This is a genomic window from Blautia sp. MSK.20.85, assembly GCF_013317245.1.
Classification (GTDB): domain Bacteria; phylum Bacillota; class Clostridia; order Lachnospirales; family Lachnospiraceae; genus Blautia_A.
This window is the reverse complement of the sequence record NZ_JAAIUN010000004.1, coordinates 1-57,671: the sequence shown is the minus strand read 5'-3', so window position 1 is coordinate 57,671 and position 57,671 is coordinate 1. Positions and strand designations below refer to the sequence as shown.

The window sequence follows — 57,671 nt, the reverse complement described above, 5'->3', positions numbered from 1 at the left end:
TCCCGGAAATCTGAAGTCTTTCCTTCACGAATCCCAGAAAATCCTTTCCCTGTTCACTGAGTTCTTCACCTCTCCGGCAGATGCACCCGTAAACAAGTCTCTGTCCTTCTCCCGGAAATGTATATTTCACGGAGGAATATCCCGGATCACGGCCGGAAAGATCCGCACCACTGATATTACACAGCTCTCCGGACCCAAGAAGACGTTCCACGATATAATCACTGTTTGTTACGACTACGGTCTCTGCCTCCACTGCGGAATGACCGTTTTCCTCTACAAGGTTCCGGTAATTATCCGGGGAAAATTCATCGGGAAATCTCTGGATCAGCCTGAGCTGGGACATTTTAAAATCTCCCTCATCTGCTTTCCCTTTCCCGGTATAAATATTTACCTCGGTTTCCGTCAGCAGCTCAAATTCCAGGTAATTCCGGGAAAGAAAATACTGAAACGCTGCCAGCTGATTCTGCATCACATAGGCGAATCCCATATCATCCTGTCTGGCTTTCACACGTTTTATGATCTCATGGGTATCTGCTGCGTAAACCTGATAATGAAGATCATCGCACTTATGTGCTTCATAATACGTTACGAAGGTATCCGCAAACCAGGAGCTGGGATGAAAGCATACACACAGGCTGCTTTTTGCAAGTGGCTGTGCCTGCATTTCCAGTTCATCTATATTTTCCAGGATCCTCTGCACATGGATATATGCACGCTCTCCTTCCAGTGTCAGCTCGATCCCTTTTGCATGGCGGACAAACAGCTGGGTACGCATGTCGTCTTCCATGGAACGGATCACCTTGCTTACATTGGACTGGGTAGTAAAAAGCAGCTCTGCGGCCTGGCTGAAAGAACCTGTTTTTGCGCAGGCCGCAAAATACTGGATCTGTTTGATATTCAGCATAACCTTACCCCTGTTTCTTTGCAAAGATCAAAAACATCGGGGTCGGATTGTAAAACTCATCTTTTTCGATATAAATACGCTTACTGATTCCAAGGTCAAAGGAAAATTCTTCCACGCCCATGCGTCCCAGTGTTTCCAGATCCCAGGCCGGGCGCAGGAAAGAACTGATCGGAAGCTGACGCTTGATATCCTCGCACTCCTGCATCAGTTCATCCTGGATCTGATGATGGGCATGATTTTCCGGAAGATCTGCAGTATCCGCAAAATTTGCTGCTCCATAGTTAGCGTCCAGGTTGATCATCACTCCGCCAGGTTTCAGCACACGGAACCATTCCTGGTAAGCGTGTTCCGCATCCGGCAGTGTCCAGGTAAGGTTTCGGGATACGATCACATCAAATTCCTCATCCGGAAAATCCGGATTTTCCGCATCCATGACCGCAAACTGGCAGTCTGCTTTTTCTTCCTCTGCCAGCTTTTTTGCATGGGTGATCATATCCGGTGTCAGGTCGATACCGGTTACCTGATGGCCTTCTTTTGCAAGAAGAATGGTAAAAAATCCGGTTCCGCAACCTACATCCAGGATCCTGAGATTCTTTTTCTCCGGCAGATACTTCTTAAGCTCGGTCATCCATCTGCCTGCAAGTGCGCTGTGAAGTTCCGCTCTTCTCTGTTCCAGGAAGCTGTCGCTGCGCTTGGTCCAGTACTGGGCGATCCTTGTTTTCCGCTCGTCTTTTTCTCTTACGATATTTCCGTAAGTGATCACAGGGCCACCTTCCACAACCTGAAGACTGGATACCTGATAGAGGATCACACCATCCATGTCCGCACGGCAGATTTCCTGAACATTTCCCTCATAATCACGGATCTCGCCAAGATACTCGTCCCTGTGAATGATATCTCCTGGCTTTTTCACCGGGTACCAGAGGCCGTTGACGCTGGCGCACTGATATCGGACATCATCCATTTTCAGCGGATAGTAGGTGCTGTGAGAACGGATTCCGTTGTAAGCTCCAATGCTGCAGAGAATGTTTCGCACATCGCGGCGCATGGAGTCTACTTCTTCACGCTCCCAGGTTCCCATGCAGCCACGTTCCAGAAGGACTGCCGGAATGTCACAGGTACTTGCCGCGTAATTGTAGGCACCGCCTGTGCTTACATTTGACTGTACCATATATGGGACATCTACCTGTTCTGCCATTTTCCGGGATGCTTCCACGATCTCCGGCTTTGCAACGCCTGCAAAATATACATACGGAGTCAGTTCCTCGTAATCGTCACCGCCGTGAAGGTCGATATAATAATCTGCTTTTTTGATCAGGGATTCTGTGATGGCTGCTGCCAGGCGCTCCATTCTTGTGCCATCTTTTTTGCCAGGGAAAACACGGTTCAGATTTTTTCCGTCTTCCCAGCTGATGCTGCCTGCTCGCTTCTCAAAGTCTTGCCTGTTCAGCACTTTTACCAGAACCAGCTGTCCGTTAACTTTTTCCGGATTCAGTTTTTTTGACAGCTCGATCAGGGTCTGGATCCCCACATATTCTCCTGCATGAAGTCCAGCTGTGACAAGGACGGTTTTTCCCGGATTTTTTCCACGGATAATGGTTGCCGGAAGAGTAAATTCTCCGTCTCCAATCTCCAGGAATCCTTCGGTTTTTTCTCCTTCCACAACCGGAAGATTCAGGAAATGATCCGGTTTTACGCCGGTTACCATAAACATTGGGGTGGACTGATAATTCAGTCTCTCCTCCTCACTCCAGACTGTTTTCCAGATTTCCGTATCAGTGTGGATTCCAAGAAGTCCTGCTTCCCGGAGAGTTTTTACATCCCACTCAGGCCGGCGGATCTTTGACAGCGGTACCTGAAGGGCGATCCGCTCCATACGCTCAATATCCGTACAGAGATAATGATCGTCCAGACTGTTGTTCTCCACATTTTTCCGGTCGTTTTCGTAGGCTTTCCGCTGCTCTTCCTCATAGAGATAGCCGTACCAGTTGGCGTCAAAATTCAGAAGTTTTCCGCCCACTTTCAGCACACGGACCCACTCTCTGTAGGCAACATCCGGATGCTCCAGATTCCAGGTAAGATTTCGGGAAATAACCACATCAAAGGTATTGTCTTCAAATTCCAGTTTCTGTGCATCCATCCGCTGGAAATGAATGTTCCGGCAAAGTTCTCCCGCATTTTCCTTTGCCTTTTCCAGCATTCCTTCGGTGTAATCCACAGCATCCACGTGATATCCGGCTTCTGCCAGGATCACTGGAAAAAATCCGGGGCCTGTTCCGATATCCAGGATACGGATCTCTTCCTTTGGCTTGTCTGGAAACTGGCTGGTCAGCACCTTAAGCCATGCGTTTTTCTGCGTTCCTGCAAGCTCTTTATGATTCACTTCGGAGTACCCTTCTGTACGGGTGCTCCAGTAAGATTCGATTTCGTCGAGAAGTTTTTCCACGTTGATTCCTCCGCGCTTTTTTATTTATGTGGGGGCCTGATCTGATAAGGTTTTCCTAACTTTTTCCATACCCCCATAGGTTATGTTTAATGTACCAAATTGTCAGGGTTTTAACAAGCCCCTGGGGGGGATTGCCGCTCGTCTGTACGACAGGAATATTTACAGATTCCGCCGGTAAAATTCCCGCATCCGTACACTGCGCCGGCACTTCTGCCTGCCTTGTAATTCTTTAAATGCTGTGGTATCATCCTACCTGTAGTAATTCAGTAATGATCCCTGAAAGTTAAGCGGATACTGGCGATCTGCATTCGCTGCATCGGGGCAACAATAAAAATCTCAACACATCGAAATCGAAAGGATGGTTTATATACAAATGACAACACAGGAACTGGCTTATGAAGTCATCAGCCGTTTAAAAGAAGAATATCCGGACGCAGACTGTACCCTGGATTATGATGATGCCTGGAAACTTCTTGTAAGTGTCCGCCTGGCAGCTCAGTGCACCGATGCCAGAGTGAATGTGGTGGTTCAGGATCTCTACGCAAAATATCCGGACGTGGCAGCCCTGGCAGCTGCAAAACCGGAAGATATCGAGGCCATTGTACGTCCCTGCGGTCTTGGAAAAAGCAAGGCTCGGGATATCAGCGCCTGCATGCGGATCCTCCACGAACAGTACCAGGACAAAGTTCCGGAAGACTTCAACGCACTTCTGAAACTTCCCGGCGTGGGGCGCAAAAGTGCCAACCTGATCATGGGCGACGTATTTGGAAAGCCTGCCATTGTGACCGATACCCATTGTATCCGTCTTTCCAACCGCATCGGTCTTGTCCATGACATGAAAGACCCGAAAAAGGTGGAAATGGCTCTCTGGAAGATCATTCCTCCGGAAGAAGGCAACGATCTCTGCCACCGCCTTGTAAACCACGGAAGAGAAGTCTGTACAGCACGGACAAAGCCTTACTGTGACCGCTGCTGTCTTAATGATATATGTGAAAAAAATGGGATCTGATATGCGATATGTAAAGTACAATAAAACGGACATTCACACCCCGGAAAGGACAACATTATGAATTTTAAAAAACTGGAAAATAATCTTCTGGATATGATCCAGGAACAGCAGGTAAAGATCGGATACATGAGCGGAGTTACCCGTTTTTATTATCCGCTGCAGTCTCTGAACCGTCTCCTCGGCACAGAGCTTACAGAAGAAGAAATGCAGCATGCGCTGGAAGAATTTTCCGATCATGCCTGTGACCGCCTTGGGAAAGTAAAGGCTTCTTCCAAAAACGAACGTTTCTGCATCACTCTGCCGCCACAGGCATCCGACTATGTTCACGAGAACCGGAAACCAAGTGAATTTCTGGTACGTTTCATTAACACCGTTGCCCGCCACGGCTGTACTCTGGATGAAGTGATGAATGTTTTCCATAGTTATTCCAAACATGTGCATATGGAAAAAACAACCGGCACAGGCTTCGACTACCTTGTATATTTTGAAGACGGTATTCCAGACGATTACCGGTACTGCCTGTCCCTGGAAGGTGAGCATATGATCTATCATAAGTTCACGCCGGAAGATTATGAGGACTTTGGATTCTGATATCCGAACGCCATTATAAAAAACCGCCGGTCTGCAGACAGATTTTCAAAAAAATCTTCTGTAAACCGACGGTTCTTTTTATTCTCTACACCCGGAACTTCTTCTGCATCTCCCGGACCATATCTTTCCGCTTAAACAGAAACAGCCAGACAAGCATCAGGAAGCTGACGCAGACACAGATCAGAGACGGATACAGAACATTCACCACACCGGTGGCCAGAAGGATCAATGGGATCACCACGCCGAAAGCTCCTGCTTCCAGAAGGTAGATCATATATTCCGCAACTTCCAGCCTCTGTGCCGCTGTGATCGCCCACATGGAACAGATCACAGCAAGGGCCGCAAGAGGAAGAAGATAATCCACAGACCAGCCCCGCCAGCCGGTAAACATATCCCAGAGCACACCTGCTACCGTTACGATCACCAGCTGCCACATTTCATTCTTCAATAAATTCCGCCGCTTCACATACGCCACCGAAACCATCAGCCAGGTGCAGAACGCTCCTGCAGTCACAAACCAGGCCCATCCCATATGGCCGTCCACCAGATAATCGATCAGATTACATACCACAGCCAGCACGATGCACAGAAACGTAAAACTCTCAAAAAGCTTTGCCGGAGCTTTCCGTTCCTCTTTCTGTCCCGGAAAATCATTCTCCCGGATCTCACAGGACACCTGCTCTTTTTTCAGCTTCTCCACAAAATTCCGCTCAATATTTCCATTGGGGATCTTGGACGAAAAACTTAAAACCATCTCATCCCCAAAAGAACAGGAGCACAGCTGCAGGCTGTCCGTACTTGCAAAAAGCCCGAATCTCTGAATATATTTCCGGTATTCCTCCGGCATCCGTATAATTCCCACATTGGAATAGATCGCGGTAATGGACCTTCCTCCAAGAGTTGTCCCTGCAAGAAGGAACGGCGTTTTGATCTCCAGCGGCACCAGACGCAGGATTGGATTCTTTTCCAGGCTTACCAGATCATTCAGCTTCGCCTCGATCACATCTTTGCTCAGTTCTTTTGCAAACTGCTCCTTTACGGATCCAAGAATATCCTCAAAAGTCGTTTCCGCAGAAAAATAACAGCTGATCTCGATCCACCCGAAAAAATTCGCCATGGACCGGGACGGAAAATAGTTCCTTAAATTTACCGGGATCATAAGGCCAATGGGTTTTTTCGCCTGATTCTGGGGCACCTCCTCATGGATCGCCCAGATAAGAGCCGCCGTAAGAAAAACCGTGATCGACACACCGGCTGCTTTTGCCCGGGCGTGGATCTCTTTCACCGGAATGCATACTTCCGTGATACTCATATCTTCCTGTCTGAGTTTCTCACCTTTCAGCTGAAAAGCCGGCTTCTTGGACTCTCTCTTTCTTGGAGCATCTGAGGAATAATACTGGGAAAAACTATCCTCTTCCATATCTCTTCCGGTGATATTTTCGTCTGGAAAAAGCTCCGGAAGTTCTTTCTCCGGATGTGCCTCCTGAAGATAATCTTTTACAAGTTCCATCAGGAAATGCATGGCTCCCGTTCCATCCGTCAGCGCGTGAAATACCTCAAAATTGATCCGGTTCTTATAGTAACTCACCCGAAAAAGAAGCGTTTTTTTGTCCGGAATGTAAAGTCCGCTGCAGGGTGCACCTGTTTCTTTCTTTACTATTGCCGGAATATCACGCCTCTCCAGATAAAACCAGAACAGTCCCTTTCTTAAAACCGCCCGGAAAAGAGGATATTTTTCCAGGGTACGGTCCAGTGCTTTCTGCAACGTTTCTTCATTTATCTCTTCTTTCAGTTCACAGTAAAAACGAAATACCCTGGTGTCATTTTTTCCTGTCACCGCCGGGAACGCCAGTGCCGCATTATCCAGTTTTCTCCACTGTGCATATTCGTTCTTCATGATGTTTTCCTTCTTCCTGCGAGATATTTACTGTCCATTATCCGGGACTTTTCTGAGATTTCTGTTTCCTGTCCGCAGACATTTTGCCCTTTCACAACTGCTCCTGCTCTTCTGTTTCCAGAAAACGGTTCACATACGTAAAGCTCTCCTGCACATGCAGAAATTTGATTCCCAGTGCAAAGTACCCGTGAAACGCACCCGCGATCCTGTGTACTTCCACTCGATTCCCTGCGGCTTTTAAGCGTTCACCAAATGCCTCTCCTTCATCCCGAAGAGGATCAAACTCAGCGGTAAGGATCAGTGTATCCGGCATATTTCGGAGATCTTTCTCCAAGATCGGCGCAAAATACGGATTCTTTCTGTCTTCCGGGCAGCTCTCATAAAGCTTCAGATAATCTTCCATCTTCTCTGCTGTGAGAAGATAACCGGTCCCGTTTGTTTTTACGGATTCAAAAGGCGATTCTTCTGTATAACAGTTGTTCAGTGCCGGATAGATCAGGATCTGTTTTTTCGGATAAAATTCTCCCCTGTCTCTGGCCATCATGCACACAGCCGCAGCCAGATTTCCGCCGGCACTGTCTCCCATAATGGTAATACGATCCGGATCGGTATTCAGAAGAAATCGGTTGGTATAAAAAGCCTTCGCTGCCGCATAGCAGTCCATCAACCCCACCGGGAAACGGTATTCCGGTGCCAGCCTGTACTCCACAGATGCCACGATCTGACCGGTGGACTGCGCCATTCTGGCACATACACGCTGATAATTCTCCACGCTTTCTGTAACCCATCCACCACCGTGGAAAAACAGGATCACCGGAGGTTTTCTGCCGGAAGCAGCCCCATTCTCCATGGCCTCTTCTGTTGGAAAAAACAGACGGATCGGCACTTTATAGTCCCCATTATAAACTTCCGCATCCAGTGTTTTGTAAAAAATACTCATAGGATCCATTTTTTTAATATCTGCCAGCTTTCTGGAAGCGTCTACCTCAATTCCTCCATAGGAAAGAGCCTGCAGAACTGTCCGTACTGCACGTGGCATAGAACTTCCGTCTTTCACAGGGATCCCCGGAATCACGATACGTCGGCTTCTTCTTTTTCCTTTGCTTGTATAAATATATTTCGTCTCAGTTTCATACTTCCTGAGGATATGGATGCGTTTCACGCAGGTTCGTTCATAGGAAATCCTCTTCAGGATTTCATGATCGGTACGGATAACTACTTCTGTTCCTTTATAGCCCGGGATGTAATAACTGTTTTCTTTTTTCTTTATCTGTGGTCGTCTTAATCTCAGTAAATGCTTTCTGATCGCGTCCTCACCTCCATGAATTTTTTCTTTGTTGTGAACTATGATAGCATCCGCAGCTTACGAGTACAAGTCGTAGTAAAAAATATACTGCTGCATAATTCCACGCATTCCCTTATATCTGCGGTTTGGAAATCCTCTTTTATAATGCACATCCATGACCTGGCGGATATGGGTATCTATGGGAAAAGCATCCATATGATGCAATGCAAACAGGCAGATACACTCTGCTACCTTTTCTCCAACGCCACAGAGTTTCATCAATTCTTTCTTTGCCTGATGGTAACGCATATCATAGATTTTTTCCAGGGAGATTTCGCCGGATGCGATAGTCCTGGCTGTCACTGCGATATATTTTGCCCGATATCCAAGGCCGCAGTCTCTTAAGTTCTCTTCCGTTGCCTGACTCAGCGCCTCCACAGTTGGAAACGCATAATATTCCACACCTGTTGATGAAACTTTTCGCTCTCCATATTTCCGACAGATAGTTTCGATACATTTGCGGATGCGTTTGATATTATTCTGCTGGGAAATCAGAAACGTGACGATCATTTCCCAGAGATCCTGTCTTAAGATCCGGATCCCGTCTCCTGCCTTTATGGCGGCACCCAGATATTTATCCCGTGGATTGGCTGCATTCATGTAAGTTTCATAATCCGTATCCAGGTCAAAATACAGCACCCAGTAACAGATAAATTCTTCCTGAGAGCAGTAAAAATCTACCACTCCCCCCTTCTGGCGCATTTCCAGATACTGATCTCCCGCCACCATGGAAAAGTGTCCATCTCCAAGTTTCTTCATCCGGAAGCACTGCCCGGAATCGCATATTTTATCAAGGCTGAAATGTTCCAGCTCTACTGTGATCATGTTGGTTCCTCTCGTAAGTATTTTTCTGTATTTTTATCACGTATCATTTTCGATGGTTTATTATAAGACATTTATAAAGTAAAGAAAAGCAGAAGAGGAAAATAAAATGACCTGTGCGAAAATAAATTCACCTGGCATCATGAAGGATTTCCAATGCCCGTTTATATCTTCCATGCAGACGTGAGATCTGTTCCACAGATATATTTTCGCAGTCAGAAAGACGTGTTACATCAGAATTGTGGAGCAGATCAGCCTGCTTCACTTTTTTTGCGATCGGATTCTTCCGGATATTCCGGATATAGTCGAAATAATTCATACTCTTATCTCTTGTAAGATAACGTAAGGCCTCCACAACTTCTTCCGGAAATTCTCCGGTAAGATCTTCAAATGTGATCTCTGTATCTTCCACCACATCGTGAAGAAGTGCCGTACATACACTGAGTTCATCATCCATCTGCTCTGCTACATGAAATGGATGAAAAATATAAGGTGTCCCGCTTCGATCTGTCTGTCCATGATGTGCCTCGTATGCCACCTTCATAGCTTTTTTCGTCAAAGCTGTATAAATCATAACCGCGCCTCCCGTTGGGTTCTCTGAACCGCCATTCAGATCACTGTATACCTTTTACGCCTACAGCAATCCTGTACCCTGTATAACACAGTATAGCATCTGATTTTCCTTCCTACAAGGATAAAAAGTCTTATATATCTATCATTTTTCCTTATATACGACAATTTTCTGATTATAACATTCCCGGAAATACTGCTGTTCTTACCTGGATCTTTCATTCGATCATGAACTCGCTTGCCCTCATTCTGAAATTGGTATATACTACTTCTAAATGAGCAAATCACCACTGATCTGGTGATAATACAGAAAGGAATCTTACCAATGAAATTTATATATCCTGCAGTTTTCCGTCCCACAGAGGACAAAAAATACAACGCTTTTTTCCCGGATCTTGCCTGCTGCGAAGCCAGTGGTGACACGCTGGACGACGCCATCGAAAATGCCAATGCTGCCGCATATGACTGGATCTACACAGAGCTTATGGAATTTGAGGGCAAGCTTCCTCCGGTTTCCGAGGAAAGCGATCTGGATCTTCAGGAGGGTGACGTTGTCCGCAATATTTCTGTAAATATCCGTTTCCAGGATGGATGGGACGAATAAAGCTCTCACCTGGAATAAAACCACTGTTTGCCATCATTTTCCATATATGGCAATACAGAAAATATCTGTTCACAGCTAAAAAGCATCTGAATCGGAAACATTCTTTCGTTACCGATTCAGATGCTTTTATTGTGCATTTCTTTATTGTTCATGATACTGCCTGAAAAATTTACGCAGTCCATCCAGTGCTTTTACCAGTACTTCTGTCTCATCCTCATTAAGCTCCGCAAGCACAGCTTCTGTCATCTGTCTGTGAAATTCCGCATGATGGTGATATGCCATACGTCCCTTGTTGGTAAGCTGGATAAATACCACTCTCCGGTCCTTTTCACTTCGTTCTCTCTTCACATAGCCCTTTTTTACAAGGCTGTTCATGGATGTTGTGAGGGAGCCTACCGTGATCTTCAGCTTGGCTGCGATGGAAGACATATTTCCTCCGCCAAGGCCTACTGCCTCGATAATGTGCATATCATTGTTGGAAATATCTTTATATTTATCTGTGATGATGGCTTCTTCCTCCAGCCGGAGGATCTCGTTGAACAGATTCACCAGCACGTCATTTATAACTTCCCGATTGTCCACTCTACCCCGCTCCTGTTTCTCCGGAGCCAAAAAGCTTCTCCGGTTCTCTGTTTATGAAGCCATCGTAACATAAATATAGGATTTTTTCCACTGGATTTTTGCTTTGCGGATACAAAATCACTGCGCTTAAAATTTCTACATTTTCCGAAAACGTTCGTAGCGGTGTTCCAGAAGCTTCTCTGGCTCTGTCTTGCCATATTTTCCAAGGAAATCTTCTATTCCGTTTTCCAGATAAGCCGCAGCATCGTTTATGTTCTCACGGCTTACAGGCTCAGCTTCCGGGATCACATGCTCGATCATTCCCATCTGATAAAGATCCGCAGCAGTAAGTTTCATCACTGCGGCAGCCTCCTTTGCCTTTTTGCTGTCTTTCCAGAGAATAGAGGCAAAGCCCTCCGGAGACAAGATGGAATAGACGGAATGCTCCAGCATCCATACCTCATCCGCTACAGCAAAAGCGAGCGCACCGCCGCTTCCTCCCTCACCGATCACAATGGAAAGTACAGGAACGGTAAGTCCCGCCAGCGTATAGAGATTTTTCGCAATAGCTTCACCCTGTCCTCGTTCTTCTGCTTCCAGTCCGCAGAATGCACCTGGCGTATCCACAAGGCAGATCACCGGTCGGTGAAATTTCTCTGCCTGCTGCATCAGACGCAGAGATTTCCAGTAGCCTTCCGGAGAAACCATTCCAAAATTCCGGGCAATATTTTCCCTGGTGCCCTCACCTTTTTCCTGTGCAAGAACCGTCACCGGCTTTCCGTGAAAAAATGCCACACCGCCGATCACTGCCGGATCATCACCACAGTGGCGGTCACCGTGAAATTCCATGAAATCGTCAAAGAGTGCCTCGATGTAGTCTTTTCCCGTGGGACGTGTTTTTGCTCTGGCAAGCTGGACATGTTCCCAGGGAGTGTAATTTCCTGATGGGATGAATTCCGGCCAGATTGTATTCTCTGATTCCCGTTTATCTCCCACGGCAGTTTCTGTCGATTCCGCATTATCAGATTTATATTTCATTTCCATGTCCGAATTATCGGACTGTCCATAATCTGGTATTTTATTTTCATGTAACTTCAGGATATCCGCCAGCACGCTTCTCTGCTCCTCACGTTCCACGATCTTATCCACAAAACCGTGTTCCAGAAGAAATTCCGCTCTCTGGAATCCTTTGGGAAGTTTCTGACCGATGGTCTGCTCAATGACTCTGGGGCCGGCAAATCCGATCAGTGCTTTTGGCTCTGCCAGGATAATATCTCCCAGCATGGCAAAGCTTGCAGTCACACCACCTGTCGTCGGGTCTGTAAGAACCGGCACATAGAGAAGCCCTGCATCACTGTGTTTTCGAATGGCCATACTGGTTTTTGCCATCTGCATCAGAGATACCAGTCCCTCCTGCATTCTGGCACCGCCGGAACAGATATAGAGAATCACCGGAAGTCTCTCCTTTGTGGCACGTTCAAAAACCCGGGTGATCTTTTCCCCAACAACCTCTCCCATACTGGACATCATGAAACGGCAGTCACAGACACCAAGCGCTGTCGGTGTCCCTTTTATCGTACACTTACCGGTAACCACAGCCTCGTCAAGTCCTGTCTTTTCACGGAGTGATCTGATTTTTTCCTCATATCCTTTGTACTGAAGCGGATTCTGTTCTTCCATATGTACGTCCCACTCTGTGAAACTCTTTCGATCTACGACCATCTTGATCCGCCGGTAAGCCGGTACATGAAAATAATTTCCACAATGTGGGCAGATGTAATGATTCTGTTTTACCTCATCTGCAAAAACAGCAGCCTTGCAGGCATTGCATTTTCGCATCAGGTTATCCGGAACCTCCGGAGTGTTCCCGTACTCCTCCCCCCGGATATCCCGTACTGTTTTTTTGAACATATGCTTAATTCTCATTGATCTTCACTCCCGCAATGATATGACTTGCCAGAAAACCGGTGTCAAAATTTCCAGACTGATAATCCTCATTTTTCAAGATTTCATACTGATAGTCAATGTTTGTATCGATTCCGTCAATGATCACCTCACCAAGGGCACTCTGCATTTTTGCAATGGCTGCCTCACGGCTGTCTGCATGAACGATCAGCTTGGCAAGCATGGAATCATAATACGGTGGGATCTTACAGCCGTTATAAACGCAGGTATCCACACGGATCCCGTTTCCTCCCGGAAAATGTGCCCCCTGGATAGTTCCCGGTGAAGGCCGGAAGTTTTTCTGAGGATTCTCGGCGTTGATCCTGCACTCGATGGCATGTCCCATAATATGGACATCATCCTGTGATATTTCAAGAGGCATCCCCGAAGCGATCTTCAGCTGCTCTTTCACAAGATCGATTCCGGTTACCCATTCTGTCACCGGATGTTCTACCTGAATTCTTGTGTTCATTTCCATAAACCAGAATTTTCCATCCGGCTCCAGCAGAAATTCAATGGTTCCCGCATTGACATAGCCGGCCGCTTTTGCTGCCGTCACTGCCGCATGACCCATTTTTTCTCTTAATTCCGGCGAAACTGCGGCGCTTGGAGATTCCTCTATCATCTTCTGATGATTTCTCTGAATGGAGCAGTCACGTTCTCCCAGATGAATGACATTTCCCTGGTTGTCCGCAAGGATCTGAAATTCAATATGTCTGGGATTTACCACAAAATGTTCAATATACATGGTACCGTCGCCAAAAGCGATCTCAGACTCTTTTCTGGCAGTTGCGTAGGCCTCTGGAAATTCCTCCGGGGTATTTGCCACACGCATACCTTTTCCACCGCCGCCAAGAGCTGCCTTGATGATCACCGGGTAGCCGATCCGCTCTGCTTCCTTAAGGCCGGTTTCAATATCCTCCACATCCCCTTCACTGCCTGGAACTACCGGAACACCTGCTGCGATCATGGTGCTTCTTGCGATCTTTTTGTTTCCAAGCATGCGGATGACCTTCGATGGCGGTCCCACAAATGTAATTCCGCATTTTTCACAAAGCTCCGCAAATCTGGCATTTTCCGAAAGGAAACCAAATCCCGGATGGATGGCATCCGCACCGGAAACCATGGTGGCACTGATGATCTGCTCCATATTCAGATAGCTCTGTGCGGAAGGTCCCGGACCGATACAGATTGCTTCGTCTGCCAGCTGTGTGTGAAGGCTTTCCTCATCTGCCTCGGAATAAACTGCCACTGTGGCAATTCCCATTTCCCTGCAGGCACGGATAATACGCACCGCAATCTCGCCTCTGTTGGCGATCAGTAACTTTCGAATCATACAATCACCTTACCCGATCATAAATGTAAGTTCTGCCTCTACGGCAACCTCTCCATCTACAGATGCCACTGCGGAACCGATTCCCACGGGGCCCTTTCTGCGGATGATCTTTGTCTCAAGACGGAGTTTATCTCCGGGAACTACCTTTCTGCGGAATTTACACTTGTTGATGCCGCCAAAATAAGCAGTTTTTCCCTTCATATCCTCCAGGGAAAGAATAGCTACCGCACCAACCTGTGCCAGAGCCTCTACCATAAGGACGCCCGGCATTACCGGCTCCTTCGGAAAATGTCCCCGGAAAAAGTCCTCGCGGAAAGTCACGCATTTATATCCAACAGCAAATTCACCTGGTTCATAATCTTCGATATAGTCCACAAGCAGAAACGGATGTCTGTGCGGGATGATCTCTTCGATCTGTTTTACGTCAAGATGTTTCATTCTCTATCCTCCTGAAAAATCACGGAGAAAACGACCGATTACATAATCTGTATTCTTTTTCTCCGAAACATTCTCTTTCTTATTCTTTAATTCTGACCTGAAGATATTTTATCGGATACGGAAAAGTTTCTGTCCATACTCTACCGGCTGTCCGTTTTCCACATAGATTTCCGCGATCTCGCCGTCAAAATCACTTTCGATCTCATTCATCAGTTTCATTGCTTCCACGATTGCAAGAACCTGGCCTTTTTTTACTTTATCTCCTACCTGGACGTATGGCGGAAGATCCTGGGATGGTGCTGCGTAGAAAGTTCCGACCAGCGGAGAAGTTACCAGGCTGCCGGTCTGGTCATCTGATTTCTGTGATACGTTTTCCGGCTGCTCTATATTTTGCACAGGTACTGTATTCTGCACGCCCTGTGTTTCTGCTACATTTTTGTCTGCCGCTGCCATTTCATCTGCCGAATCTGATACTGTCGCCGCCACGGAACCTGCACCTGCCATCGGCACTGTATGCACTGCCCTGCGGACTTTTCCACCGGCCATTCCTGCCGCCGGAATGTTTTCCACAGTTTCCCCCATAACTCCCTGGATGATCTGTGGTTTTCCGTGTTCCATGCTTAAGGTCAGATCTGCTGTCTCGTAAGTAAAAGCAGTAAGTTCTGATGCGGATACGTGATCGATGAGCTCAAGGATCTGGTTAAATTCCATGATTTCACTCCTCCTCATACTTCTTTACAAGCAAGGTTCCGTTATGGCCTCCAAAGCCAAGGGAATTGCTCATTGCATAGCGTACTTCCTGTTCTGCCGGAGCGCCGATCATATAGTTGAGATCCAGCTCCTCCTCTGTTTCCGTAGTTCCCACAGTCTGATGGATAAATCCGTCCAGAATGGATTTTACACACACGATAAACTCAACAGCACCTGCTGCGCCAAGAAGATGTCCTACCATGGATTTTGTGGAGTTGATCTTTACATCTTTTGCCGCATCTTTGAACGCAAGCTTGATGGCTCTTGTCTCAAACAGATCGTTGTGGTGGGTTCCGGTTCCGTGTGCATTGATATAATCTACCTGCTCCGGTGCAACACCTGCTTCTTTCATGGCGTTTTCCATGGCACGTGCGGCGCCGCTTCCGTCCTCGGCCGGAGATGTGATATGAAAAGCATCTGCAGTTGCACCATATCCCACAACCTCTGCCAGGATATTGGCATTTCTCTTTTTCGCATGTTCCAGTTCTTCCAGAACAACCACACCTGCGCCTTCACCCATGACAAAACCACCTCTGTCTTTGTCAAAAGGAATGGAAGCACGCAGCGGATCCTCGCTTGTGCTCAGTGCGGTAAGGCTTGCAAATCCTGCAATTCCGATGGGGCAGATAGCACCTTCTGTACCGCCTGCAAGCATTACATCTGCATCGCCGTACTGGATGGCACGGAAAGCGTCTCCGATACAGTGAGTTCCTGTTGCACATGCAGTTACCACGTTTGTACACTTTCCTTTTGCACCGGTGGCAATGGAAACATTTCCTGCTGCCATGTTTGTGATCATCTTGGGAACAAGAAGGGGATCAACCCTTGAAGGACCTTTTTCCACAAGCTTCTTCTCATTCAGCTCCGTAGCCTGAAGGCTTCCCACACCGGAACCGATGATCACGCCTACCATGTACGGATCTTCCTCTTCCATCTTAAGACCTGCATTTTCCACAGCTTCCAGTGCGGCTGCCACCGCATACTGGGAAAAGGGCTCCATTCTTCTTGCGGTTCTGGGATCCATGCGGTCTTTTGCTACGAAGCCTTTCAGCTCCGCTGCCAGTGTTGCCTTATATCCGGTTGTATCAAAACGGGTGATCGGTCCGATCCCCACTTTTCCTTCTTTCACTCCGTTCCAGAAGCTTTCCACATCGTTTCCGATCGGTGTTACTGCTCCAAGTCCTGTTACTACTACTCGTCTTTTCATCAATCTATCCTCCTGACTCCGGGGAGCCTTTTTTACATTGCCATTCCGCCGTCTACACGAAGTACCTGTCCTGTAATATAACGTGCGCCGTCCGATGCCAGAAAAGCGGCTGCTTTTGCCACATCTTCTGCAGTTCCCATGCTTCCCATGGGAATGGATGCCGAAATATTTTCTTTCACTTTGTCGGAAAGCACGTCTGTCATATCGGTTTTGATAAATCCCGGTGCAATGGCGTTGACCGTGATTCCTCTGGATGCCAGCTCTTTTGCGGCGGATTTTGTAAGGCCGATGATTCCCGCTTTGGATGCTGCATAATTGGCCTGTCCCGCATTTCCACGAAGGCCTACCACCGATGAAAGACTGATGATCCTGCCGCTTCTCTGTCTCAGCATCATTCTGGACACATGGCGGATGCAGTTAAAGGTTCCTTTCAGGTTGGTGTCAACAACTCTGGAAAAATCTTCCTCGCTCATCTTCATGAGAAGTCCGTCCTTCGTAACTCCGGCATTGTTTACCAGAATGTCAACACGTCCGTATTTTTCTGCAATGGCTTTGAAAAAAGCTTCGCATGCATCAAAATCTGCCACATTACACTGCAGGATATCTGCCTGGCCGCCAGCTGCCTCGATCTCTGCTTTTGTTTCCCGGGCTTTTTCTTCTGAGCCGTTATAATTGATCACTACAAAATTTCCTGCTTTTGCAAGTTCCAGGGCGATGGCTTTTCCGATTCCACGTGCACCGCCTGTTACCACTGCGATTTTTTTCTCTGACATATGAATTCCTTTCTGATCACTTAAGTTCCTGGCAGACTTTTTCTGCGTCTTCTACAGTCTGGATGTTATATACCTTTACATTTCTGTCGATCTTTCTCATAAACCCGGCCAGTGTTCTTCCAGGTCCGATCTCCACGAAGGTATCCACTCCTTGGCGGATCATGTTTTCCACACTCTGCTGCCAGCGCACGGAAGATGAGATCTGTTTTTCCAGAAGTGCCTTTGTTTCGGATGGATCTTCCACATACTCTGCGGTTACGTTTGTTACATATGGAATTTTAAGCTGGTGGAGTGTGATACCCTCCAGAACCTTCCCCAACTCTTTTCCTGCTGTAATAAGCATTGCGGAGTGGAAGGGACCGCTGACATTTAACGGGATCACTCTTCTTGCGCCAGCTGATTTCAGTTTTTCAGAAGCTTCTGAAACTGCCTCTGCTAGTCCTGTGATCACGATCTGACCAGGACAGTTATAATTGGCAATGCTGACATCTGAAATGTCTGCGATCACTTCCTCGATCTTCTCTGTTTCCATTCCCATAACTGCCGCCATGCTTCCTTTTCCTGCCGGAACTGCCTGTTCCATCAGGATTCCTCTTTTTCTTACGGTTGTAATGGCATCACAAAGCTCCATGCCGCCTGCTGCTTCGATGGCACAATACTCACCAAGGCTTAAGCCTGCAGTTACATCCGGATGAAGTCCCATCTCCTCTACGACCTTTTCCATGGCGAGGCAGGTGGTGACCAGCGCTGCCTGTGTATACTCCGTCAGATCAAGCTTGTCATTTTCTTCAAAACAGAGTGCTTTCATGTCCAGATCCAGCCACTTACTGGCAGAATCAAAAACCTTTTTTGCAGTATCATATTTCTCATAAAAATCTTTTCCCATCCCGGCTTTCTGTGCGCCCTGTCCTGGAAAGATGAATGCTGTTTTTCCCATCTGTTTATTCCTCCGCAAGAAAACTGTTTTTTCTGACTGTTTCTTTTGTCTCCGCCATCAGTCTTGCCATCAGATCTTTACAGGTGGGAATGTCTTTTACCATACCTGCGATCTGTCCGGACATCACGCTTCCGGTTTTTACATCACCGTCGACAACCGCCTTTCGAAGACCTCCCAGTGTGAGAAGCTCCAGCTCTTCAAAAGATGCTCCTGCTGCTTCTTTTTCCAGATATTCCTTTGTCATGGGATTTCTTAAGGTACGGACCGGATGACCTGTGGTACGTCCGGTTACTCTTGTGTCGATATCTTTTGCCTTCAGGACAAACTGCTTATAGTTTTCATGTACATTACATTCCTGTGTGGCAACAAAACGGGTTCCCATCTGTACAGCCTCTGCACCCAGCATAAAAGCCGCCGCAATCCCACGGCCATCTGCGATTCCACCTGCCGCGATCACCGGGATCTTTACCGCATCCACAACCTGTGGTACCAGCGCCATGGTAGTTGTCTCACCGATATGTCCACCGGACTCGGTTCCCTCAGCTACCACCGCATCTGCGCCGCAGCGCTCCATTCTTTTTGCAAGAGCTACGGATGCAACGACCGGGATCACTTTTACTCCTGCAGCTTTCCATGCTTCCATGTATTTCTCCGGGCTTCCGGCACCGGTTGTTATCACTTTGATGCCTTCTTCCACTACGATCTTCGCAACCTCATCGGCGTTTGGACTCATCAGCATGATGTTTACACCGAAAGGCTTATCTGTCAGTTTTTTTGCTTCGCGGATCTGCTCACGTACCCATTCTGCCGGTGCGTTTGCTGCCGCGATCAGTCCCAGGCCTCCTGCTTCGGATACTGCTGCCGCAATGTGATGGTCTGCCACCCAGGCCATACCACCCTGAATGATTGGATATTCGATACCAAGTAATTCTGTAACTCTTGTTTTCATTTTTTACCTCCGGGAAATTGAGTCAGGCGGATATTTGCAATCCACTTTTCTACTTACTCATAGTTTTAACAGTCCGTTAATCGGGACTTTGATTTTCTCATTTAATACTCAATCAAACTCGCTCCATACGTCAGTCCGCCGCCGAATCCTGCAAGGACCAGTTTATCACCTCTCTGCAGTTCTCCGCTTCTCTTCACCTCATCCAGAAGGATCAGAAGGCTTGCGGAAGACGTATTTCCATATCTGTCCATGTTCATGGGAAACCTGGAAATGTCTTCGCCCAGCCGCCTTGCCGCAGAACGGATGATCCGCTCGTTTGCCTGGTGGAGAAGATAATAGCGGATATCCCCACAGGGAACCTGCTCTCTGGAAAGAAGCTCCTTCACCGCTTCCGGTACTTTGGATACCGCAAAGGTAAACACTTCTTTTCCATTCATCTGTATGTAGGTTTCCTTTGCTTTGGGATTATTTTCGTAACAGATCTGATTTCTGCTCTGCAAGGTAAGTGCCCCGCCTTTTTTTCCAATGGAATGGGTTACCTGTGCATATTTGCCACCCTCTTCTGCTTTCAGCACAACTGCTCCTGCGCCGTCCCCGAAAAGGATGCAGGTACCACGGTCCGTCCAGTCCGTTAAACCGGACAGTTTTTCTGCACCGATCACAAGGGCACTCCGGTAAATTCCCTGGGCCAGGTATGCCTGCGCTGTGTTCAGTGCCAGAAGAGATCCCGTACAGGCTCCATTCAGATCAAAGCAGGTAGCATTTTCCGCTCCGATCTGCTCCTGTACACCACATGCCACACAGGGCATGATCTCTGTAGGAGAGATCGTTGCTACAATAATCAGGTCGATTTCTTCCGCCTTCATACCTGCATCTTCCAGCGCCTTCTGCGCTGCCCGGGCTGCCATTGTCACGGTATCCTCGTTTTCTTTTGCAATATGTCTCTGTACCACGCCGGTTCTCTCACGGATCCACGCATCGCTGGTTTCCACCATTCTGGCAAGATCGTTGTTATCCCACACCTTATCCGGGACCCAGGAACCTGTTCCACATATTTTACCTGTCATCTTTTTCTCCATGATATCTGTCTTACATCAGCCTGTAAAAGATCTCATCCGGTGAACATTGCTTTTATGCTTTTCTGCAATGGCCTCCTGGCTGGATTAATCTATACTGCTGTTCTCTGATTTATCTTTTATCTTAAAATATTTTGATTATCAAATTATATCATCATAAAAGTATTTGTCAAGAAGGAAATTTCTTATAAAAATCGTGGATATCCTGTCAGATGGGACTATGGTTTGGTATGAATGGAATTTTGTGCTATGATTGTTATAATGCAAAATCAGAAGTAAAAGCCTGCTCTTATCGTGCAGACATGAACAACTTTTAACCTCTTTGCATCTGATATCTTATATTTTGCTGAAAGAGAGTGTGATAAGAAATGAAAAAGAACTTGTTCCTTCGGATCGTCTTCTACGTTGCCGGTCTTCTGATCCTGGCGCTGGGGATCATCCTGAACACCAAATCGGGCCTGGGTGTCTCCCCGATCATTTCTGTGGCCTACAGCATCACCACCATTGGAGGATTTAATTTTGGTAATATTACCTTCCTTTTATATTCCGCATTTGTTGTAGTTGAGATTGTTTTACATATCTTCCGAAACCACAGATATTCCGGGGAAGCAGGCGGTGCCATTGCTCCGGCATCACACCGGGATCTGAAGCTGGTGCTTGTAATGGACCTTCTTCAGCTGCCTTTAAGCCTTGTGTTTACACGTTTTATGAATCTGTTTTCCGCACTGCTTCCGACACCCTCTGACAATATGCCATCCAGACTTCTGGTCCTTGCCGCCGGAATCATCCTTACCGGGATTGGTGCCGCCATGTCTCTGAACATGCGTATCATCCCCAACCCGGGAGACGGGATCGTACAGGCCATTTCCGACTGTATCGGGAAATCTGTTGGGTTCACCAAGAACTGTTTCGACCTCTTTAATATCTGCCTTACCACTTCCATTGGCCTGCTCTTCGCTCATAAGCTGATCGGCATCGGCCTTGGAACTGTGATCGCTGTACTTGGCGTAGGCCGTGTTATCGCGGTCTTCAATCGCCTTTTTATGAACAAAATGACAGCTGCCGCAGGCGTGGAGTATTGATCTCCACTGCCATACGGCAGCTGTTTTATTTTACTTCATCGCCCACTGCACCAGGCACATTGCACCGATCTGCACCAACAGTATTACCGGTACACCAATCGCAAATTTGGCTTTGCGGGTTTTGTGGTGAAAAAAACGCATGCCCAGGATAGCTCCAACGCTGCCACCGATGACAGCACTCAGGATCAGGGTTTTCTCCGGAATCCGCCAGGCATTACGCCGGGCTTTCTGCTTGTCGGCTCCGAAAAGTACAAAAGCCAGGATATTCACTGCAAGCAGATAATAATATATGTAATCGTTCATGATATCTCCCTCCGAGCTCTGTGTCCTATATTTCGGACAGTAGCAGATTCTTGTATTCACTGCAGTTTAATGATCAGCACCGGTATGGGCGGATTATTTGGCCGGTTTACATATTCCGACTGGATCACCAGATACTTATGAGGATCCAGCTGACGGATAAATGAAAGCATCGCATCCCGTTCCTGAAATCCGGTATCCCCACCGCTGTAAATACAAATCGTCATAAGGCCGCCTTTTTTCAGAAGCGTAAGGCCGCTTTCCACTGCTCTTTTGCTGCTGTCCGCTCTGGTTGCCACAGAATGGTCTCCCCCTGGAAGATATCCCAGATTAAAGGTGATACAGGATACGGTTTCTGCTTCTGCATAGGCTGCCATGTTCTCATGGGAATCCAGGAACAACTGATAATTCTCCGGACAGTCATCCTTTTTCAGGCGTTCTTCTGTGTGTTCCAATGCCTGTTTTTGAATGTCAAATGCCAGAACACGTCCATTTTCTCCCGCAAGTCTGCTCAACAATACAGTGTCGTTACCATTTCCCATCGTTGCATCAATACAAATGTCTCCCGGCATGACCTGCTGCCGGATAAAATGTTGCGTGTATGCGGTGATCTGAAGATTTTTCATACAAAAATCCTTTCAAGATTTTTTACAGTTCATGATAATACGGGCAGATATCCTCATAATGTCCGTCCTTCATACGGAAGCCCTTCGGGATCACCCCAAGCTGTGTAAATCCAAGTCTCTCATAAAGATGTCTTGCATGGACATTACATGCCACAACTGCATTAAACTGGAGAACACCAAAACCGTGCTCTTTTCCCTGGATCAGACAGTCGGATACCAGTTTTTCTCCGATATGAAGTCCTCTGGAATCTCTGCTTACCGCATAGCTGGCATTGCAGATATGTCCACATCTTCCGATATTATTCGGATGAAGGATGTAAAGGCCGTAAACTTTTCCGCTCTCCTCATCCACTGCAGCCGCTGTATAGGTCTGCTCCGCAAAGAATGCCTTTCCGGTTTCCTCATTCAGATATTCTTCCTGTGGAAAAGCCACGCCATCTTCCACCACTTCATTCCAGATCCGGATCAGATCCGGAAGATCTTTTTCCTCGTATTTTCTTACTGTAATATTCATAATTATCTCCTCTCCGGTCAGGCTCCGGGACTCTTCCAAAAACCATGGCCCGGTTTTATCTCTGTAAAGCATACATTCTCAGTCAATCCGCCCGTTTATCGTAATTCCACATTCCGGCCGTCTCTTTTGATCACACCCTCATCAGACAGGTTTTTGATCTCACGCATCATGGCGCTTCGGTCCACACTTAAATACTGGGCCAGTGCGGTATAGGACATGGGCAGTTTAAACTTCCCGGTATTTTTCTCCGCAGCCAGGGAATGCAGATAAGCCATCAGCTTCTTCCTGGTGGAAGATCTGGAAAGCATATAGATCCGGTCCGTCTGCTGTCTGGAGTGAAGGGCCGTCATCTGCAGAAGATTGCTGACCATCTGGCTGTGATGATGACAGGCATTTTCACAGCGTTTGATCACATGCTCATAATCAATGAACATCACCCTCGTCTCCGTGGCAGCGCACACATAATAATGCTGGGAATCCGACGGAAGCAAAAACGGTTCACCAAATACACTGTCCTTATTCAGTTCATCGATGACATACTCATTTCCATCTTCATCACAGCAGTAAAGCACCGCCCGTCCCTCCTGGATCAGCCCGATCTTTTTCATAGAACTGGAATATTCCATAATGGTTTCTCCATTCTGAAAAACAGCCTCCCGGACTTTGAAACAGACACGCATTCTTTCCTGTTCTTCGGGCAAAATATCCGTAAATAAAGTAATGTGCTCCATGTTTTTCCTCCCCTCCTCACCAGCCAGATGAACCGTACATGTTTCTGATTTTATACCAGCACAGAAAAAATGTAAAGTCTGGAAAATTTCCCCTGTTTTGTTGTATTTGCAACAGTTTTTGTCAGTAAAATCTGTTATATTTTTATCAAAGTTAAGGAACAAACAAAACACAGTCACATAAATAAATCCACCATAGAAAGAAAAGAGGAATTGCTCATGAAAATCACAGATACTATCAAATATGTAGGCGTTAATGATCATCAGGTTGACCTTTTTGAAGGCCAGTACAAAGTGCCAAACGGCATGTCCTATAACTCCTATGTGATCCTGGATGAAAAAGTTGCAGTTATGGATACCGTAGATGCCAATTTTACCCACGAATGGCTGGATAATATTCAGCAGGTTCTGGGTGACCGGAAACCGGATTATCTGATCGTACAGCATATGGAACCGGACCACGCAGCCAACATCGCCAACTTCATGAAAGTTTATCCGGACACCACCGTTGTCTCCAACAAAAAAGCCTTCGCCATGATGCAGAATTTCTTTGACCTGGATCTGGAAGGCCAGCAGGTTATCGTAGATAATGGTGGAACTCTTTCTCTTGGAAAGCACAACCTGACTTTTGTATTTGCGCCGATGGTTCACTGGCCGGAAGTTATGGTTACTTATGACAGCACAGAAAAGGTTCTTTTCTCCGCAGACGGTTTCGGAAAATTCGGTGCCCTGGATGTGGAAGAACCATGGGACGATGAGGCAAGAAGATACTTTATCGGTATCGTTGGAAAATATGGCGTACAGGTGCAGAACCTTCTGAAAGTAGCCGCAACTCTGGATATCCAGACCATCTGCCCGCTTCACGGACCGGTTCTTACTGAAGATCTGGGACATTATATCAGTCTTTATGATACCTGGTCTTCCTACACACCAGAGGATGACGGAATCGTGATCGCCTACACTTCCGTATACGGTCACACCAAAGCGGCGGTTCAGCAGCTGGCTGACAAATTCCGCAGCAAAGGATGTCCAAACGTTGTTGTCTATGACCTTGCAAGAGATGACATGTCTCAGGCACTGAGCGACGCTTTCCGCTACTCCAAACTGGTTCTGGCAACCACCACATACAACGCAAGCATCTATCCGTTTATGAACGACTTTATCACCCGTCTGGTAGAGCACAACTTCCAGAACCGTACCGTAGGTCTGATCGAAAACGGAACCTGGGCACCGCTGGCAGCAAAAGTCATGAAAGAGATGCTTTCCAAGTGCAAAAAGATCAACTGGCTGAATACCACCGTTAAGATCATGTCCGCAGTAAACGAAGAAAACCGCAAACAGATGGAATCCATGGCTGATGAACTCTGCCAGGAATACATTGCAAAAAGCGATGATCTTGCCAACAAGAGTGATATGACCGCTCTGTTCCGCATCGGTTACGGCCTCTATGTGGTAACTTCCAACGATGGCAAAAAGGACAACGGCCTGATCGTCAACACCGTTACACAGCTTACTGACAATCCATACCGCGTAGCTGTCAACATCAACAAGGCCAACTACTCTCACCACGTGATCCAGCAGACCGGTATCATGAACGTAAACTGTCTGTCTATAGAAGCTCCGTTCTCTGTTTTTGAACAGTTCGGATTCCAGTCCGGCAGAAGCACCGATAAATTTGCAGGTCAAAAAGTGAACCACTCTGACAATGGACTGGTATTCCTGGACAAATATATCAATGCTTTCATGTCTCTGAAAGTGGAAAATTACGTAGATCTTGGTACTCACGGAATGTTCATCTGCAGCGTCACAGAGGCCCGTGTCATGAACGATCAGGAGACCATGACTTACACCTACTATCAGAAACATGTAAAACCACAGCCACAGACTGAAGGAAAAAAAGGCTGGGTATGCAAAGTCTGCGGATATATCTATGAAGGCGATGAACTTCCGGAAGATATCATCTGCCCACTGTGCAAACATGGCGCTGTGGATTTTGAACCTATCGAAGGATAAGATAAAAATCCCGATCAACTGATCTTATCCGGTTACAACTCCCTTGTTTTTACAAATTATAAACCATCAAAAAAAGACAGACATTCATGGCCTGTCTTTTTTTGCGTTATCATCTGATATCTTTTCAGCATCTTTTATCTGACGTATTTTTGTGCTTTGCAGATCGGCTTTCTCTTATTTCATCAGTCTGATAACCTGCTCTGCGGTATCTGCCAGATTCCGTTTTGCGTTCTCACTTTTCATGGCCTCCTCCAGAGTTACCACTCCACGGAGGATCGGGAAAAATGCATCGATTCCCGCATCGTTGCAGGCTCTTGCGTCACGCTGTACGGCGCCTGCAAAAGCGATCACTTTTTTGCCATATTTCTTTGCAAGTTTTGCAACACCTACCGGAGCTTTTCCCATGGCTGTCTGTCCATCCATGCGTCCCTCACCTGTGATCACAAGATCCGCGTCTTTGATGTAGTCCTCAAGTTTTGTCTCATCCAGTACGATGTTGATTCCGGATTCCAGAACTGCATCGGTAAATGTAAGAAACGCAAATCCCATTCCACCGGCTGCTCCTGTTCCCGGATACTTTGGATCTGCTTTTGGAAAACGCTCTTTTGCAAGCTCTGCATAAGCGCCCAGCCACTGATCCATATCCTGGATCATCTCAGGTGTGGCTCCTTTTTGCGGTCCGTAGATGGCACTGCATCCAAGCTCTCCGCAAAGAGGATTGGTTACATCGCAGGCAACACGGAATTTACATTCTGCAAGCTCCGGAATTACATAGGCATCTGTGATCTCTGTGATATCTTTCAATCCTCTTGCGCCTGGAAGAACCTGTTTTCCATCTTTGTCCAGAAATGCATAGCCAAGTGCCTGAAGCATTCCCACACCACCGTCATTGGTGGCACTTCCGCCGATACCCACGATAAATCTGCGGCAGCCTTTTTCGATGGCATCTTTGATCACCTCACCGACGCCGTAGGTTGTAGTATAAAGAGGATTTCTTTTTTCGTCCGGAACCTGTGTGATTCCTGCTGCACCGGCCATCTCGATCACTGCGGTCTTTGTACTTTCAATAATGCCGTACTCACAGATCACCGGCTCTCCAAGAGGACCTGTAACTTTTACATGCTCTGTTTTTCCATTCATTCCCGCAACAAGAGCTTCTACTGTTCCCTCTCCGCCATCTGCCAGAGGTCTTACAAGAACCTCAGCCTCTGCGTCTACACGATGGATGCCTTCTGCTGCTGCAAACCCTGCCTCCATGGATGTCATGCTGCCTTTAAAAGAATCGATTGCTGTTACTACCTTCATTGTATTTTCCTCCTGTGAAAATTTTTATATAAATCAAATATCCTCGTTTACAGTTCGGGTGAACCTGCTTTTGTTTTTAATCATAATAAAATTAAGCCTGTATGTATATATTATATATACTATATTTTTAAATAATTTTTATATTTTATTGTTATAAATAACATATTCAAATTGAAGCTATAAACCATATATGATATACTGACCCAAAGAAAGCACAGTCAAAAGGATATTCGCAATCCGCTTCGCTACGTAGCTCTACACCAAATAACTGCTCCGCAGTTTATCAGGAGGAGCTTGTACTCCTCCTGATACAAGCAAGTCCCCACCCACTGCTTATTGCTTTTCGCAACCCCGCAGGGGACTTACTTGATTTGGTTAACTTTTCCAGGAGGATTCCATGATCACACACATCAGCCACACGCTCGCCCAGCAGATCGTCAACACGATCAAGGACGTCTGCAGTTATGATATCAACTTCATCAATCCGTCCGGCACCATTATTGCCAGCACCAACGCTGCCCGGATCGGAGCTTTTCATGAGATTGGACGGAAGGCAGCTGTAACCGGTACTACCATCGAAGTGGCTGAATCTGACAATTTTACAGGAACCCGACAGGGGATCAACATGCCTCTTTATCATGAAGACCGTCTTCTGGCTGTGATCGGGATCACCGGTTCCCCGGAAAAAGTACGCAAGTACGCCTTTCTGGCACAGCGTATCACCAGCCTTCTGATCCGTGAACAGGAACTTGGCCAGTACAGCCGGCATCAGGCGGACAAAAAACAGTTTGTCATCAGTTCCCTGCTCCACGGAGACACCCAGAATCCGGAATATCTTCTGAAATGTCTGAGGGAATTTCAGATCGATCCGGATACACCCAAGCGACTGATATTGCTCCATACGTATCCGGCTGCTTCCAGTCAAAATCTCTCCGTAAAGATTGACCACAGAATTTTGGAATCCCAGGAAACTCCTGCTTCCCGGACAGATACCGAAAATCCAAATCTCTCACGGGAATCTTCTCTCCAGGCAGAAACTCATGACTCAGATTCCGGCATTGGGTCTGTTCTTTCAGAACATCAGATCCAGAATTTTTTCAAGACCATCGGGATCATGCTGTACACCTTCCGCTATCCCGGAGATTATCTCGCTGTTACAGACAGTTCCGGTTTTTCTGCTCTTTCCGGAACACTTCGTGATTTTGCGAAAAAGCATGCTGGCACTCTGGCCGTTGCTGTTGGCCGGTCCGTACCACTGTATCAGCTTGGTCTTTCCCTGACTACTGCGGAAACTGCCCTGCGAAACCTTAACTTTCACCGGCCTCTTACTGACCATGTCTGTGCAGAAAATTATGCCGTTTTCGATGATCTCACTCTGGAAATCGTTCTCTCTTCTGTGTCTCCGGATGACCGTGAAGAATTTTCCGGAAAAACCATTCATCAGCTGTCTCTGGATGAAAAGGAACTTATGCGAACTTATTTTTCCCTGGAAATGTCTCTGGCTGATACCGCAGAGAAACTTTTTCTCCACAAAAATACTCTTCAATATAAATTAAACCACATTTATAAAAAATGTGGTCTCAATCCCCGGAAATTCCGGGACGCTGTTCTGTTGTATCTGGCGCTGGAGCTGGAATAAAAGGCCCATTTTTACAGAAGGTCTTTCAGTTCCTCCAGCCGCTTTATCACATGATCTGCTTTATGCGTTCTTCTCACATTTTCCAGTTCCGACTCTTCCATCTTCTCCCGGCAAAACCAGCAGGTCTCCATCCCTGCTGCCTGTCCGCCTGCGATATCAGCAGTCAGGGAATCCCCTATGATCATACATTCCTCTGCCCTGATTCCCGGAAGCTGTTCCAGACATCGTTCAAAAAAACGTACATCCGGCTTGTCCACACCGATCTTCTCAGATACAAAACAATGATCGAAATCTTTCAGCATATCGGCTTTTTTCAGCCTGCAGATCTGCTGCTCATAAGGGCCGTTGCTGGCCGTGCACAGGATATACTTTCCCTGTAAATGATCAAGGATCTCCTTTGCCCCTTCCACAGGAACCGCGCTGTAAAACAGACATTTCCGGAACAGCATCTCCATAGCTACGCCATCTGCCTCAAGCCCAAGCTTCTTAAGAATCGCCTGCCAGCGCACATAGGGAAGATCATCCATGGTCAGGATCCCCTGTTCGATCTTTTTCCAGATCCGGTCATTCTCCTCTTTAAAAACCGAAAACATCTCCGGCTTATAGATGAGGCCTGCATCTTCAAAACAATGGGCCATGCCTTCCTGTGCCGCCGCATCAAAATCCAGCAACGTATTATCAATATCCATAAAAACAGCTCTGATCATTTCACTATCCTTTCACATGAAATCCAAACTCATCCTCAAGGGGGATCTCTTTCGATTCAATACCCTCGATCTCCACAAAACTCTGCTGAGAAAGGCGCTCTACCATCTCCCGGATCTCCTCTCTGGTTCCCTGCACTTCCATCTCCACACGATCATCCCAGAGATTTTTTACCCAGCCGGTCAGCCCCATGGACTGTGCAATATAATAAGAGCGGTAACGAAATCCCACTCCCTGTACTCTTCCTGAAAAATAAAAATGTTTTCGTATCTTCTCCATCTGGCACCTCGTATCTTCTGTCTCAACTATTCCGTCTCTGTATCTCCACCCAAAATTCTCCTGCCCACCGCAGGAATATCTTATCCCGATTATATAATAATTCTTTATAAGTTGTAAAGTTATATCCTTCTATCTATTGGAAACCATAAACATTTGCGTTATAATAATTTCTATCAGGATAAAAAGAAAACTGCTTTCTTTTGCAGGAAATATTTTCAACAGAATTTAGCATCAGGAGGTAATCATTATGAACGAAAGCATCAAAAACATGCTGGAGCGCAGAAGTATCCGCGCCTACAAAAAAGACCTTGTTCCACAGGAAACTCTGGATATGATCCTGGAAGCCGGAGAATATTCACCAAGTGGCATGGGACAGCAGAGTACCCTTATGGTAGTAACACAGAATCCGGAACTGGTTGCAAAACTTTCCAAAATGAACGCAGCTGTTATGGGCAGTACCTCAGATCCGTTCTACGGTGCCCCAACTGTGATCATCGTCTTCTCCGACAGCAAAATGGGCACCTGCGTGGAAAACGGAAGCCTTGTGATGGGAAATCTCATGAATGCCGCACATGCTCTTGACGTAGATTCCTGCTGGATCCACCGTGCAAAAGAAGTTTTTGATTCCGAAGAGGGAAAAGAACTGAAGAAACAATGGGGAGTTCCGGATGAATATATCGGTGTCGGCCACTGTGTTCTGGGATACCGCGACTGCGAGTATCCGGCTGCAAAACCTCGTAAAGAGGGCTTTGTGATCCGCGTTTGATCGTCTGAATATGTACAAAAAATCTGACAGATCTGCATTTTACACATCGCCGTGTATTATGCAGAAATCTGTCAGATTTTATTTTCTCTTATTTCAGCGCCTTATCTTTATATCTGGAAATCTCCTCGAGATATTTTTTCCCAAGAGCACTAATGTTAACACCTTTTCTTGCGATATACCCGATGGTCATGATCTCATCGGAATCCAGCTTAACCGCACAGTAATCGGAACCGTTCAGATCTTCACAGATAATACCGGAACACAAGGTATATCCGCCCAGACCTACCATCAGGTTCAGCATCGTGGCCCTGTCATCGGCCTTGATCAGCCGTTTATACTCATATGTGCTCAAAACCTCCTCCGCAAAATAAAAGGAGTTATTTCCTCCCTGTTCAAAAGACAGACAGGGGTATTCCTTCAATTCTTCCAGTGTGATCTTCTCGCGTTTCGCCAGGGGATGGCCTTTCCACATATAAACGTAGATCCTGCAGTTGAGAAGTTCGTGAAACTCCAATCCATACTCGTGAAACATTTTTGTAAGTACTTTGCGGTTAAAATCATTCACATAGAGGATCCCGATCTCACTTTTAAAGTTCCGCACATCCTCGATCACCTGATGTGTCTTGGTCTCATGGACTGCAAATTCGTACTCATCCATGCCAAACTGTTTTACCAGCTCCACAAAGGCATTGACCGCGAAAGTATAATGCTGCATGGAAACACTGAATTTTTTTCGGGACTGTTCTTTGGAGATATATTTGGCTTCCATCAGTTCGTACTGTTCTACTACCTGCCTTGCATACCCCAGGAATTCTTCACCCGCCGGTGTCACGGCAATTCCACGGTTTGTTCTTCTGAAGATCTCAACCCCGGTTTCTGCCTCCAGTTCCCGGATCGCCGTGGAAAGACTTGGCTGGGAAATATAAAGGCTTTTGGCTGCCTCGTTCATAGATCCGGCTTTTGCAATTGCTATGGTATATCTGAGCTGTGCCAGAGTCATCTGTTTGCCTCCCTGTACTTTATATCAGGCGGACATTTCTGATCCGCCTGGTGTAAAACATTTATTTAAGATAATTTTTATCTACATATCCTTCTTTTCCAAGTTTCGGAACAAACACATACCAGTAGGTACTGTCTTCTTTTTCAATGAGCTCAACCGTATCTCCGGTATTTAACTGGCCAATCTCATTATTTTTATCATAAGCTTTTTCACTTCGAAGTGCCAGATAGCCTTTGTCTACTTTAACAGTCATAGACTGGATCGCCGTTCCGGCTCCTCCAAGAAGATATTCCTTATCAACATAACCAGTTTTATCAAGCTTCGGTACATATACATACCAGTAATGTTCATCGGCTGTATCTTTTACCTGTACGGTATCCCCGGTATTTAACTGGCCAATTTCATTACTGTCATTATAGGCAGCCTGATTTCTGAGTGCCAGATAACCTTTTTCTATTTTTACGGTCCACAGTCCGCTGTTATAAATATACCGATTATCTACGTAACCGGATTTATCAAGCTTCGGCACATATACATACCAGTAGGTTGAATCACTGCTGTCCTTTACAAGCACCATATCTCCGGTATTCAGACGCCCAATCTCGTTACTGTCATTATATGCAGCAGTGTTTCGAAGTGCCAGATAGCCACTCTTTACTTTCACAGTCCAGGAATCATTGGATGCAGCGGTACTCTCTGCTACCTGGATATAATTTTTGTCCAGATATCCGGATCTATCCAATCTTGGAACATATGCATACCAGTAGGTTGGGTCCTTCCGGTCTGTAACTTCCACCAGATCTCCAGTGTTCAACTGACCAATTTCATTACTTTTGTCAAAAGCCTTCTCACTCCTGAGAGCCAGATAGCCGTCAGAGACTTTAACTTTAAAGGTAGTTCCTGCTGCTGCCTTCGCCTCCCGGGCTGTTGCCGGAATAGCTGCTGCAAACATAACAGCCAGAATAGTCAGGCATTTCACTGCCTTTCTCCTGGACAGAAGAGTTCTTTTTTTCATATTTTACGCCTCCTTTTCTTTTTTGTGTCGTTCTTTGTTCTGCGGTTCTGTCTGCTTTTTATTTTATGGACCACCGCCGGAATTTATGGCAATATTATATCATATTTTGTGCTGACATCTGTAAGAATCATATCTCTCATTACAGTCCAAAATGGTCTTTCCACAGTGCAGGTATTGACACTTTTAATTAGTAGTGTTATATTACATGTAGAACAGGATAAAAGTAATACCCCCGGGAATCTTCCCGGGGAATTTTGTACGCATATGTTCGATATATGGCACTCCGGAAAGTCTATTCCTTAAGAAGGATATTACTCACCTGGAATGCTGCAGACTATAATCTATAATTATATAAGGGAAGGTGAATACCATGGCAGTAAAAAGAGATTATTACGATGTTCTGGGCATTGACCGGAACGCAGATGAGAAAACAATAAAAAAAGCATACCGTAAACTGGCAAAAAAATATCACCCGGATACCAACGCCGGTAATCCGGATGCCGCAGATAAATTTAAGGAAGTAAATGAAGCCTATGACGTTCTTGGAGATCCCAAGAAGAAAAAAATGTATGATCAGTTTGGTCACGCTGCTTTTGAGGCGGGCGCTGATCCGGGAGCCGGTGCAGGTGCCGGTGGATTCGGCGGATTCCAGAGTGGTGGCAATGGCAGCTATCAGGAATTTCACTTTAATGGTGAAAACATGGATGATATCTTTGGTGATATCTTTGGAAATATGTTCCACGGCGGTCACAGCACAGGCCATGGCTTTGGCGGAAACAGCACTTATGAGCACTTCACCGGTAACGGTGGCGGATTCCACGACGGCTTTGGAGGAAGCGGATTTCACAGTGGCGGCGGCTTTGGCGGATTCCATCAGCAGGATTTCCCTCAGAAAGGCTCCGATGTGAAGGCCAGCATCAACGTTACCTTCGATGAGGCCGCTTTTGGTGCAGATAAAAGGATTTCTCTGTCCAGCCCGGACGGAAGCTCCGGTGCACCGCAGACATTACAGGTTCACATTCCGGCAGGTATCGATACCGGCAAGAGCATCCGCCTGAAAGGAAAAGGTATGCCAGGAACCGGTGGCGGCGAGCCTGGTGATCTGCTTCTGAAGGTTACCGTAGGAACCCGTCCTGGATATGAACGAAAGGGCTCCGATGTTTACACTACCATTTCCATCCCGTACACAACAGCTGTTTTCGGCGGTGAAGCTACTGTTCCAACACTTTATGGAAATGTTATCTGCAAGATCCGTGAAGGCATGCAGTCCGGCTCCAAGATCCGTCTCAGAGGAAAAGGCATCGTTTCCATGAAGAACCCGTCCGTCCGTGGTGATCAGTATGTAACCATCCAGATCCAGGTTCCACAGAATCTGAATTATACCGCGAAGGAGAAACTTCATGAATATGCGAAGGCATGTGGACTGGAACGGAGTAATGCCACCGGGTCACATGTAGCGTAAATAGTGAATATCGGTTAAATAAAAAAAGTATCACAGATCTCATCTTTATCAGGGAGTTTCTGTGATACTCTTTTTTTGATTTTACAAGGTAATCTGATATAAATTACTCTTCATTTATGACAATGTCATATCTCCGTCTTTTACCCATCCAAGTTTACGTACAAACATATTGATGAGCGGGCAGAGAACTGCCGGAAGAATGAAGGAGATCAGGAAAAGTCCCGCCCAGTCCATAGCTGTGACAGCTGTCTTGGTTCCTGCCGCAATGTCATTCATCCATCCTGTATACACACCGATCTGTCCCACAAAACCGCAGGTACCCATTCCTGAGGATACTGCTGTTCCGTTCATCTGAAGCTTGAACAGACAGGTAGCGATCGGACCTGTGATGGCAGAGGTTACGATGGGTGCGATCCAGATCCTCGGATTTCTGACGATATTTCCCATCTGGAGCATGGATGTTCCGATTCCCTGAGAAACCAGGCCGCCCCATTTGTTTTCTTTAAAGGACATAACCGCAAAACCTACCATCTGTGCACAGCAGCCTGCTACTGCGGCACCGCCTGCCAGTCCGGTAAGTCCCAGAGCCGCACAGATCGCAGCGGAGGAAATCGGCAGTGTCAGTGCAATTCCCACAAATACAGAAACCAGGATTCCCATAAAGAACGGCTGCAGGTCCGTTGCCCACATAATTATACTTCCCACTTTCATGGCAGCTTTTCCAAGGGCAGGTGCCCACCATGCGGAAAGGCCTACACCCACCCCGATGGTTACAAGAGGCGTTACAAGAATATCTATCTTGGTCTCCTTGGAAACGGCCTTGCCGATCTCAGCTGCAAGTATCGCAACAAACAGTACTGCCAGAGGTCCGCCTGCTCCGCCAAGTGCATTGGATGCAAAACCAACCGTGATCAGCGAAAACAGCACCAGCGGCGGACAATGCAGGGCATAGCCGATCGCTACTGCCATAGCCGGGCCGCTCATTGCTGATGCCAAAGATCCAACTGTATATGGGATCTCATTAATTGTTGCAACGGTCATCGTCAGAAACGGAATGTGAAACTGTGTGCCAAGGGTGTTGATGATCGTACCGATCAGCAGGGAACAGAAAAGTCCCTGCGCCATGGCGCCCAGTGCATCGATACCGTATCTCTTCAGGGAGATCTCGATATCCTTCCGTTTCAGAAATGCTTTGAATTTTTCCATTTTAAAACTCTCTCCTTACCCTGATCCGTTTCCCGTCGGATCAGTTCTTTTATTTGCAAAAAGTCTCGCTGACTTTCTCCAGTTCCTCACGGATAGAGATATGCTGCGGACAGACTTCCTCGCACTGTCCACATTTTACACATTCGTCTGCGCGCTTTCTGCCACGGCCTCCTACCAGCCATTCTTCCTGATGTGCTGCGGCAGCTTTGTTTCCGTACAGTGTCAGGTAATTCATCGCTGTGAAAGAACCGGAGATTCCGATTTCCATCGGGCATACTTTTGCACAGTAATTGCAGGTTGTACATGGGATCAGAGGAATTTTGCTCATCGCCTCTCTTGCCTTGTCCAGAGTTTCCTTCTCGCTTTCCGTAAGACCGTTAAAGTCCTTCATAAAGGAAAGGTTGTCTTCCATCTGCGCGATGTTGCTCATTCCGGAAAGTACGGTGATCACGCCCTCCAGGTTTGCTGCAAAACGGATCGCCCAGGATGCTGTGGATGCTTCCGGCTCTGCTGCCTTTAAGATCTTTTCCACAGATTCCGGAGGCGTTGCCAGCATGCCGCCTTTTACAGGCTCCATGATCACTACCGGTTTGCCGTGTTTTCTGGCAACTTCGTAGCAGGCTTTTGACTGGATTGCCGGATTTTCCCAGTCTGCATAGTTGATCTGCAGCTGTACAAACTCCATCTCCGGATGTGCGGTAAGGATTGCTTCCAGTTCTTCCGGTGTGGAATGGAAAGAAAATCCTGCATGTTTGATCAGTCCGGCCTCTTTCTGCTCACGGATCCAGTCCCATAAACCGTACTCATCGAAATATTTTGTTCTGTGTTCTCCAAGATTGTGGAGAAGATAGAAATCGAAATATCCGGCTTTTGTTCTCTCCAGAGATGTTTTAAACTGTGCAAGAGCTTCGTCTCTTGTCTTGCAGTTGATCCAGGCTGCCATCTTGGTTGCAAGCTGATATTTTTCTCTCGGGTAACGCTCTACCAGAGCTTCGCGGATAGCATCTTCACTTCCTGCATAAGCCCACGCAGTGTCAAAGTAAGTAAATCCGGCTTCCATAAATTTGTCTACCATGACTTTGGTCTGCTCCACATCGATCACACCTTCGGATTTCTGCGGAAGTCTCATGAGACCAAAACCAAGTTTTTTAATTTCTTCGCCTAAATATGCCATATTTTTTCTTCCTTCTTATTACATCCCGGAAAATTCTCCATATCAATATCATCAGATAAGCAATATTTCCGACACGGATATCTCCCGGACTGTTATATTTTTACTGCAGGAAAAAAACCTGCGTTTCTCCTATTATAACGGTATTTCTCCCGGTGGTAAATCTTTTTCTTTTACAAGTGTCAAGACAATGCCTTAATTGTGTCTGGCCAACTGGTCCGATCTTCCCCTCGCAGATAAAGATTTTTTCCGGTCAGGCAGATATTTGCAGGCTACATTCACTGCGGAGTTTTATACAAAAAAACAGGCACAAAAAAACAGCTGCCGCACGTTTATCGCACGACAACTGCCTTTTGTTTTACTGCTTCCGTATCTGTTTCTTCTCTTTTCCATAAAGAAACGGCCTTGCCACTGTCCGGTTGAAAAACTCGATCAGTGGGCCCATAAAAAATGCGGTAACAAGAGTTCCGGCCCCAACAACCGCCCCCATAAAAAATCCGGCCGCAGTTGTAATCACATCCGTCCCGATCCTGCACATGCGGAAAGGGATCCAGGTTCTTTTATCCAGGATCAGTGCATAGGCATCATAGGCGGAAACACCCATATCTGCGGTAAAATACAGCGCTGACGCAAAACACATCATTACAACAGCGATGCACATCAGAAGTACTCTCACTCCAAATGTCCTCTCCGGCAGATACCTGTCAAAAAGCTGCATTCCTTTTTCCACGATAATTCCCATAAAAAACAGATTCAGCACAGTTCCAAGTCCGATAAAATGCCGGTCCAGAAAAAACACTCCCAGCAGCATCAGTGCATTGATGGCAATATAAACATAACTGTATTTTATTCCTGCTAGATTCCACACACCCATGACAAAACAGGAATTGGGATCTGTCCCAAAATCGGATGCCTTGAAAATGGCCACACTGACACCCGCCAGAAAGATTCCGGCAAATGTCATGAGGATTCTTTTTACTGTTAATGAATTCATCTTTCTTCTTTACACCCCTGATCAAATGTTTTAAACTGATATTATCTATAATCATGCATCGAAAGGAGGAAACTCCCATAGAAAACAAACAGGTCCTGAACCGCCAGACCTCATCAAAAGAACTTCATCTTATTTCCTGCGGCTGGGAAAAATGTACACCGGAACAGTCCTACGGCCCTGGTGTCCGGCGATATTACACCATCCATTTTGTGCTGAGCGGACAGGGATATTTCTATATGAACAACCGGAAATATACCTTGAAAGCCGGACAGTGCTTTTTCATTCCTCCTGTGAACAGCTCTCTCTACAAAGCAGAGCCTTCTGATCCCTGGACTTATATCTGGATCTGTTTCAATGGAGAAAATGCTCCCATACTTTGTGAACACTGTCATCTTACTGAAGAAACTCCGGTCCAGCAGCTAAATTCGGTTCTTCCCTATCAGGAAACCATTCTTGAAATGATGACCCATCCACAGCTGACACCTTCCAGCGAAGCTTATATCCAGAGCGGTCTTTACCGGATCATCGCCATGCTGGAGGAAGAATTTCACGCTTCCTACACGACCATGGAATCCAACGAAAATTTTTATATCACACAGGCTGTTGATTACATCAAAAAAAGTCCGCTTCAGGATATTACTGTGACCGATGTTGCTGACTATCTGCATATCAGCCGCAGTCACCTTTACGGACTTTTTAAAAAACATCTTGGAACCACGCCCCAGGCTTTCCTGACTTCAGCCAAGATCATCAATGCCCGGGAACTTCTGACGATCACGGATATCCCTGTATCCAGCGTGGCGATCTCCTGCGGATATCAGAATCCTTTTGCCTTTTCCCGCGCCTTCAAAAAAGAAACCGGCATGACGCCCCGGGAATACCGGGAAAAATATCATCATGCCGAGGATCTTCTGGATTGCTGAATCACTTCTTCGGATTTACGGAACAACTACCTTTGCATTGTAGTATTCTACTGTCGCATCCATGGTCGGACCTTCGTTATCATACCAGTCGTACGTGATGGTCTCGCCGTTTTCTCCCCATACTTCCGGGCAGTCGATCTCCTCCCAGTCAAGTGGAACAAAATGCTCTTTCTGTTCTGATGCCCGCAGCATGATCTGATGAAGCTCCTCAAATTCTTCCGGGTTCAGAACTCCAGGTTTTGCGGATACAAACAGTGGTGTGCCGCTCTTTGCAAGAACGTCTGCCCACTGACGGTTTTTATCCCACGGGATCATTCCGAAAATACCTACACAGTCTGCATCAATATGATAAAAAGCATTGTGCTGTGGGAGACGGAATGCCAGTGTATTTACACCCATTCTTCTGGTACGCTCCCAGATACGTCCGCTGGTATCATCACCGGTCCGGTTCAGATGCATCAGACCTGCGCCAAGGTGTCCGATAGTATTGCAGCCGATGATCACTGCGTTATTACTGCGGGAAGCATCGTAAACTTCCTGATAAAGCATTTTTACAATTTCTGCACTGGTTTTGGTCTGGTCGTAGAAATGCCATTTCTCCATGGAATTATCTCTTAAATTTGCCTCAAATCCCCATTTTCCAAAAAGATCAAAAGTTGAAAAATCATGTTTGATCAGAGTGTATCCCCAGTCGCAGATCCGTTCGATATCTCTTCGGATATATGCCAGTGCGTCCGGATGGGACGGGTCGAGACAGTCATTATAGGAAATCCTCCACTCATCCGGGATGTTCTCATCCTCATTAAGAAGCAGACGTACCCAGATTCCCGGGCGGACACCTTTTTCTTTCAGCTTGTCTGCAAGGCCTTTCATATCCGGGAACTTGGCGTTACCTTTTGTCCATGGTCCTCCGTTGTATTCGTCCAGGCGGTGATGCTCCTGCCAGCAGTCATCAATAACCATGAATGGAGGATTTTTTACCCCTTCAGTCAGTTTCAGGATGTAATCGGTATCACTTAAGATCTCCTCTTCAGAGCTGTCGCCGTAAGCATAGTACCAGTTGTTGCTTCCATATACCGGGAACTCCGGGAAAATCGGATCTGTACACATTTTTTTACAGAATTCCTGTGCAGTCTCAAAAGTATCTGCTCCTTCTGATTCCATGCAGACGATCTGTGCGGCACGCAGCTTTCTTCCTTTCAGCTGTACTCCTGTATTACCGCAGCGAACATCCAGAAATAATGTGATTCCCTTGGTATCTGCCTGCCAGCAGCACATAGCGGAAGGGCGGACCTTTACACCAAAGCAGAGGACTTTCTCAGAAAGCTTCGCCAAAAAATACCATGGCAAATAACGATTACCGCTCATTCCATGCCATTCCACATCACCATAGGTACGTTCCCAGGCATCTCCCAGGAATCTGGCGGATTTTGGGATCTTGTAATTCCATCTCAGTTTTACACATCTCACTGCATCCTCTGAGGTGACAAATATATCCTCATGTTCACCTGCATCCTGAAATTCCACGGTAGTCGCACCGGCCGTTACTGTCGGCTGTCCTCCCTGGCATACCAGTCTCTCATCTTCTGTCTCCACAGTTACATAATCCGGTACACCCAGTTTAAAATCTGCATATTTTTTCTTCATTTCTTTCTCCTCCTGCATTTTTCCAACTATTCAGCACATCCTTTTATTGTCAGTCCAATCCAAAATGACATAGTCAAGCGGATATTCGCAATCCGCTTTGCTACGTAGCTCTACACCAAATAACTGCTCCGCAGTTTATCAGGAGGAGCTTGCACTCCTCCTGATACAAGCAAGTCCCCACCCACTGCTTATTGCTTTTCGCAACCCCGCAGGGGACTTACTTGATTTGGTTAAAATTTTTCTTCAACGCATCTCATCTATATGCCTTATTATATTGATTTTTTTTCTTTTTTCTATGCTTTAAAGTTTCTATAACATTGCAGAATGTTCAATCCGTGTCTTTGATATGACTAAGGGTGGAAGTTACTTTTTCATTTTACCGTTCACAAATTCTTCACAAAAAATTAGCACTCAAGGCTTGACAGTGCTAATAATACGTGTTATAGTACATATAGAACAAAGGAAGAGAGAAAAAAAGAAGAGCTTCCGGATGTTCCAGATAACTAAGACATCACCACAGCGGAATAAACCGCAATGGTAAGACCGACAACAGCTGGATCCCCTTGATCCGATCCGCCGGAACGGCGTTTCAATTTGAAAGGAGAAATGACTTATGATGTTCCCGAGTGTATTTGGAGAAAACTTATTTGATGACTGGATGGATGATTTTGGTTTCAGAGATAACTTCTTTGGCGGCAAGAATCCTCTTTATGGCAAACATGCCAAAAATATTATGAAAACTGATGTACGTGAGACTGATAAAGGCTATGAACTGGATGTAGATCTTCCTGGATTTAAGAAAGATGAAGTTCAGGTACAGCTGAAAGATGGTTATCTTACTATCTCCGCTGCCAAAGGCCTTGATAAAGATGAGGAAGATAAAAAAGGCAATTATATCCGCCGTGAGCGTTATGCAGGCAGCACAAGCAGAAGCTTCTATGTTGGTAATGGCGTAAAGAACGAAGATGTTCATGCTAAATTCGAGAATGGTGTTCTGAGACTTTCCGTTCCGAAAAAAGCAGCCGAAGAAATCGAAGCTGACAAATATGTATCTATTGAAGGATAACAATGACTCACTTTCACAGGAGGAGGGGAATCCACAGTGATTCCCCTCCTCCTCTTTTTATACATAACACCAGCCACTCGCATTCCACTTCGCTGCATTCTCATTGTCAAAAAATTCATAATATCGGGCATTTTTTAACAAAGTTATTAGTATTTCAGAATATTTTTTTGTATATTTTGCAGTGCATTATTCCATTTTTTTGAAGTTAATGGTATAATATGCACATTAACTAAATCTGTTTCGCAATCTTTCAGGACAATACTCCTGAACAGCCACGTAAAACACGATCATGACAGGAGGTTTTTATTATGGATCAGGACAAAATGATTAAAATCTATGCACGTAGTGACAGCCGCATTCAGCTGAAAATGATTCCGGGACATTTCGTAACTTCTCAGTCTCATATCACGCATTATCTGGACCTCACCACCATGAAATCCAGATGCGCTGAAGCGCAACGTATCGCAGCCACTCTCGCAACAAATTATGAAGCATCCATTCCGGTAGACACCATCGTCTGCATGGACGGACTTGAAGTGATCGGTGCCTATCTCGCTGAAGAACTGACCAAAGCCGGTGTACTTTCCATGAACGCTCACCAGACCATTTACGTCATCACACCGGAATTCAACAGCACCGGACAGATGATCTTCCGCGACAACTATGAGCCGATGATCAATGGTAAAAACATCCTCATCCTCAACGGTTCCATTACCACCGGTTCCACACTGAACCGTGCCATCGAAAGCGTTCTCTATTACGGTGGCAAGATTCGCGGTGTCGCAGCCATCTACAGCAGCGTAGACAGCGTAGCCACCCTCCCTGTCCACTCTATTTTCCAGGCCAGAGACATCCCGGACTACCACTCCTACCGCTCCGATAACTGCCCACTGTGCAAAAGCCGTCAAAAGATCGATGCCATTGTCAGCAGCTATGGATATTCTGTATTATAAGTTTAACCAAATCAAGTAAGTCCCCTGCGGGGTTGCGAATATCCGCTTGACCCGAATCTGCAAACAAAGAGGAAGCCATATATTAACCAATGCTTCATAGATAACATCGATATCCCTATGGCTTCCTCTTTATGATTTCTGCTTATAATTGATATTCTCTGTACATGGCTTCACGCATTTCTTTATCCGTAACAACCTTCTGAATCTCATCACCCCGGCCATCAAGGATAAGCCTGTTGATCAGAACACTAAGACGCTCCTCACCCTGGGCCATTCCTTGGGCCATTCCTTGAGCCATTCCTTGAGCCATTCCTCGTTCTAATCCCAATGCTTCAGCCTGTTCTTTAGCTTCCGCAAGCAATCTTGCCCTTTTCTCAGATTCCAGTTCCAGAACATGTCCGCCCATAACCTCACCTATTCCTTTCCGGACTTTCTCCTCGTTTCTGAAAATATAATCAGATATCCGAGTGATCAGTCCAATCAGATCACTGAACAGTTCAGACCTTCCAGCTTCAGTAATCTCCACTTCCAGTTTACTCCGGATCACCTCATATTCATTCAGCAATTCCTGAAAAAGTTGCGGATCCTCACTCATCTCATGCCCTCTTTTCTCATATCTCATGATATAAAAAGGAAGCAGCATGAGAAGACTCTTCTCAAATATCTTATCTTTTGTATAATTATCAACTTTAATCGTGGGCACTCTGTACAAATGACATTCTCCATCCGGAAAAACCACATCCACTTCCAGAAAATCCGGCGTATTGCTACCACTTCTCAGATACAACACACAAGAACGTGGAAACTCCATCCGATACCTCCGTCCCTGCTTCCTTGCAAATTCAACAGCAGTTGCAAAATCATACTCAATCATCCGTACAGCCATCGTCGTGTCATCCGTACTCTGACATTCTATGTGATAAATCTTATTTCCGATCAACAACCGCGAATCCGTAATAATCTCACCATCCACCCGCTGATACTCATTACGCAACTGCACAATCTCCACATCAGCCGGATACGACGTATGAAAAACATCATTGATCAAAGGCACGACCAGAAACGTCATCTTCTCCATCATAGTACGAAAAACATCATCAAAAATCGTATTATCACTCAAACAATACTCCTTCTGGTATCTATAATTATACCATCAAACAAACACTGCAGAAACCCTGTATACAGTTTTTATAAATATTTTTGAAAAAACGCTTCAGACATTGAAGCCAAAAGAAACCAAATAAATGGCCAGATCTTATAAGATACATAAATCATACCACACATCCCATCACAACACCACAAAAAACCATCCCAAAAATTCGACATCCCTCCAGGCGTCCAGCAACGCGCCGACGCTCTCAACCTCCCGTCAAACCACAAACAATCTCAGCCTTTCCTCCCAGCCATCCAGCACAGTGCGAGATTTGCAGCAGAAGTCCGGGTGCCGTCGTTTCGCCTGGTCATACTAAGCGTCTGAGGTGTCTCACGGAGCGGCCGGCCCATAACTCGCCATGTACGCTGATGCGTACCTGGTTCAGACAGATGGGCCTTACCCTGCGGCTTGTGGCTGCCGGGTACCTCTCCGTGAGCCACCTCACACGCTAAGTATGAACCAAGGCTCACTCCAAAGCACCTGGACTTCTGCTGCAAATCTCACACGTCCGTCTGCGTCACCTTGCCCCCACCAAACACCTGTGCTATAATCAAACTAATCAAAAAACCGAGGTAAACCACACATGAATAAAAAAGAAATCGCAGAAATAAAAAAACAGTTCACCCCCGACCGATGTTCCATCACCCGCATCTGCGGCTGTTACGTAGACGGCGAAAAAAACAAAAAAACCGAACTCAAAGAAGCCTTTTTATCCTTATCAGAAGAAGAAACTTTCAAATACTTCGACATCTTCCGAAAAACCCTCACCGGCACCATCGGAAAAAACCTCATCAACATGGAATTTCCTCTGGACCAGGAAGCGGAAGGCGGAACCCAGAACTTCCTTATGAAGCTTCGTGAAAGCAAACTCACCGACGACACCCTCACCGAAGCCTTCTACGACAAAATCATCGAAAACTACGACTATGGTGAAAACTACTACATCATCCTCATCCACGCAGTCTACGATATTCCCGGCAAATCCTCCGACGGAGCCGAAATGTTCGACGCCTCCGATGAGATCTACGACCATATCCTCTGCAGCATCTGCCCGGTCAAGCTCTCCAAGGCAGGCCTGCACTACAACGCAGAGACCAACAATATCGAAGACCGTATCCGTGACTGGCTGGTGGAAATGCCTGACTGGGGATTCCTTTTCCCGCAGTTCAACGACCGCAGCACCGACATCCACGGGCTCCTCTACTACACCAAAAACGCCGAAAACCTCCGTTCCACCATGATGGAAGAAGTCTTCGGCTGCACCACACCACTGTCCGCAGCAACCCAGCGTGACTCCTTCAATGCTCTGGTAGAAGAAACCCTTGGCGATGACTGTGCCTACGATACAGTTCTTGAGATCCACGAAAAGCTCAACGATCTCATTGAATCCCAAAAAGACGAACCGGAACCAGTTGTTCTCACCAAGTCCGAAGTAAAGCGTCTCTTTGAAGAATGCGGTGTGGAGGACGACAAGCTTCAGAATTTTGACGAACAATACGAGCTTGCCGCCGGGGAAAAATCTTCTCTGGTAGCTTCCAACATCACCAACACCAGAAAATTCGAGATCAAAACTCCGGATGTCGTGATCCACGTAGCACCTGACCGTGCAGACCTGGTCGAGACCCGCATCATTGACGGACGGAAATGCCTGGTCATCCCAATGGAAAGTGAGGTAGAGCTCAATGGAATCCGTGTCAGCGCACTGAATCCGCCGGAAGAAATTTCTGACATCTCTCTCTCCAACGCTGAAAACGAATCAGAAGAAATACCTTTTTAACCAAATCAAGTAAGTCCCCTGCGGGGTTGCGAAAAGCAATAAGCAGTGGGTGGGGACTTGCTTGTATCAGGAGGAGTGCAAGAAGCTCCTCCTGATAAACTGCGGAGCAGTTATTTGGTGTAGAGCTACATAGCGAAGCGGATTGCGAATATCCGCTTGACCATAAGGAGGATCTTATGAACAATAAAAAAATCTTATTCTTCGACATAGATGGAACTCTGCTCACTCCACATCCTTTCACAGTTCCGGAAAGTACAAAGCTCGCTCTCAAAAAAGCACACGAAAACGGCCATCTTCTCTTCATCAACACCGGCCGCACCAAAGCCATGATGCCGGAAGAAATTTCCGAACTCCATTTTGATGGCTATGTATATGGCTGTGGAACCCACATTTACATGGATAACAAACTTCTTTTTTTCCGTACAGTCCCCAACCTTCTGTGCAAGGAGACCGTAGATCTTCTCCGAAAATGTAAGATCGAGGCAATGTTCGAATCCAACACTGCGATCCTGTATGACGGAGCCTCTCCCGCACAGTCCGAATTCGGAGCCAGAATGCGAAAAGAGATTCCAATGACTGACATCACCAAATTTAACCGTGAGGACGCCTGCACATATTCCTATGATAAATTCCTCGCACATATGCTGCCGGACTCTGACGTAGAAAAATTCCGTAAATTCTGTAACGATCATTATACTGTTTTTGATCATGAAGATGGCATCTGGGAAGTAACCCAGAAAGGCACCAGCAAGGCAACCGGAATGGAATTTCTCCTGGATCGTTTTTCCATCCCGAAAGAAAACTGCTATGCATTCGGAGACAGCCCAAACGATCTCCCCATGCTGAAAGCAGCCGGTATCAGCGTCGCCATGGGAAATGCTTATGGGGGCATCGAAAAAAACTGCACCTGGCAGACAAGCGCAGTTGATAAAGATGGCATTTATCATGCATTAGAGCATCTGAATCTGATCTGATAATTACATCCCGCTCATGAACGCAAAACGGGAAGTGTACTATAAATCGTACACTTCCCGTTCTTTTATCTTGTCATATTCCGTATTTTATTTCTCTACCTCAGGTGTAGCTGTAGTCTCCGCCTCAGTATCTGTCTCTGCAGTCTCATCCTCTGCTGCAACCGTAGTCTCACTCTCCTCAGCCGCCGGTGTCTCCGTTGCCTCTGTTTCGGCCTCAGATGCTGCCGGTGTTTCGGTTACTGCTGTGGAATCTGCTGCTGCGGAGTCCTCAGCTGCCGGTGTCTCTGTCACATTCGGATCCGGTGTAGGTGTCGGAGTCTGGATTGTAAAGCTGTGATTATCTGTGATCTTAATCTTCTTGATCAGTTTTTTCTCTTCTTTGATGTCGGCTTTTTTCTTCCATCCATCTGTAGTATCGTTATAAAAATCATCCTTCTTGGTATTTGTCAGAGACTCTTTCTTACTCTCTGTTGCTGTTTCATCATTCTTGGAATCCAGTCTTACCACATACCATACGGAATCTGTCTTGATAATCTCCTCGTTCAGTGCACCTTCATCCAGTTTTCTTAATGCGGTACGGACCTCATCCGGATAAGTAGTTCCGTTAGCCGCACTGTCATCGCCTTCCTCATAAGTCGGACAGGTACCGGTTGTTGCTGTCATATCTTTAGAAATCTCATCTCCAAGAGTATTGAAGTCTGCAGTAGGATCTTCTTTAACCTTGTCAAAGAATTTCTGGAGATTCTCTTTATTTGTCTTGATATCATCATCAGAAAGATCATCTCCGCTGACCTTCGCGCTTGCATAGCTGAAAGACATCTGCTGATATTCTTTCTCATCCAGCTTCACGTCTGCCTTGGCCTCAATGGCGTCTTTCATTTTCACATCGTAAGTCTCAAGCTCCAGGAAAGTTTTCACCATATCTTCATCAACTGCAAGCTCTGCAATTGTCTCATCAGAGTTTGCTGCAATAAAGTTCTTGGCAGCTTCCTCAAGAGCCTTCTGCTCATCCTCGGAGATCTCCACATTATACTCGGAAGCGTGCTCCTTCTCCAGGCACATTTTCTCAACAGTCTCAACGGATGTTGTTACCGCATTCTCACCGTAAGTCTCATCGGAATCATCACCCATCTTGGTACTCCAGATAGACATGTCGCTTCCGCCGCCAAGATACATCCTGTACATAGCCTCAGCCTGTGCCTGCTGCATACGTGCCGCAAGACTTACAACACCAAGCGGGATCTCCTGCTTATTCACTGTCACTGCAGTCTTTGTGCCGTCGAGTTTTTTATTTCCGCAGCCTGCCATCATTCCTGCTGCTGTAACGCAGACAAGAGCGGTAACTGCCGCTTTTTTTACTGAATTTTTCATTTCATCCTCCATCTATCCGTCCATAAAAATCACGGTCCGGCTCTTATTCCATAATGCTTAATTATAAACGTTTTCCTCTTTAAGAGCAAGGAATTTCACGAACTTACACGACATTTCACAAATTATCCACAAGTCTTTCCGGGAAAATATCCGGTATCCACAGACCGGATGTTTTTTCCCGTGGATAACCCTAAGCTTAGCTGATTCTTCCCTTTACTCCAGTGGCTCTGCCAGTTTTGCCAACTCCCCCGCAAACTTCATCAACTCTTCGATCAGCCTTCCCTGTGGTGTCAGGATAAATTTCGGCTCATGATCAGCCTTAAACTGCAAACCTCTCCGGTACTGCGCCATAATAGCCGGGATACCTGCGGGATCCAACTTCGCTTTTTCGTAGAGCGTGATCCGGACATCTTTTCCAAGCTGCTTGATCTCCGTCACATATCCCTGATGAGCAAGGGCCTTCAGTCTTGCAATGGCAAGAAGATTCAGTACTGCTTTCGTCGGCTCACCAAAACGGTCGATCAGCTCTTCCAGCATATCGTCATACTCCTGCTGACTCTCAATACCGGCAATTCGCTTGTAAATATCCAGTTTCTGAAATTCGTTGCTGATGTAGGAATCCGGAATAAATGCATCGATATTAAGATCAATGGTCGTCTCAAAATCATCCATAGTCTGGATTCCCTTAGCCTCCTTGACAGCCTCACTGAGCATTTTGCAGTAAAGGTCATAGCCCACCGCATTCATATGGCCATGCTGCTGAGCTCCAAGAAGATTTCCTGCTCCACGGAGCTCCAGATCCTTCATAGCGATCTTAAAGCCGCTTCCAAGATCCGAATATTCCCGCATGGCGCTGAGTCGCTTTTCCGCTGTCTCCTGAAGCATCTTATTCTTCGTATACATCAGAAACGCATAGGCAGTACGGTTAGAACGTCCTACACGTCCGCGAAGCTGATACAGCTGAGAAAGACCATATCGGTCGGAATCATGGATGATCATGGTATTTACATTGGAGATATCCAGTCCCGTCTCAATAATGGTAGTGGAAACCAGTACATCCACATCTCCGTTGATAAAATCATACATCACCTGCTCCAGTTCCCTCTGGCTCATCTGACCATGGGCAAAATCCACCCTGGCTTCCGGCACCAGCTTCGATATGCGAAAAGCTACCTCCGCAATATCATTAACCCGATTGTATACATAATAAACCTGGCCGCCACGTCGAAGTTCCCTGCGGATAGCCTCCCGGACAGTCTCCTCATCATATTCCATAACATACGTCTGGATCGGCACACGGTCCATAGGCGGCTCTTCCAGAACACTCATGTCACGGATACCAATGAGACTCATATGAAGAGTTCGGGGAATCGGAGTTGCAGTCAGTGTCAGCACATCCACATCTTTTTTCATCTGCTTGATCTTTTCTTTATGAGTGACACCGAAACGCTGTTCCTCATCAATGATCAGAAGTCCCAGATTCTTAAATTCCACATCTTTGGAAAGAACCCTGTGAGTACCGATCACAATGTCCACCTGGCCTTTTTTGATCCCCTCGATGGTCTTTTTCTGCTGGGCAGAAGTACGGAACCGGCAGAGAAGATCCACTTTCACCGGAAATTCCTTCATACGCTGCACAAAGGTGTTGTAATGCTGTTGGGCAAGAATGGTAGTGGGCACCAGATAAACGACCTGGCGGCTTTCCTGAACTGCCTTAAACGCAGCTCTCAAAGCAACCTCCGTCTTACCGTAACCAACGTCACCACACACAAGACGGTCCATGATCTTGGTACTTTCCATGTCCTTCTTGGTATCCTCGATGGCTGCCAGCTGATCCTCTGTCTCCTCATAAGGAAACATTTCTTCAAATTCCTTCTGCCAGACCGTATCCGGGCCACAGACATAGCCCTCTTTTTCCTGGCGCACTGCATAAAGCTCCACCAACTCTTTTGCGATATTTTTAACCGCACCCCGGACACGGCTCTTGGTCTTGTTCCACTCCTGTCCGCCAAGTTTATTCAGCTTGGGTGTTTTTGCATTTTCGGAAGATCCGGAATATTTCTGCAAAGCATCCAACTGGGTTGCCAGGATGTAGAGATTGCTGCCACCACGGTACTCAATCTTGATGTAATCTTTTACAACTCGGTCCACTTCCACTTTTTCGATTCCACGATAAATTCCAAGTCCATGTTTTTCGTGGACAACAAGATCCCCGATGGAAAGCTCCGCAAAATCCTGGATACGGTTTCCACTGTACTTTTTCTTCTTTTTGCGCTTCTTCTGCTCTTTGCCGAAAATGTCTGTTTCCGTCATCACCGCAAATTTGATCAGCGGATACTGGAAACCACGGCGCGCATGGCCATAAACAACCATGATCTCGCCGGGGCTTATGATACGGTCTGTATCCTGGCTGTAAAAAGCATTCAGGCCTTCCTCTGAGAGATCCTTTGCCAGACGCTCTGCCCTTGTCCTGGAACCGGAAAGCAGGGCGATCCGGTACCCCTGGCTTTTATACTGGAGAAGATCTTTTACCAGAAGTTCAAAACTGCTGTTGTAAGAATCCACAGATTTCACTGTGAGATCAAATTCCTCATTGATCTTCCAGCCAGAACGTCTCGGAGAAAGTGCGGACACAGCCACACAGTTCCGTCTGTTCAGTTTCTTCTGTACTTCCTGAAAACCGCAAAGCCACTGCTCTGGAAGGTTCGCCTCTCCTTTTTCCTCCCTGTGCATACGGCTCTGACGGTACTCTTCCTCCACACCCTCACCGTTTTCTGCCAGATGGTTCAGCTCATCCAGAAACAGCAGCGTTTTTTCTTCCGGAAAATAATCCAGGAAAGATACCATATCCTCGCTGTCCATCTTTTCTGTAGCCGGATAAATGGTGATCTCATCTATATTTTCTAGAGATCTCTGGCTTTCTGCATCAAAACTTCGAATGGAATCGATCTCATCATCCCAGAGTTCAATACGCCATGGATTCTCCTCCGTCAGCGGATAGATATCAATAATCCCACCCCTCACGGAAAACTGTCCCGGAAGCTCCACCTGGCCAGCCCGCTCATATCCCAGATCCACCAGATCTGCTTTCAGCTGATCCAGATCGATCACACTGTCACTTTTAAAATGAAGAAGACTACTTTTGATCTTTTCCAGGGGCATCAGAAAATCCATGCATCCGTCTATGCTGGTAACCACCGTCACTTCTTCCTGTTCCAGAAGTGCCCGGATCACACGCATCCGCTGCCGGATCAGAAGATTTCCATGAATGTCTGCCTGAAAAAACAGAAGATCTTTTGCCGGATAAAAATATACATTTTTGTCATAGAAGCGGTAATCCTCATAAATTTCCTTTGCGTTACGTTCATCATCCGCAAGGATCAGATGACATGGAAAAAGCCCGGAAAGTCCATACATCAGATGGACTTTCTGGGACTCCATACATCCGGAAACATTAAGAATTCCGCGGTTTGCGCCACAGCGCTTTTTTATTTCTTCAAACTCTGCAAGGCCCTGCAGAGGCTGCAAAAATGCTTCCATACAAACCTCAATTCTTAGGCTTTTTCCTGTTATACTTATTCATCGCCGCATCCACGCCCTCGGACAGGATCATTTCTACGGCCTCTGCCGCATCATTAATTCCCTCGTCCACAAGCTTGCGGTCGCTGTCCGAAAAATGACCCAGCACAAAATCTGCCAGATCCCAGTCTTTCGGTTTCGCACCAACACCAACACGGATACGGATAAACTTCTCAGTTCCAAGACGACGGATAATATCCTTGATCCCGTTATGTCCGCCTGCACTGCCTTTTTTGCGGATACGAAGCTGTCCCGGTTCCAGATCGATATCATCGTAGATCACGATCAGCTCTGTCTCCGGATCGATCTTGAAATAGCTGGACATCTCCTGAATCGGACCGCCGCTTAAATTCATATAGGAAAGCGGTTTCATCAGAATGGCTTTTTCACCGCCGATGATGCTTTTTCCATACATGGCATTAAATTTTACGCCGCCCTGTGGGATATTATGCTTCTCCACAAGGCAGTCGATGGTGTCAAATCCCATGTTGTGGCGGGTAGCCTCATACTGCTTTCCCGGATTTCCCAAACCTGCAATTAAATACATAAAAACTCCTCAGTTAGTTGAAATATACCATCTCATCAGCAAGAGGCTCGCATACTTCCACATGCTCTGCATAAAGTACAATACCCTCTCCCTGGTATTCCATTCTCTTCTCAAAAGCAACCTTTGCGGTAACTTCCACCCACTGACCTTCTGCGATCTTCGGGGCAAAAGCGCTCTTGCAGATATATCCCAGGAATGTGGTATCATCTGCACAGCATGTCATGGCAGTTCTTCCTGGAACAAAGAATTTGCTTCCCATTCCACGCGGTTTCAGGGCACGTGCCTTGAAATGAACGGTTTTTCCCACATAACGGTCTGGGTGATCCATGGAATCCACAAACCAGATACCATAATCTTCCGGAAGGATATCGATCACCGGCGCATCAATGTCAAATGGCATCTCATCCTCAAAAAGATCGCCAAGCTCGCCTTCCTCATCCTCAAAGATGATCTCCGCACGCTGGTTAACTACCTTGATGCTTCTTCTGTAGGAAGGAAGCGGATCCTCTTCCTGACAGCGGTTAAAGATAACCATATCTGCATTACGGACCATGTCCATAAAAAGGGACTTCATGTTGGCCATATAAACCTGGAATGTGCTGGCATCCACACAGGTAATGTGCTGTTCCACACCCCAGCCCGCCGGTTTTTCCATCTCTTCAAACTTGCTTACCAGCCACATGCCATTGTACTCAATAATCACACGTTCCGGCTGATGCAGGATATCCATTGCCGCAAGTCTCTCCGGTGTCAGTTCTTCCTCGCTGTCGATAACCTCCACAACGGTGTTGCTCTTTTTCAGGGCTTCCTCATCATACTCCTCTTCTCCTTCTTCGCAGAGGATAAGAAGTGTTTTTCCCTCAACCTGAAAATAATCCTGCTGCAGGGTAAAGCTCAGGAAAGAGGTCTTGCCACTTTCCAGAAAACCTGTGATCAGATAAATGGGAACTTTGATCTCTTCCATAAATTTATCCTGTAAGATACTATCCGTTAATCCGGACAGTATCCATTTCCTTTCTGTAATATAAAATCTGAAAAATTTCTCTTATGTTCTGTTTTTATGCGATTCCAAAAAGCTCTTCCAGAGCATGCTCGTCAAGTTTGGAACCGATCACGCACAGACGGCCTGTATATTCCGGTGCGCCCTCACGGATCTCGGTTTCTTCCGGAACCATATCAAAATAGATCCATGTTCCGTCCTCTGCCGGAAGCATTCCTTTTGCACGGAGGATGATACCATATTTGTCAGACTCGGAAAGTGCCTCAAGGATCTTCTCAAGTCCCTCACGTGTGAATTTTTTAATTGTCTCACGGCCCCAGCTTGTGAAGACCTCATCTGCATGATGGTGATGATGGTCATGTCCACAGCCGCACTCACCGTCGTGGTGATGATGGTGCTCATGGTCATGATCATGGCCGCAGCCACACTCGCCGTCATGGTCGTGATGATGATGCTCGTGCTCGTCATGGTCGTGGTCATGGCCGCAGCCGCACTCCTCGTCATGGTGATGATGGTGCTCATGCTCTTCGTGATCATGGTCATGGCCACAGCCGCACTCCTCATCATGGTCGTGGTCATGGTGATGCTCATGCTCCTCGTGATCATGGTCATGGCCGCAGCCACACTCGTCATCATGATGATGGTGATGATGCTCATGCTCTTCCTCAAGCATTTCCTGCTCCAGAGATACCGGATGCTCCATAACCTCTACCAGTTTCTTTCCGTCAAGGTTCTCAATCGGAGTTGTGATGATGGCTGCATCTTTATTCAGGCTGCGAAGAAGCTCCAGGGACTCCTGAACTTTCTTCTCAGTTGCGATATCTGTACGGCTCATGATGATGGCGCCTGCATACTGGATCTGATTGTCAAAGAACTCACCGAAGTTCTTCATGTACATCTTGCATTTCTTGGCATCAACAACAGTTGTATAGCTGTTCAGTTTGATGTCAACCTCATCCTGAACACCCTGTACAGCTTTGATAACGTCAGAAAGTTTACCAACTCCGGATGGCTCGATGAGGATTCTGTCCGGGTTGTATTTGGTAACAACTTCTTTCAGGGAAGTACCGAAATCTCCAACCAGTGAGCAGCAGATACATCCGGAATTCATCTCACGGATCTGGATTCCGGCCTCTTTCAGGAAGCCGCCGTCAATACCGATCTCACCAAACTCGTTCTCGATCAGCACGACCTGCTCACCCTGAAATCCGTCTTTCAGAAGTTTTTTAATCAGAGTTGTTTTTCCGGCGCCAAGGAAACCGGAGATAATATCAATTTTTACCATTTTGTATACACTCCTTTTAACGTAGTTTGACCAGGAAGCGTTTATACCCCCTGGTTGTATCCTGTTATGATCATGATGACAGAGAAAAATTCGTGTTTCTTTCTCTGCTATCATTATATCCAATTTGTAAAACAGACATTCATGTTCTGTTTTGCATCCAGATTAAGACAGGGATGTGAAAAGCTCACATCCCTGAAAATCGTTCCTCTTATCAGCCGTTGATCATAAAGCTCATAAGTTTGTCGATGTCCTCTTTCTCTGCTGCAACGATCTCAAGTTCCGGGATCTCACCGCCGGAGAAGATGTTTGCAAGAGATACATACTGAGAAAGTTTGGATTTCAGGTTCAGTCTGTCTCCCTCTCCTGTTACAAGCTCTACTCTGCCCTTGCAGCTGTCAACTACCTCAAAAAATTTATCGATATCTGTAATATGTGTTACTTTCATTTTCAAAATCTCCTTTCTTAATTAAAGGGCTGTTCTTAACTCTTTCCGTTAGATTATACCCCAGTGTTTTTAAAAAAGCAATCCCCGCCGGGCAAAAACACTTCACAGATATTTCCTGTAAATAACAAATTCCTTTGTCACATTTCTTCAATCTCAACGGTACAGTCTTTTCTTCCTTTGTTCCATTTCATAAGATAAACTTTAAATCCAAGAGAATCTCTGGCAATGGTAAAAGGTTCCTCCCTGAGCACTTCCGACTCTGTTCCCTGTTTTTTCAGTTCTGCCTGTTTTCCCCGGGCTTTTTCCACCAGAACTTTCAACTGTTCATCCGCTTCTTTTCCAAAAGAACGATCTCCGTATCCGGCAGAAGCCTCCTGCAGTTTCCCGGAAAGGCACATTGTCACCTGGATGTGTTTTGTGCAGTGAAGCATTCCTGCCAGCTTCCGTGCTACCCATTTAAACGGAAATCTCCGATAGATTCCAAGCCATCTCACAAAAGTGCGGTCTCCTGCCTCATGTGCAATTTCTTCCATTACCGAAACAGCTCTTTCTGAAGGAATCCACGGATCTTCCCTGGGGACAATATATTTCTCCGGAACAGCCGGATAACAGCAATAATTCAGCGGCGGAAACTCCACCAGTGCAGAAAGTTTCTCCTCCAGAGCATTGCAGCTGTCCCCGCCAATATAATCATATTTGTCACGGAGGATGGCCAGACGGTACTCCAGCTGCCGCAAGTATTCATATCCTTTGACCCAGAAATGACCGATCTGACTGTAATCGTAGAGATGTTTTTCCAGAGTCAGGGTTTCAAAAAACAGTGTCACTACCGAATCGTCCTGGTGCACCACCAGAATGTATTCCCTGCCCTGATGGCTTAAGTCTGCCAGGATCTCCTCTTCATAGTCTGGCTTGTATACACCGGTCATACGGGCATTTCCGAAGACGAGAAAACTTTCTACCGCGTCGTTCATAAGATACACAAGACGTATCTCCCCATCCTGTACATAAATATCCTGAGAATCTTTTTCATTTACTGCAACCAGCTCAAACTGATCTTCACCAAGCAGCTCTGCAAGCTTCTGAAAAGCATCTGGCAACTCTTCAAAAGCCTTCTCGGAAACGTATCTCTCCGGCGCTGTTTTTCCCGCAGTATTATTTCCAGTATTCATCAATTACCTCTTTGTTCAGTTTTTCTCCGATGACGATCATGATCTCCTGGCCAAGTTTCGTTGGCTGGATACAGATCTCATGGCGGGTGGCATTCAGCTCCAGCCACTGTCCGTCTTCTTTCTTAAGAAAACCTTTTACGCGGAAAACATCTCCGCAGGACGGGTCGTTCAAGATCTTTTCTGCTGTTTCCCGAAGTTCCTCTTCGCTCTTATGAACATTCATAAAAAACAGGGAATCAAATCCACCGCCTTCTGCATAGGATTCTTTCACATAATCTTCTGCCACATACCTGCAGTTCAAGATCTTTTCCAAATCTTCGTCTGTAAAATCATCCCAGTTTTTATCCATGATTTCGCTGTCCAGACGGCGCTTACACTGGATCTGACCAAGTGCACGGTTGAGATGTTCCTTTGTGCTGTGGATCTCTTCCTCTGTAGCTTCCTGACTCCTGCTCAGAAGTACGCAACCTGCATCTGCCACCTCAGAAGCCAGCAGATAATCCGCTTCCGCAGAAAAATCCTCCGCAAGCTTGGCATCCACAATAGCGATCACATTTCCGATCTCATACCACTTATCCAGTGGTTCCTCATGGAGGGCGTCAAAAAACTCATCCACATCAAAGATTCCGGATGGTTCCACGATCACACGGTCATAACCGCACATTCCCATGGCGATCAGTTTTGTCTTAAATCGACGTCTGTGACAGTCCGCGTCACATCCACCAGAAACCATCTCCAGCTCACAGTTGTCTCCCATCAGATCCTGAAGCAGCATCATATCCACATTTACTGCCCCGAAATCATTTTCCAGGATACCGATGTTCATGCCTTTTTTCAGAAGATAGGAGGCATATTTTTTTATAAATGTTGTCTTCCCGGATCCGAGAAATCCGGTTATCAGATCAATTTTTATCATATTTCTTCCTTTACTTTATCTCAATAATACTCCTGTCCGGCAGACACCGGACTGTTACCAGTATATAATCTTTTGCCCACAAAGAAAAGAGGCGGCCCTGAAAAATCTTCTCAGAACTGCCTCTTTCCGGCTATTTTACCCTTTTATGATTATGTATGAAGATTACTTTGTAAACAGATCTACCAGATCCTGGCCATCGTCATAGCCCTGATCTTTCAGCTCCTGAACAAACCACTCATCTACGCCGTCTACCGCTTCTTTGAAGGAATCGATATCCATGTCAGCTTTCTCTGTGAAAGTCACACCGTTTTTGTCTGCCCAGCGTGCTTTGATCTCATCATCGCTGGAACGGTTGATATAACGCTCATACTCTACGGCTTTCTGGCCGCACTCATCAACAACAGCCTGCTGCTCCGGTGTCAGTGCATCGTAAACATCCTGGTTGATACAGAAGAACAGACAGTCATAGATGGCATCCCACATGGAGCAGTATGGCTGTACCTCCTGTACACTGGCTGCATCGATGGCAGGCAACGGATTCTCCTCGCCCTCTACCGTATTCTGCTGAAGTGCTGTGTAAGTCTCGGACCAGTTCATATTTGTGGCATCTGCGCCCCATCTCTTATAGCACTCCATAAGAAGATTAGAGCCGGCTACACGAACCTTCAGATTCTTCATATCATCTACAGATTTTACCTCATGCTTGCTGTTTGTCAGCTCACGGAAACCGTTCTCTGCAATACCCATGCAGTGGAGTCCGTAGCCGTTAAGGATCTCCTTCAGCTTATCTCCGGCCTCGCCGTCAAACTTCGCATCTGCATCATCATAGGAATCATAAATGAACGGCAGGGATACCACATTAAATCTCGGGTCAAATGCAGAGTAGATCAGATTGGAATGCATGGAGATCTGTACCGGATCTCCGTTCATCAGTGCCTGGATTCCCTCGGACTGGTTTCCGTTTGTCAGCTGATCCGCTGCGTAAATGTTAACCTTGACCTTTCCTCCTGTAGCTTTTTCCATGAGCTCACCGAACTTACGTCCTCCGTCAGCCCAGGTGCTTGTCTCTGTTGTGGAGCATGCAAAGTTCCAGGTTGTCTCAGGCCAGTTCAGATCACTGTAATCCTCCACGGTATCTACAGAATCCTCTGTAAAAAGATCTACCAGATCCTGTGCATCGTCATAGCCTGCACTCTTAAGCTCGTTTACAAACCAGTCGTCGATTCCGTCTACTGCTTTCTTGAAGGAATCGATATCCATATCCTCTTTCTTTGTAAAGGTCACACCGTTGCTCTTCTCCCAGCGGCTCATGATCTCTTCGTCGCCGGAACGGTTGATATAACGCTCATACTCAACAGCCTTCTGGCCTGCCTCATCAACAACCTGCTGCTGTTCCGGTGTCAGGCTTTCATAAATATCCTGGTTGATGCAGAAGAACAGACAGTCATAGATTGCATCCCACATGGAGCAGTACGGCTGTACCTCCTGTACGCTGGCTGCGTCGATAGCCGGCAACGGGTTCTCCTCGCCCTCTACCGTATTCTGCTGAAGTGCTGTGTAGGTCTCGGACCAGTTCATATTTGTGGCATCTGCGCCCCATCTCTTATAGCATTCCATGAGAAGATTGGAACCGGCCACACGAACCTTCAGGTTCTTCATGTCGTCTACTGTTTTTACTTCATGCTTGCTGTTTGTCAGCTCACGGAAACCGTTCTCTGCGATTCCCATACAGTGAAGTCCGTACTCACCAAGGATTTCTTTCAGCTTTTCTCCGGCCTCACCATCAAATTTTGCATCTGCGTCATCGTAAGAATCATAGATAAACGGCAGGGATACTACATTGAATCTCGGGTCAAATGCAGAGTAGATCAGATTGGAATGCATGGAGATCTGTACCGG

Annotated in this window: 52 protein-coding genes (1 of these 52 running past the window's edge); 13 read left to right on the top strand and 39 right to left on the bottom strand. The window is 46.4% G+C overall.

All coding sequences use genetic code 11. The annotated features are described in order from the left end of the window. Both G5B12_RS03330 and G5B12_RS03325 read right to left on the bottom strand, forming a co-directional pair. Positions 1 to 904 carry the 5' portion of a LysR family transcriptional regulator gene (locus G5B12_RS03330; RefSeq protein ID WP_174087736.1) on the bottom strand. It extends 5 nt beyond the left edge of the window, so only the first 904 of its 909 coding nucleotides appear in the window; its start codon is at positions 902 to 904; its stop codon lies beyond the left edge, outside the window. A gap of 4 nt (positions 905 to 908) precedes the next feature. Then, the gene (locus G5B12_RS03325; protein WP_174087735.1) at positions 909 to 3,350 is read right to left on the bottom strand and encodes a methyltransferase domain-containing protein; all 2,442 of its coding nucleotides are present in this window, start codon (positions 3,348 to 3,350) and stop codon (positions 909 to 911) included. Positions 3,351 to 3,723: 373 nt separating this feature from the next. Between G5B12_RS03325 and G5B12_RS03320 the strand changes: the two genes are divergently transcribed. After that, the gene (locus tag G5B12_RS03320) at positions 3,724 to 4,359 is read left to right on the top strand and encodes an endonuclease III domain-containing protein (RefSeq protein WP_174087734.1); all 636 of its coding nucleotides are present in this window, start codon (positions 3,724 to 3,726) and stop codon (positions 4,357 to 4,359) included. A gap of 57 nt (positions 4,360 to 4,416) precedes the next feature. Continuing rightward, a complete protein-coding gene (locus G5B12_RS03315; protein ID WP_118169570.1) occupies positions 4,417 to 4,950 on the top strand; it encodes a DUF3877 family protein in 534 nt (177 codons plus the stop codon). Positions 4,951 to 5,035: 85 nt separating this feature from the next. Here the strand turns inward: G5B12_RS03315 and G5B12_RS03310 are convergent, their stop codons facing one another. The 4 genes from G5B12_RS03310 to G5B12_RS03295 form a co-directional block, all read right to left on the bottom strand. Beyond that, on the bottom strand, positions 5,036 to 6,847 hold the full coding sequence (locus G5B12_RS03310; protein WP_174087733.1) for a DUF6320 domain-containing protein: 1,812 nt from the start codon (positions 6,845 to 6,847) through the stop codon (positions 5,036 to 5,038). Positions 6,848 to 6,938: 91 nt separating this feature from the next. After that, positions 6,939 to 7,886 carry an alpha/beta hydrolase gene (locus G5B12_RS03305; protein WP_118062393.1) on the bottom strand — a complete coding sequence of 316 codons (948 nt, stop codon included), beginning with the start codon at positions 7,884 to 7,886 and terminating at the stop codon, positions 6,939 to 6,941. 324 nt (positions 7,887 to 8,210) lie between these two features. Beyond that, positions 8,211 to 9,017 (bottom strand): DNA-3-methyladenine glycosylase family protein, encoded by an 807-nt coding sequence (locus G5B12_RS03300; protein WP_118062329.1) that lies wholly within the window; start codon positions 9,015 to 9,017, stop codon positions 8,211 to 8,213. 127 nt (positions 9,018 to 9,144) lie between these two features. Beyond that, on the bottom strand, positions 9,145 to 9,588 hold the full coding sequence (locus G5B12_RS03295) for an HD domain-containing protein (RefSeq protein ID WP_021977165.1): 444 nt from the start codon (positions 9,586 to 9,588) through the stop codon (positions 9,145 to 9,147). Between the two features lie 321 nt (positions 9,589 to 9,909). On the opposite strand from G5B12_RS03295, the gene G5B12_RS03290 reads away from it, so the two are divergent. Further along, positions 9,910 to 10,188 (top strand): type II toxin-antitoxin system HicB family antitoxin, encoded by a 279-nt coding sequence (locus tag G5B12_RS03290; RefSeq protein WP_021977164.1) that lies wholly within the window; start codon positions 9,910 to 9,912, stop codon positions 10,186 to 10,188. Between the two features lie 141 nt (positions 10,189 to 10,329). On the opposite strand, the gene G5B12_RS03285 is transcribed toward G5B12_RS03290, so the two are convergent. From G5B12_RS03285 to G5B12_RS03240, 10 genes are all read right to left on the bottom strand, one after another. Beyond that, entirely contained in the window at positions 10,330 to 10,770 is a 441-nt protein-coding gene (locus G5B12_RS03285) for a MarR family winged helix-turn-helix transcriptional regulator (protein WP_118062392.1), read from the bottom strand. A gap of 135 nt (positions 10,771 to 10,905) precedes the next feature. Further along, entirely contained in the window at positions 10,906 to 12,675 is a 1,770-nt protein-coding gene (locus tag G5B12_RS03280) for an acetyl-CoA carboxylase carboxyltransferase subunit alpha (protein ID WP_118062328.1), read from the bottom strand. Beyond that, complete coding sequence (gene accC, locus G5B12_RS03275; protein ID WP_021977161.1) at positions 12,665 to 14,029, bottom strand: acetyl-CoA carboxylase biotin carboxylase subunit; 1,365 nt, start codon at positions 14,027 to 14,029, stop codon at positions 12,665 to 12,667. Before accC ends, G5B12_RS03280 begins: the two co-directional genes overlap by 11 nt. Positions 14,030 to 14,038: 9 nt before the next feature. Continuing rightward, positions 14,039 to 14,467: a 3-hydroxyacyl-ACP dehydratase FabZ gene (gene fabZ / locus G5B12_RS03270; protein WP_021977160.1), complete on the bottom strand. Its 429-nt coding sequence runs from the start codon at positions 14,465 to 14,467 to the stop codon at positions 14,039 to 14,041. Positions 14,468 to 14,575: 108 nt separating this feature from the next. Continuing rightward, entirely contained in the window at positions 14,576 to 15,178 is a 603-nt protein-coding gene (accB, locus tag G5B12_RS03265) for an acetyl-CoA carboxylase biotin carboxyl carrier protein (RefSeq protein ID WP_174087732.1), read from the bottom strand. A 4-nt stretch (positions 15,179 to 15,182) separates the two neighbouring features. Then, positions 15,183 to 16,424 (bottom strand): beta-ketoacyl-ACP synthase II, encoded by a 1,242-nt coding sequence (gene fabF / locus G5B12_RS03260; protein ID WP_021977158.1) that lies wholly within the window; start codon positions 16,422 to 16,424, stop codon positions 15,183 to 15,185. Between the two features lie 32 nt (positions 16,425 to 16,456). Beyond that, positions 16,457 to 17,197, bottom strand: coding sequence for a 3-oxoacyl-[acyl-carrier-protein] reductase (gene fabG / locus G5B12_RS03255; protein ID WP_021977157.1), 741 nt, complete (start codon positions 17,195 to 17,197; stop codon positions 16,457 to 16,459). A 16-nt stretch (positions 17,198 to 17,213) separates the two neighbouring features. Then, entirely contained in the window at positions 17,214 to 18,134 is a 921-nt protein-coding gene (gene fabD, locus G5B12_RS03250) for an ACP S-malonyltransferase (RefSeq protein ID WP_174087731.1), read from the bottom strand. A 4-nt stretch (positions 18,135 to 18,138) separates the two neighbouring features. Further along, complete coding sequence (gene fabK / locus G5B12_RS03245) at positions 18,139 to 19,083, bottom strand: enoyl-[acyl-carrier-protein] reductase FabK (RefSeq protein ID WP_119248006.1); 945 nt, start codon at positions 19,081 to 19,083, stop codon at positions 18,139 to 18,141. 101 nt (positions 19,084 to 19,184) lie between these two features. After that, the gene (locus tag G5B12_RS03240; RefSeq protein WP_119248005.1) at positions 19,185 to 20,150 is read right to left on the bottom strand and encodes a beta-ketoacyl-ACP synthase III; all 966 of its coding nucleotides are present in this window, start codon (positions 20,148 to 20,150) and stop codon (positions 19,185 to 19,187) included. 377 nt (positions 20,151 to 20,527) lie between these two features. Here G5B12_RS03240 and G5B12_RS03235 point away from each other — a divergent pair, with 377 nt between their 5' ends. Continuing rightward, positions 20,528 to 21,241, top strand: coding sequence for a YczE/YyaS/YitT family protein (locus G5B12_RS03235; protein WP_174087730.1), 714 nt, complete (start codon positions 20,528 to 20,530; stop codon positions 21,239 to 21,241). 30 nt (positions 21,242 to 21,271) lie between these two features. Here G5B12_RS03235 and G5B12_RS03230 read toward each other — a convergent pair whose 3' ends face one another. The 4 genes from G5B12_RS03230 to G5B12_RS03215 form a co-directional block, all read right to left on the bottom strand. Then, positions 21,272 to 21,544 carry a DUF1294 domain-containing protein gene (locus tag G5B12_RS03230; RefSeq protein WP_021977152.1) on the bottom strand — a complete coding sequence of 91 codons (273 nt, stop codon included), beginning with the start codon at positions 21,542 to 21,544 and terminating at the stop codon, positions 21,272 to 21,274. Between the two features lie 56 nt (positions 21,545 to 21,600). Then, the gene (locus G5B12_RS03225) at positions 21,601 to 22,167 is read right to left on the bottom strand and encodes a class I SAM-dependent methyltransferase (protein ID WP_021977151.1); all 567 of its coding nucleotides are present in this window, start codon (positions 22,165 to 22,167) and stop codon (positions 21,601 to 21,603) included. Positions 22,168 to 22,189: 22 nt separating this feature from the next. Next, a complete protein-coding gene (locus G5B12_RS03220) occupies positions 22,190 to 22,681 on the bottom strand; it encodes a GNAT family N-acetyltransferase (protein ID WP_021977150.1) in 492 nt (163 codons plus the stop codon). Between the two features lie 95 nt (positions 22,682 to 22,776). After that, entirely contained in the window at positions 22,777 to 23,412 is a 636-nt protein-coding gene (locus tag G5B12_RS03215; RefSeq protein ID WP_021977149.1) for a Crp/Fnr family transcriptional regulator, read from the bottom strand. 216 nt (positions 23,413 to 23,628) lie between these two features. Here G5B12_RS03215 and G5B12_RS03210 point away from each other — a divergent pair, with 216 nt between their 5' ends. Next, entirely contained in the window at positions 23,629 to 25,422 is a 1,794-nt protein-coding gene (locus G5B12_RS03210) for a flavin reductase (RefSeq protein WP_021977148.1), read from the top strand. 174 nt (positions 25,423 to 25,596) lie between these two features. Here G5B12_RS03210 and G5B12_RS03205 read toward each other — a convergent pair whose 3' ends face one another. Beyond that, positions 25,597 to 26,727, bottom strand: a complete 1,131-nt coding sequence (locus G5B12_RS03205) for a glycerate kinase family protein (protein WP_021977147.1) — start codon at positions 26,725 to 26,727, stop codon at positions 25,597 to 25,599. 397 nt (positions 26,728 to 27,124) lie between these two features. On the opposite strand from G5B12_RS03205, the gene G5B12_RS03200 reads away from it, so the two are divergent. Then, a complete protein-coding gene (locus tag G5B12_RS03200) occupies positions 27,125 to 28,366 on the top strand; it encodes a CdaR family transcriptional regulator (protein WP_174087729.1) in 1,242 nt (413 codons plus the stop codon). Between the two features lie 11 nt (positions 28,367 to 28,377). On the opposite strand, the gene G5B12_RS03195 is transcribed toward G5B12_RS03200, so the two are convergent. Continuing rightward, positions 28,378 to 29,073 carry a YjjG family noncanonical pyrimidine nucleotidase gene (locus G5B12_RS03195; protein WP_118062323.1) on the bottom strand — a complete coding sequence of 232 codons (696 nt, stop codon included), beginning with the start codon at positions 29,071 to 29,073 and terminating at the stop codon, positions 28,378 to 28,380. 4 nt (positions 29,074 to 29,077) lie between these two features. Next, entirely contained in the window at positions 29,078 to 29,350 is a 273-nt protein-coding gene (locus tag G5B12_RS03190) for an acylphosphatase (RefSeq protein ID WP_021977144.1), read from the bottom strand. Positions 29,351 to 29,597: 247 nt separating this feature from the next. Here G5B12_RS03190 and G5B12_RS03185 point away from each other — a divergent pair, with 247 nt between their 5' ends. Further along, entirely contained in the window at positions 29,598 to 30,116 is a 519-nt protein-coding gene (locus G5B12_RS03185; protein WP_021977143.1) for a nitroreductase, read from the top strand. Between the two features lie 88 nt (positions 30,117 to 30,204). Here the strand turns inward: G5B12_RS03185 and G5B12_RS03180 are convergent, their stop codons facing one another. Both G5B12_RS03180 and G5B12_RS03175 read right to left on the bottom strand, forming a co-directional pair. Beyond that, a complete protein-coding gene (locus G5B12_RS03180) occupies positions 30,205 to 31,116 on the bottom strand; it encodes a LysR family transcriptional regulator (protein ID WP_118062322.1) in 912 nt (303 codons plus the stop codon). A gap of 61 nt (positions 31,117 to 31,177) precedes the next feature. Beyond that, the gene (locus tag G5B12_RS03175) at positions 31,178 to 32,131 is read right to left on the bottom strand and encodes a hypothetical protein (protein ID WP_021977141.1); all 954 of its coding nucleotides are present in this window, start codon (positions 32,129 to 32,131) and stop codon (positions 31,178 to 31,180) included. A gap of 370 nt (positions 32,132 to 32,501) precedes the next feature. Between G5B12_RS03175 and G5B12_RS03170 the strand changes: the two genes are divergently transcribed. Next, on the top strand, positions 32,502 to 33,593 hold the full coding sequence (locus G5B12_RS03170; RefSeq protein WP_021977140.1) for a DnaJ C-terminal domain-containing protein: 1,092 nt from the start codon (positions 32,502 to 32,504) through the stop codon (positions 33,591 to 33,593). A 114-nt stretch (positions 33,594 to 33,707) separates the two neighbouring features. Here the strand turns inward: G5B12_RS03170 and G5B12_RS03165 are convergent, their stop codons facing one another. From G5B12_RS03165 to G5B12_RS03155, 3 genes are all read right to left on the bottom strand, one after another. Further along, complete coding sequence (locus G5B12_RS03165) at positions 33,708 to 34,799, bottom strand: PTS transporter subunit IIC (protein ID WP_118062320.1); 1,092 nt, start codon at positions 34,797 to 34,799, stop codon at positions 33,708 to 33,710. A gap of 49 nt (positions 34,800 to 34,848) precedes the next feature. Beyond that, complete coding sequence (locus G5B12_RS03160) at positions 34,849 to 35,973, bottom strand: aldo/keto reductase (RefSeq protein WP_174087728.1); 1,125 nt, start codon at positions 35,971 to 35,973, stop codon at positions 34,849 to 34,851. Between the two features lie 355 nt (positions 35,974 to 36,328). Then, positions 36,329 to 36,964 (bottom strand): YczE/YyaS/YitT family protein, encoded by a 636-nt coding sequence (locus G5B12_RS03155; protein WP_174087727.1) that lies wholly within the window; start codon positions 36,962 to 36,964, stop codon positions 36,329 to 36,331. A 53-nt stretch (positions 36,965 to 37,017) separates the two neighbouring features. Here G5B12_RS03155 and G5B12_RS03150 point away from each other — a divergent pair, with 53 nt between their 5' ends. Further along, positions 37,018 to 37,887: an AraC family transcriptional regulator gene (locus tag G5B12_RS03150; protein WP_174087726.1), complete on the top strand. Its 870-nt coding sequence runs from the start codon at positions 37,018 to 37,020 to the stop codon at positions 37,885 to 37,887. A 15-nt stretch (positions 37,888 to 37,902) separates the two neighbouring features. Here the strand turns inward: G5B12_RS03150 and G5B12_RS03145 are convergent, their stop codons facing one another. After that, on the bottom strand, positions 37,903 to 39,534 hold the full coding sequence (locus tag G5B12_RS03145) for a glycoside hydrolase family 36 protein (RefSeq protein ID WP_243006106.1): 1,632 nt from the start codon (positions 39,532 to 39,534) through the stop codon (positions 37,903 to 37,905). A gap of 613 nt (positions 39,535 to 40,147) precedes the next feature. Here G5B12_RS03145 and G5B12_RS03140 point away from each other — a divergent pair. Continuing rightward, complete coding sequence (locus tag G5B12_RS03140) at positions 40,148 to 40,600, top strand: Hsp20/alpha crystallin family protein (RefSeq protein WP_021977134.1); 453 nt, start codon at positions 40,148 to 40,150, stop codon at positions 40,598 to 40,600. 308 nt (positions 40,601 to 40,908) lie between these two features. Further along, positions 40,909 to 41,553, top strand: coding sequence for a phosphoribosyltransferase (locus G5B12_RS03135; protein ID WP_174087725.1), 645 nt, complete (start codon positions 40,909 to 40,911; stop codon positions 41,551 to 41,553). Between the two features lie 142 nt (positions 41,554 to 41,695). On the opposite strand, the gene G5B12_RS03130 is transcribed toward G5B12_RS03135, so the two are convergent. Further along, entirely contained in the window at positions 41,696 to 42,673 is a 978-nt protein-coding gene (locus G5B12_RS03130; protein ID WP_118071348.1) for a hypothetical protein, read from the bottom strand. 616 nt (positions 42,674 to 43,289) lie between these two features. Here G5B12_RS03130 and G5B12_RS03125 point away from each other — a divergent pair. Both G5B12_RS03125 and G5B12_RS03120 read left to right on the top strand, forming a co-directional pair. After that, positions 43,290 to 44,483 (top strand): DUF4317 domain-containing protein, encoded by a 1,194-nt coding sequence (locus G5B12_RS03125; protein ID WP_118071349.1) that lies wholly within the window; start codon positions 43,290 to 43,292, stop codon positions 44,481 to 44,483. Between the two features lie 176 nt (positions 44,484 to 44,659). Further along, positions 44,660 to 45,457, top strand: a complete 798-nt coding sequence (locus G5B12_RS03120) for an HAD family hydrolase (protein WP_174087724.1) — start codon at positions 44,660 to 44,662, stop codon at positions 45,455 to 45,457. 87 nt (positions 45,458 to 45,544) lie between these two features. Here the strand turns inward: G5B12_RS03120 and G5B12_RS03115 are convergent, their stop codons facing one another. The 9 genes from G5B12_RS03115 to G5B12_RS03075 form a co-directional block, all read right to left on the bottom strand. Then, positions 45,545 to 46,828 carry an FKBP-type peptidylprolyl isomerase gene (locus G5B12_RS03115; protein ID WP_174087723.1) on the bottom strand — a complete coding sequence of 428 codons (1,284 nt, stop codon included), beginning with the start codon at positions 46,826 to 46,828 and terminating at the stop codon, positions 45,545 to 45,547. Positions 46,829 to 47,041: 213 nt separating this feature from the next. Then, on the bottom strand, positions 47,042 to 50,368 hold the full coding sequence (gene mfd, locus G5B12_RS03110) for a transcription-repair coupling factor (RefSeq protein WP_174087722.1): 3,327 nt from the start codon (positions 50,366 to 50,368) through the stop codon (positions 47,042 to 47,044). 7 nt (positions 50,369 to 50,375) lie between these two features. Then, complete coding sequence (pth, locus tag G5B12_RS03105) at positions 50,376 to 50,954, bottom strand: aminoacyl-tRNA hydrolase (protein ID WP_021977127.1); 579 nt, start codon at positions 50,952 to 50,954, stop codon at positions 50,376 to 50,378. A 13-nt stretch (positions 50,955 to 50,967) separates the two neighbouring features. Then, complete coding sequence (locus G5B12_RS03100) at positions 50,968 to 51,918, bottom strand: TIGR03943 family putative permease subunit (RefSeq protein ID WP_021977126.1); 951 nt, start codon at positions 51,916 to 51,918, stop codon at positions 50,968 to 50,970. 94 nt (positions 51,919 to 52,012) lie between these two features. Continuing rightward, a complete protein-coding gene (locus tag G5B12_RS03095; RefSeq protein ID WP_118071352.1) occupies positions 52,013 to 53,239 on the bottom strand; it encodes a CobW family GTP-binding protein in 1,227 nt (408 codons plus the stop codon). A gap of 211 nt (positions 53,240 to 53,450) precedes the next feature. Continuing rightward, the gene (locus tag G5B12_RS03090) at positions 53,451 to 53,684 is read right to left on the bottom strand and encodes a polya polymerase (protein WP_174087721.1); all 234 of its coding nucleotides are present in this window, start codon (positions 53,682 to 53,684) and stop codon (positions 53,451 to 53,453) included. A 137-nt stretch (positions 53,685 to 53,821) separates the two neighbouring features. Continuing rightward, entirely contained in the window at positions 53,822 to 54,856 is a 1,035-nt protein-coding gene (locus tag G5B12_RS03085; protein ID WP_118062307.1) for a DUF3878 family protein, read from the bottom strand. Next, positions 54,840 to 55,772: a GTP-binding protein gene (locus G5B12_RS03080; RefSeq protein ID WP_173762727.1), complete on the bottom strand. Its 933-nt coding sequence runs from the start codon at positions 55,770 to 55,772 to the stop codon at positions 54,840 to 54,842. The genes G5B12_RS03085 and G5B12_RS03080 overlap by 17 nt, the downstream gene beginning before the upstream one ends. A gap of 162 nt (positions 55,773 to 55,934) precedes the next feature. Continuing rightward, positions 55,935 to 57,671, bottom strand: a 1,737-nt coding sequence (locus G5B12_RS03075; protein WP_174087720.1) for a DctP family TRAP transporter solute-binding subunit, incomplete at its 5' end; no start/stop codon positions are given.

Excerpts from the sequence above, each read along its gene's own strand:
- G5B12_RS03320 (WP_174087734.1), top strand. The coding sequence starts at position 3,724 with ATGACAACACAGGAACTGGCTTATGAAGTCATCAGCCGTTTAAAAGAA.
- G5B12_RS03315 (WP_118169570.1), top strand. The coding sequence starts at position 4,417 with ATGAATTTTAAAAAACTGGAAAATAATCTTCTGGATATGATCCAGGAA.
- G5B12_RS03310 (WP_174087733.1), bottom strand. The coding sequence starts at position 6,847 with ATGAAGAACGAATATGCACAGTGGAGAAAACTGGATAATGCGGCACTG.
- G5B12_RS03305 (WP_118062393.1), bottom strand. The coding sequence starts at position 7,886 with ATGCCACGTGCAGTACGGACAGTTCTGCAGGCTCTTTCCTATGGAGGA.
- G5B12_RS03300 (WP_118062329.1), bottom strand. The coding sequence starts at position 9,017 with ATGATCACAGTAGAGCTGGAACATTTCAGCCTTGATAAAATATGCGAT.
- G5B12_RS03295 (WP_021977165.1), bottom strand. The coding sequence starts at position 9,588 with ATGATTTATACAGCTTTGACGAAAAAAGCTATGAAGGTGGCATACGAG.
- G5B12_RS03290 (WP_021977164.1), top strand. The coding sequence starts at position 9,910 with ATGAAATTTATATATCCTGCAGTTTTCCGTCCCACAGAGGACAAAAAA.
- G5B12_RS03280 (WP_118062328.1), bottom strand. The coding sequence starts at position 12,675 with ATGAGAATTAAGCATATGTTCAAAAAAACAGTACGGGATATCCGGGGG.
- accC (WP_021977161.1), bottom strand. The coding sequence starts at position 14,029 with ATGATTCGAAAGTTACTGATCGCCAACAGAGGCGAGATTGCGGTGCGT.
- fabZ (WP_021977160.1), bottom strand. The coding sequence starts at position 14,467 with ATGAAACATCTTGACGTAAAACAGATCGAAGAGATCATCCCGCACAGA.
- accB (WP_174087732.1), bottom strand. The coding sequence starts at position 15,178 with ATGGAATTTAACCAGATCCTTGAGCTCATCGATCACGTATCCGCATCA.
- fabF (WP_021977158.1), bottom strand. The coding sequence starts at position 16,424 with ATGAAAAGACGAGTAGTAGTAACAGGACTTGGAGCAGTAACACCGATC.
- fabG (WP_021977157.1), bottom strand. The coding sequence starts at position 17,197 with ATGTCAGAGAAAAAAATCGCAGTGGTAACAGGCGGTGCACGTGGAATC.
- fabD (WP_174087731.1), bottom strand. The coding sequence starts at position 18,134 with ATGGGAAAAACAGCATTCATCTTTCCAGGACAGGGCGCACAGAAAGCC.
- fabK (WP_119248006.1), bottom strand. The coding sequence starts at position 19,083 with ATGAAAACAAGAGTTACAGAATTACTTGGTATCGAATATCCAATCATT.
- G5B12_RS03240 (WP_119248005.1), bottom strand. The coding sequence starts at position 20,150 with ATGACAGGTAAAATATGTGGAACAGGTTCCTGGGTCCCGGATAAGGTG.
- G5B12_RS03235 (WP_174087730.1), top strand. The coding sequence starts at position 20,528 with ATGAAAAAGAACTTGTTCCTTCGGATCGTCTTCTACGTTGCCGGTCTT.
- G5B12_RS03230 (WP_021977152.1), bottom strand. The coding sequence starts at position 21,544 with ATGAACGATTACATATATTATTATCTGCTTGCAGTGAATATCCTGGCT.
- G5B12_RS03225 (WP_021977151.1), bottom strand. The coding sequence starts at position 22,167 with ATGAAAAATCTTCAGATCACCGCATACACGCAACATTTTATCCGGCAG.
- G5B12_RS03220 (WP_021977150.1), bottom strand. The coding sequence starts at position 22,681 with ATGAATATTACAGTAAGAAAATACGAGGAAAAAGATCTTCCGGATCTG.
- G5B12_RS03215 (WP_021977149.1), bottom strand. The coding sequence starts at position 23,412 with ATGGAGCACATTACTTTATTTACGGATATTTTGCCCGAAGAACAGGAA.
- G5B12_RS03210 (WP_021977148.1), top strand. The coding sequence starts at position 23,629 with ATGAAAATCACAGATACTATCAAATATGTAGGCGTTAATGATCATCAG.
- G5B12_RS03205 (WP_021977147.1), bottom strand. The coding sequence starts at position 26,727 with ATGAAGGTAGTAACAGCAATCGATTCTTTTAAAGGCAGCATGACATCC.
- G5B12_RS03200 (WP_174087729.1), top strand. The coding sequence starts at position 27,125 with ATGATCACACACATCAGCCACACGCTCGCCCAGCAGATCGTCAACACG.
- G5B12_RS03195 (WP_118062323.1), bottom strand. The coding sequence starts at position 29,073 with ATGATCAGAGCTGTTTTTATGGATATTGATAATACGTTGCTGGATTTT.
- G5B12_RS03190 (WP_021977144.1), bottom strand. The coding sequence starts at position 29,350 with ATGGAGAAGATACGAAAACATTTTTATTTTTCAGGAAGAGTACAGGGA.
- G5B12_RS03185 (WP_021977143.1), top strand. The coding sequence starts at position 29,598 with ATGAACGAAAGCATCAAAAACATGCTGGAGCGCAGAAGTATCCGCGCC.
- G5B12_RS03180 (WP_118062322.1), bottom strand. The coding sequence starts at position 31,116 with ATGACTCTGGCACAGCTCAGATATACCATAGCAATTGCAAAAGCCGGA.
- G5B12_RS03175 (WP_021977141.1), bottom strand. The coding sequence starts at position 32,131 with ATGAAAAAAAGAACTCTTCTGTCCAGGAGAAAGGCAGTGAAATGCCTG.
- G5B12_RS03170 (WP_021977140.1), top strand. The coding sequence starts at position 32,502 with ATGGCAGTAAAAAGAGATTATTACGATGTTCTGGGCATTGACCGGAAC.
- G5B12_RS03165 (WP_118062320.1), bottom strand. The coding sequence starts at position 34,799 with ATGGAAAAATTCAAAGCATTTCTGAAACGGAAGGATATCGAGATCTCC.
- G5B12_RS03160 (WP_174087728.1), bottom strand. The coding sequence starts at position 35,973 with ATGGCATATTTAGGCGAAGAAATTAAAAAACTTGGTTTTGGTCTCATG.
- G5B12_RS03155 (WP_174087727.1), bottom strand. The coding sequence starts at position 36,964 with ATGAATTCATTAACAGTAAAAAGAATCCTCATGACATTTGCCGGAATC.
- G5B12_RS03150 (WP_174087726.1), top strand. The coding sequence starts at position 37,018 with ATGCATCGAAAGGAGGAAACTCCCATAGAAAACAAACAGGTCCTGAAC.
- G5B12_RS03145 (WP_243006106.1), bottom strand. The coding sequence starts at position 39,534 with ATGAAGAAAAAATATGCAGATTTTAAACTGGGTGTACCGGATTATGTA.
- G5B12_RS03140 (WP_021977134.1), top strand. The coding sequence starts at position 40,148 with ATGATGTTCCCGAGTGTATTTGGAGAAAACTTATTTGATGACTGGATG.
- G5B12_RS03135 (WP_174087725.1), top strand. The coding sequence starts at position 40,909 with ATGGATCAGGACAAAATGATTAAAATCTATGCACGTAGTGACAGCCGC.
- G5B12_RS03125 (WP_118071349.1), top strand. The coding sequence starts at position 43,290 with ATGAATAAAAAAGAAATCGCAGAAATAAAAAAACAGTTCACCCCCGAC.
- G5B12_RS03120 (WP_174087724.1), top strand. The coding sequence starts at position 44,660 with ATGAACAATAAAAAAATCTTATTCTTCGACATAGATGGAACTCTGCTC.
- G5B12_RS03115 (WP_174087723.1), bottom strand. The coding sequence starts at position 46,828 with ATGAAAAATTCAGTAAAAAAAGCGGCAGTTACCGCTCTTGTCTGCGTT.
- mfd (WP_174087722.1), bottom strand. The coding sequence starts at position 50,368 with ATGGAAGCATTTTTGCAGCCTCTGCAGGGCCTTGCAGAGTTTGAAGAA.
- pth (WP_021977127.1), bottom strand. The coding sequence starts at position 50,954 with ATGTATTTAATTGCAGGTTTGGGAAATCCGGGAAAGCAGTATGAGGCT.
- G5B12_RS03100 (WP_021977126.1), bottom strand. The coding sequence starts at position 51,918 with ATGGAAGAGATCAAAGTTCCCATTTATCTGATCACAGGTTTTCTGGAA.
- G5B12_RS03095 (WP_118071352.1), bottom strand. The coding sequence starts at position 53,239 with ATGGTAAAAATTGATATTATCTCCGGTTTCCTTGGCGCCGGAAAAACA.
- G5B12_RS03090 (WP_174087721.1), bottom strand. The coding sequence starts at position 53,684 with ATGAAAGTAACACATATTACAGATATCGATAAATTTTTTGAGGTAGTT.
- G5B12_RS03085 (WP_118062307.1), bottom strand. The coding sequence starts at position 54,856 with ATGAATACTGGAAATAATACTGCGGGAAAAACAGCGCCGGAGAGATAC.
- G5B12_RS03080 (WP_173762727.1), bottom strand. The coding sequence starts at position 55,772 with ATGATAAAAATTGATCTGATAACCGGATTTCTCGGATCCGGGAAGACA.